This window comes from Mesorhizobium sp. M8A.F.Ca.ET.161.01.1.1 (assembly GCF_004792105.1).
Taxonomy (GTDB): domain Bacteria; phylum Pseudomonadota; class Alphaproteobacteria; order Rhizobiales; family Rhizobiaceae; genus Mesorhizobium.
On the sequence record NZ_SRTD01000003.1, the window covers coordinates 181179 to 238849 of the forward strand.

Consider the following 57671-nt stretch of genomic DNA (forward strand, 5'->3'; position numbering starts at 1 on the left):
GAACCGGCTCAGCCCCGGCCGGCGGCCGCTGGAGCTGAAGCCGTTCGCTCCGATCAAGGGCGCGGTCCATTCGGCGCCAACGACGCCGGGCGACCTGCTCTTCCACATTCGCGCCGAGCGGCCCGACATGTGCTTCGAATTCGAACGTATCCTGCTCGACAGGCTTGGTCCCGGTGTGACCGTCGTCGACGAAGTGACCGGCTTTCGCTATTTCGATGCCCGCGACCTGCTCGGCTTCGTCGACGGCACCGCCAACCCGGCCGGCCTCGACTTGCCCGCCTCGGCGCTGGTCGGTGAAGAGGACCCCGACTTTGCCGGCGGCAGCTATGTCGTGGTCCAGAAATATTTGCACGACATGCAGGCCTGGGCGCGCATTCCAACGCCCGAGCAGGAGGCGATCATCGGCCGCACCAAGATCGACAACATCGAAATCGATGATGACGACGCGCCGCGCAAGTCGCACAAGTCGCTGGCCACTATCGAGGATGCCGACGGCAATGAATACGATATATTGCGCGACAACATGCCGTTCGGCAGGCCCGGGCAGAACGAGTTCGGAACCTACTTCATCGGCTACAGCAGATATCTCTGGGTCACCGAGAAAATGCTGCAGCGCATGTATGTCGGCGATCCGCCCGGCGCCTATGACCGGCTGCTCGACGTCTCGACGCCGCACACCGGCACGACCTTCTTCGCCCCCACCCGTCCCATGCTGCAGACGCTTGTGCAGGCGAAGTAAGAGAAGCTTTGTCGCTGCGCAGTAGAGCGTCGGCTGGCGGCCTCTATCCGCGGCCCCTCAACGTGCGTCGCGTTTCGCCTGCGCCACCTTGGCCGCCTTGCGCTGCCGGCCGAGTTCAGCCGGTCGGACCAGGCTTGCAACCTTCTGGTTGGCCACGGCCCGCATACCCTTGTGCGCCGTGCGCGAATTGTGCGTCGGACCGTTCGGGGCTTTCTGCTTCAAGGTCAGCGCCTTGCGCGCGTTGCCGACCAGCGAAATGCGGGCCGCCAGTTGGCGGCGCAGTTCGGCCTCGCCGTTCAGCCGCCGCATCGCCGTCGCCAGCACCGCAAGCTTCACTTGTGAACCGCCATGAGCCTTCGAGGCGGTCGCGCCCTTTGCCGCGCCCTTGCCGCGGATTTCACGACGGCGGCGATGCGCTTCGGTCTGCGCCTTGTCGCGCCGTTCCCGCAACAGCTTGACCAGGCCGGAAAGGTCGGCGTCGGAAAGATCCTGGACCGCCGGATGGTGCGACTTCTCCACCAATTCCTTTTCGTCGGCGCTCAGCGCGCGCGCTTCTTCCTTGCGTGAAATGGCCATGACAGTCCTCCTCAGCCGGCACGCCTGTTTTCCAGGCTTGCCACTTGAGGAGCCTCGACCCGAATGGCGGCGCGGTCAAGACCGGCGCCTCACGATGCCCTTAGCCCATGTCAGGCAGGATCTTGCCCGGATTCATGATGTTTTGCGGATCGAGCGCCTGTTTGATGGTGCGCATGATGTCGACGCCATGGCCGAGTTCGTGGCGCAGGAAGCCGATCTTGCCCTGGCCGATGCCGTGCTCGCCGGTGCAGGTGCCCTCCATGGCGATCGCCCGCATATTGAGCCGTGCGACGAACTTTTCCGACAGCGCGATTTCCTCGGGGTCGTTGACATCCATCAGCACCAGCACATGGAAATTGCCGTCGCCCGCATGACCGACGATCGGCGCGATCAGGCCCATCTCGGCGATGTCGGCTTCGGTCTCGGCGACGCATTCGGCAAAGCGCGAGATCGGCACGCAGACATCGGTCGACAGGCCCTTGGCGCCCGGCCGCAAGGTCAGCGACGCCCAGTAGGCGTCGTGCCTGGCCTTCCACAATTTGGTGCGCTCCTCGGCGACGCTGGTCCACAGGAACGGCCCGCCGCCATTTTCTTCGGCGATCATGCCGAAGGTCTCGGCCTGCTCGGCAACGCCGGCGTCGCTGCCGTGGAATTCCACGAACAGGCACGGGCTCTCGGGATAGTCGAGCTTGGAATAAGTCTTCATCGCTCGCATCTGCAGCGCGTTGACCAGTTCGATGCGCGCCACCGGAATGCCCATCTGGATCGTCGCGATCACCGCGTTGCAGGCCGCCTCGACACTCGGGAACGGGCAGACGCCGCCCGAGATTGCCTGCGGAATGCCTTGCAGCTTCAAGGTCAGCGCGGTGATGATGCCGAGCGTGCCTTCGGATCCGACCAGCAGCCTGGTCAAGTCATAGCCCGCCGAGCTCTTTTTCGCCCGCTTGCCGGTCGTCACGGTCTCGCCGTCGGCCATCACGGCGGTCAGCGACAGCACGTTCTCGCGCATCGTGCCGTAGCGCACCGCATTGGTGCCGGAGGCCCGCGTCGCCGCCATGCCGCCGAGCGAGGCATTGGCGCCCGGATCGATCGGGAAGAACAGGCCGGTGTCGCGCAGATGCCGGTTCAGGCCCTCGCGCGTCACGCCGGGTTCGACGGTGCAGTCGAGATCCTGCGGATTGACCGCAAGAATGCGGTTCATCCGCGACGTATCGACCGAGATGCCGCCACCCGGCGCGTTGGTGTGGCCTTCGAGCGACGAGCCGACGCCAAACGCGATCACCGGCACGCGGTGTGCCGCGCAGGCGCGCACGATTTCCTGCACCTCGGCCGTCGTCTCCGGGAAAGCGACGCCGTCGGGCGCCTGCGTCGGAATATAGGTAGTCGTATGCGCGTGCTGCGAGCGGATCGCCTGTCCGGTCTGGAAGCGCTCGCCCAGACGCTGCTTGAGGATGCCGAGTACGGCCGCGATGCCTTCCTCGTTGCGTTCGACCGGATTGAGGTCGCTCAGAGCCATGGAATCCTCCGCGAATGGACCAGCATGCATGCTTGTCATGCGATTATGGATGCGTAGTCTCCACGACCACGCTCTGTCCAGCACCAGAACAAGGAAGTTTCGATGTCCATCCTCGCCCCCTTCGTTTCCAAGCCCATGGACATCGAGAAGGACTGGATCGACTATAACGGCCATCTCAACATGGCCTATTACAACGTGCTGTTCGACCGCTGCTCGGACGAGGCCTTCGAGGCGATGGGCATGGGCCTGGACTATGTGAAAGAGCGGCGGCTCACCATCTACACCGCCGAAGTCCATGTTTGCTACGTGCAGGAGTTGCACCTGGACCACAAGGTCATAGTCTCCTTTCAACTCATCGACCATGACGAGAAGCGGCTCAGGGCCTACCAGGAAATCCGCCATGTCGACGGCTGGCTCGCCGCCACGTCCGAGACCCTGTCGCTGCATGTCGACATGTCGGGGCCGAAGGTGGCGCCCTTCCCGGCCGATGTGCTGGCCAGGATCGAAGCCATGCGCGCCGCCCATTCGGTGCTGCCAATGCCCGAACGCGCCGGGCGCTCGATCGGAATCAGGCGCAAGCAGGGCTAGGGCAAATTCGAGGACGGAACGACTTCAAAGCCACACCCGCGAACCAAAATCGCCGGCCCCCTCAAATCGACTGGCGCCAGCGCTTGAAGCGGTCCTGGACCCACATTAACCTTACCGAGGTTTTAACGGGAACAAGCCAATTGAGCCGTTGAACGACTCAGCGGAGCGGTCGAAAACGTCCGCACCAGGGTTGTTTACGGGCGGCGGGGCGAAGCCGGTTCGAGGGACGTGCATGAAGACCGACATCAAGGTCGAGGTGGATAGGCTGGCGGCCGATCCGCGCATATCAGACTATGATTTCTGGCGTTCGCTCAAGAATGTCGACAACGAGATCTTTCACATCGCCAACAACAACGAACCGATCCCATTCGACATGATTCGCTGGCGCAGCATCCTGAAACGCGCCCGCCTGAAGCGCGGCCACGCCTGAGGCAAGCGATTTCGATCGCCGTCTGGCGCTGACATTTTTCTCAAGCAACATCTCACCGAGATCAAACCTGCCGCTTGATCGCCGCCAGCGGCGAGCGCGCGATCACCGGCGACGACTGGATGATCGCCGTGTTGGTCATCGCATGGGGGATGATGCGATCGATCACCCGTTCGAGTTCGGCCACCGAGCCGACATGCGCCAGCGCGATGAAACAGTCTTCGCCTGTCACCCGGTCGCATTGCGCGATCTCGGGCAGGGAGCGGATGATCTCGGCCACGACCGCCAATTGCCCCGGCACCGGCCGGATGCGCAGCCATGCCGACAGTTTCAGGCCAAGCGCCGCGGGATTGATTCTGACCGAATAAGCTTCGATCACGCCGTTCTCCTGCAGCCGCTTGAGGCGCTCGGCCACACTCGGCGCCGACAGGCCGACCGAGCGCGCCAACTCCGCCGTGCTGATGCGCGCGTCCTCTTCCAGCAAGCGCAATATTTTCATGTCGGCGGCGTCGAGGTCGACGCTTTCGCTTCGAAGGCGTTTCATGGAAAAATCCTTGCTTCCGGGAAAGAAATGACCGGACTTGCTGCTCATCGTCCATATAAACCGGAAAGATCGCCTGCGATACTGCGCCGATGGATGACCAGGCGCAAGTCCCGACTGCCGGTCGCGATGCCACCAGGCCTGCTCTTGCCGGCCCCGACCGCCTGGCGACGAGACTGCCGCCGCACGTCTGGTTCGGTGTCAGCGCCATCTTCCACTATCTCGGGCCGGCCTTCGCCGTATTGCTTTTCCCGCATGTCGGCGTGCTCGGCATGGCGTGGCTGCGCATCGCCACCGCGGCGCTGATCTTCGCGCCGCTGACGCGGCCCTGGCGAACCTTCGTCGGAACCGATACGCGGACGCGCCTGTTGTTGCTGGCCTTCGGCGCTTGCCTGGCGGTGATGAACTGCTCGTTCTACCTGGCGCTCGACCGCTTGCCGATCTCGCTGGTGGCCGCGATTGAATTCGTTGGCACCATCGGCATTGCGCTGGTCGGCCTCAGGAGCACCCGCAATCTGGTCGCTCTTGCCATAGCCGTCACCGGCACCTTGCTGTTGACCGACGTCAGATGGTCAAGCGACCCGATCGGGCTGTCCTGGGCCTTCCTCAACGGCGCGCTCTTTGTCGGCTACATCATGCTTGGCCACCGCGTCGCCCGCACCGGCGCCGCCGACGGCATCGCCGGCCTGGGTGCCGCCATGGCGGTCGCTTTGGTCGTCGTGCTGCCGATCGGCTTCACCGACGCGCTGCCCGCCTTCTTCTCGCCGCCGCTGCTCATTGCCGCCGTCGGCGTCGGCATCTGTTCCTCGGTCATACCCTATGCCTGCGACCAGCTCGCCATGGCGCGGTTGCCGCGCTCGAGTTTCGCGCTGATGCTGTCCCTGCTGCCGGTCACCGCGACACTGATCGGAGTCGTGGTGCTGCGTCAGATCCCCGGTCCGGCCGACTGCATCGGCATCGCCCTGGTGGTGGCCGGCGTCGCCTTCCACAAGCCGGCCTCCGCCGGCTAGTCGAGAAATCCCTTTCCTCCCAGTCGGTTGCAAAAAGCATCCGTTGGTTCCCACCTGCGTCGAACTGCGACAGGCCGTTCGAGATTGAACCAAATCCGACTTTGAGCCGTTGTCTCCCACGAAAAATGGCTTGGAGCGACGCGATGGACTGGAAAAAGACCAGGGAACCCGCCGACGCATGGCACATGACCGACGACCTTCATGTCGAGCAAGGCAAGGGCGACCCCTTCGCGGCGGCCATCCGTGCCACGCGGATGTCTATGATCATTACCGATCCGCGCCGGCAGGATAATCCGATCGTCTTTGCAAACGACGCCTTCCTGCGCCTGACGGGATACGAGCGCCATGAAGTTATCGGCAAGAACTGCCGCTTCCTGCAGGGCCCCAAGAGCGACAAGGCCGCCATCGCAGAGATACGCGCCGCGATCGAGAACGAGACCGATCTTAGCGTCGATATCCTGAACTACCGCAAGGATGGTTCGAGCTTCTGGAACGCGCTCTACATAAGCCCTGTCTCCAACGACAAAGGCGAATTGCAATTCTTCTTTGCTTCCCAGCTCGATGTTTCAGACCGCAAGCGTTCGGAACATCGCATCACCGCGGACAAGGATCGCTTCGAGAAAGCCGTGAGGGAACGTACTGCGGAACTCGAGGCGGCGCTCGAGGCGCAGACCACGCTGCTGCACGAGGTCGATCATCGCGTGAAGAACAACCTGCAGATGATCTCCTCGCTCATCCTCATGCAGAGCCGGGCCGCCAGTGACGAGAATTTGAAGCGCTCGCTGGGCACGATGCTGGAACGCATAGAGGCGCTCAGCACCGTGCACCGCCGGCTCTACCAATCCAAGGACGTCAGCAAGTTCGATGTCTCGGATTTTGCCAGGGATCTCGTCTCCGAGCTGCTCACGGCTTCGGGACGCTCGGAAATCAATCCGAAACTCGATCTCGAGTCCATCATCATCCCAGCCGAGAAGGCAACGCCGGTGGCATTGATGGTGAACGAGCTCCTCACCAACGCACTCAAGCATGCTTTCAAGGAAGGGCCGGATGGCACGAGATCGGGCAGCATCGGCATCAAGATGAGCCAGCCAGACGGCCATTTGAACATCGAGGTCTCGGACGACGGCGTCGGCATGGCGGATGCCAATGGCGACGCCTCCTTCGGCATGCGGCTGATCAAGTCGCTTGCACGCCAATTGCGCGCCGACATCGAGTGGCGCGATGCCGGTCCCGGCACTCGCGTTGTCATTTCGATGCCCAACGGACCACAGCACAAAGGGAACCTGTCATGAATGAGCCTCTCAAGGTCCTGATCGTGGAGGATGAGGCCTTGCTGGCCATGGAGCTGGAAAGCCTTGTCCAGGACGCCGGCCACAGTGTGGTGGGCTGGGCGACATCCCTGGCCGAAGCAAGGGAGGTGGTTGATTCGACGCGGGCCGACATCGCCTTTGTCGACATCCACCTCACCGACGGCCCGACCGGCATCGATGTCGCCGAATATATCGACGACAGGAAGAACTCAATGGTCGTTTTCATGACCGCAAACCCGAAGCGCATTCCCGACCATTTCGCCGGCGCGATCGGGGTCATTGCCAAGCCCTACACGGTCCACGGGGTGACTTCGGCCCTGCGCTATTTGCAGGAAGGCGTGCGGCGCCCGCCGCCGACATCGGAGCGACCGGCGGGCTTCACCTTGTCGCCGGCTTTCGAGACGGTCTGGGCGCCGGGAAGGTGACGACGATCAAGCCAGCTTCTGCTTGAGGAAAGCGACGGTCCTGCCCCAGGCGAGATCGGCCGCCTTCTTGTCGTAGCGCGCCGCCGAGGTGTCGTTGTTGAAGGCATGGTTGGCGCCTTCATAGACATAGACCGTGTATTCGACATGCGCGGCGTCGAGCTCCTTCTTGAAGGCATCGATCCCGGCATTGGTGCGCTGGTCGAGGCCGGCATAATGCAGCAGCAGCGCAGCCTTGATCTTAGACGCGTCGGCGGCGTTCGGCTGCATGCCGTAATAGGCGACGCTGGCGGCGAGGTCGGGCGCATTGACGGCCAGCATGTTGGCCGTGCCGCCGCCCCAGCAGAAGCCGATGGCGCCGACCTTGCCGTTGCCGTCCTTGTCGGCCTTGAGAAAGGCGACCGTCGCCACGCCGTTGGCCACGGTCTGCGCCGGGTCGAGTTTCCCGAACATGTCGCGCGCCTTGTCCTCATCGGCGGGCGTACCGCCGAGCGGCGACAGGAAATCGGGCGCGAGCGCCACGAACCCTTCCAGCGCCACACGCCGGGCGACGTCGCGGATATGCGGGTTGAGCCCCCTGTTTTCATGAATGACGATGACGGTGCCGAGCTTGCCGGCCTGGTTCGCCGGCTTGACCAGATAGCCCTTCATCTCGCCGCCGCTGCCGGGATAGGTGATGTCCTCGCCTTTCACGCGGACATCGTTTTCGGCGACAATCGCCGCCTGGGCGGAGTTCGCCGCCAGCATCGGCGCGATCGCGGCGGCCGCGGCACCCGATCCGGCAAGCCTGGTCAGTTGCTCCATGAAGCGACGGCGATCGAGCGTCAGATGGGTGTATTCGTCATAGGCGTCGATCATCGCCTGGGTGATGACGGGCTTGGTGGTGACGTCGGTCATGGGCTTCCTCGATCTCGGTGTCTTGACTTCGGTTTCCTTGCCGTCCGCAAGATAGGGGCGAGCCTGTCATCGTCCACTGGACGGTGACACCTCGCCGCCTCCAAGACCGCCAGCCAGGCCGCTGAAGATCATCACGTTTTTGTCATCGGTGAAAAATCTTGATGGCGCTGCCACAATAGTGGGGGAAACTGGCTGGCCGGCCGCTTTTGGCGGTCACGGTAGAGCAATTCCAGGAAAAGTGCGTAGCGGTTTTCCCGGGAGAAGCGCGCAGCGCTTCCCCTTGGGAATTGCGTAAAACAAGAAGTTAGAGTGGGGCAGAGGTTCTATCAAACTCTGAACCGCTCTAGGCCCGATCTGGAAGGAACAATGCCGATGACCATGACCTCGCCGATGCTCGCAACAGCTTTCATGGTTGCGACCGCCGTTCTGGCGATGCGCGCGGCCGTTGTTGCGGCGAGCCGCAAGTCCATGGTCAAGGTACGCAGCCGCCAGCGCCATCCGGCAAACACGAAAAACCCAAGGTTGAGGTGAAGTCATGGACGTCCAGGACATCGTGAACACCGTCTCGCAGAAGGCCGGTCTCGACCAGGCTACGACCGAAAAGGTCGTCGGCACCATTTTCTCGGTCCTCGAGCATGAGGCGGAAGGCACCAGCGCCTCCTCCTTCTTCGCCAAGATTCCGGGCGCCGATGCGCTGGCGCAGAAATACGACGTCATGGCCGCCCCGGCCGGCGGCGGCGGCTTCCTGTCCTCGCTGCAAGGCGCGCTTGGCGGCGTTCTCGGCGAGAAAGCCGGCGCGCTGGTCAACGGCCTCGCCGCGCTCAAGGCATCCGGCCTCGACATGGCGCAGATCCAGAAGGCAGGCGAGACGCTGGTCCAGCAGGCCGAGGCAGCCGCCGGCCCCGATTTGACCAACCAGGTGCTCGGCTCGGTGCCCAGCCTGAAGAGCCATCTGGGGCTCGGCTAAGACGGCGACGCCGGCCGCCCGGTCGAAGGCAGAAAAACGTCCTGCATTGCGACGCTTTGCTGACCATGGCTGGCGCTGCCCCTCACCTGCCTGCCGGCATCCTCTCCCCGTATAGTGACGGGGAGAGGGGCGCTGTCATCGCCGATTTCGCTAATCCCCAATGATGCAAGAAGGCGCCGCGGTTGCGTCCAGCCCCTTCTCCCCGTCACTATACGGGGAGAAGTGCCCGGCAGGGCGATGAGGGGCGGCGCTAGCGTCGCGAAAACTGGACCCCGCCCCTTACTTGGGCAGCGCGTAGGCCATCACATAATCGCCAGGCTTGGTGCCGACCGAGCCGTGGCCGCCGGCAACGATGACCACGAACTGGCGCCCGTCCGCGACCGTATAGGTCATCGGCGTCGATTGCCCTCCGGCGGGCAGCCGCGCCCGCCAGAGCTGCCTGCCTGAAGTCAGGTCATAGGCGCGCAGATAGTCGTCGACGGCGGCGCCCAGGAAGGCGACACCGCCGGCCGTGATCATCGGCCCGCCGATGCCGGGCACCCCGACCTTCAGCGGCAACGGCAGTGGCGTCATGTCGTAGACGGTGCCGTTGCGATGCTTGTAGGCGATCTGTCCGGTCCTCAGATCAACCCCGGCGACATAGCCCCAGGGCGGCGCCTGGCAGGGGATGCCGAGCGGCGACAGGAAGGGTCCCATCACCACCGCATAGGGGGCGCCCTCATTGCGGTTCAGCCCCTGTTCGCTGCCGCGCCCCTCGTCCGGCGGCGGCACCTGGTCGCGGGGGATGAGTTGTGACTTGAATGCCAGGTAGGTCGGCATGCCGAACATCACCTGCCGCACCGGATCGACCGCTACCCCGCCCCAGTTGAAGGTGCCGAAATTGCCGGGATAGATCAGCGAGCCCTGGACGGAAGGCGGCGTGTAGCGGCCTTCATAGCGCAGGCCCTGGAATTCGATCCGGCACGCCAGCTGGTCGAACATGGTGATCCCCCACATGTCGGCGCCGGTCAGCGGCTTCGGCATGAAGGTAAGATCGGAAACCGGCTGCGTCGGCGATGTGTGATCGCCTTCGATGGCGCCGCCCGGCGCCGGCACTTCGTTCACCGCGATCACCGGCTCGCCTGTGCGCCGGTCGAGCACATAGAGGTCGCCCTGCTTGGTCGGCCCGACCAGCGCGGGCACGACGGAACCATCGGCCTTGGTGATGTCGACCAGGCTCGGCTGCGCCGGCACGTCCATGTCCCAGAGGTCATGGTGCACGGTCTGGCGCACCCATTTCAACTGCCCGGTGTTGAGGTCGAGCGCGGTGATCGAGGAAGAGAATTTCTCGACATTGGCGCTGCGGCCCATGCCGAGCTGGTCCGGCGTCTGGTTGCCGAGCGGCACATAGAGCAGGCCGAGCTTTTCGTCGGCGCTCGGCGTCGACCACATGTTGGGCGAGTTGGCGGTGTAGGTCTGGCCGGCCGCAAGCGGCGTCGTCTGGTCCGGATTGCCGGAATCCCAGTTCCATAGCAGCTTGCCGGTGCTCGCATCATAGGCGCGAATGACGCCGGACGGCTCCTGCGTTGAGTAATTGTCGTTGACCGCGCCGCCGACGATGATCTTGCCGCCCGCGATCAGCGGCGCCGAGGTCGAGTAGTAATAACCGGACTTCGGATACGGCATGTTGGTCAGCAGATTGAGCGTGCCGCCCTCGGCAAAGGCTCGGCAAACCTGCCCGTTGGCGGCGTCGAGCGCTATCAGCCGCGCATCCGAGGTCGGCAGATAGACGCGCGTCGCGCAGGGCTGACCGGCGGCGCCCGCGGCATCGGCATAATAGGAGACGCCACGGCAGGTCTGGTGCTGCCGGTCCTTGTCGAGCTTGATCTTGGGATCGTAGCGCCACTTCTCCTTGCCGGTCGCCGCATCGACCGCGATGGCGAAATTGTGCGGCGTGCAGATATAGAGCGTGTCCCCCACTTTGAGCGGTGTCACCTGGTAGGTGGTCTCGCCGACATCGTCCGGACCCTTCACGTCACCGGTGCGGTAGGTCCAGGCCGGCTGCAGATTGGCGACATTATCCGGTGTGATCTGGTCGAGCGGCGAATAGCGCTGGCCGAACTGCGTGCGCCCGTAATAGTGCCATTCGCCCGCCGGCACATCGCCGCCGAGATTGGCGTTGGGTATCACCTTGTCGGTGTCGAGCGCGCCGCCGATGTCCTTCGGGTCCGTGGTCATCGAATAGCCGGCCACCGCCAGCGATGCCAGCACGGCGAGGATCAGTGGCGCGCGGCCGTCCGGACCGGCAAGGCCCCGCCGCGCCCACGGCGTCAGCAGCCACAGCGCCACCAGCACGATGATGCCGCCGCGCGGGCCGAGTTCCCACCAGTCGAAACCGGTTTCCCAGACCGCCCAGGCAAGCGTGCCGAGCACGATCGCCGCGTAGAGCCAGAGCGCCGTGGAACGGCGCCGGTAGAGCAGCCAGGCGGCGACCAGGAAGGCGAGAGCGACGATGATGTAGTACCAACTGCCGCCCAGCGAAGCCAACCAGATGCCGCCGGCGCCAAGCGCCAGGCCGATGAGGAAGAGGACGAGGGAGGTGATCGTGACAGCCAAGATGATACTCCTTCGACTGTTGCGCGCATGGTGCGGCCCTAGGCAACCCGGCATTGCGTGCTGCCCCATACGCAACTTTCTCCCGACCGCCGCGCCTGTCAAGCGCAGGTCAAGGGTCCGCGGCGGCAACCTTGTCCCCCTGCGGTTGTTCACAACGCCGGCCGCCATATCGCTCGAGTGGCCGTATCAGGCACTTTACCGGAACAAAACGTAGACAGTTCTGGTCTTTCCCTCCCGAATCACTACATTCGGGGGAGATGTCCGGCTTTTCCGAAGACATGCCCTTTTTCGACGAACCCAATGCGCGGCCCACGGCCCCGTCGGGCATTGCCGCGCGCGCCATGGCTGCCCGCGGCGGCCAAAACAATGCGCCCGACTATCTCAGGGGGCTGAACCCCGAGCAGCGGCTGGCGGTGGAGACCACCGAAGGCCCGGTTCTGGTGCTGGCGGGCGCCGGCACCGGCAAGACCCGCGTCTTGACCACCCGCATCGCCCACATCCTCGCCACCGGCAGGGCCTTCCCCTCGCAGATCCTGGCAGTGACCTTCACCAACAAGGCCGCGCGCGAGATGAAGCAGCGCATCGGCATCCTGATCGGCGAAGGCAATGTCGAGGGCATGCCATGGCTCGGCACCTTCCACTCGATCGGCGTGAAGCTGCTGCGCCGCCATGCCGAGCTTGCCGGCCTGAGATCCGACTTCACCATCCTCGACACCGACGACGTCGTGCGCTTGATCAAGCAGTTGATCCAGGCCGAGGGCCTGGACGACAAGCGCTGGCCCGCAAAACAGTTCGCCCAGATGATCGACGGCTGGAAGAACAAGGGCCAGGGTCCGGCCGACATCGCCGAGGGCGATGCGCGCAGCTTCGCCAACGGCAAGGGCCGCGAGCTCTACAAGGCCTATCAGGAGCGTCTGCAGACGCTCAACGCGTGCGATTTCGGCGACCTGCTCTGCCACCCGATCCGCATCTTCCGCGCCAATCCCGATGTGCTGAAGGACTATCACCGGCGCTTCAAATACATCCTCGTCGACGAGTACCAGGACACCAACACCGCCCAGTACATGTGGCTGCGGCTGCTCGCGCAGCGGCCAGGCGGGACGCAACCACCACGAAGTGGCTCTCCGGGTGGTCGCGTTCCAAATCTTTCCGGAGTTCCGGATAGAACGGAGGCGGGTAGCTATAGACCGGCAACTCCGAAGGATGAATCGGCAGTTCCGGCCGAAGGCCGCAAGCCCGACCGGGCGTCCGAGCCGTTGCGAGGCCCCCGCGGAGGGCCCGCGCCGGCAGGCGCGGAACAGCCCGTGAGCGATAACAAAGTTAACATCTGCTGCGTCGGCGACGACGACCAGTCGATCTATGGCTGGCGCGGCGCCGAGGTCGACAACATCCTGCGTTTCGACAAGGATTTTCCCGGCGCCACCATCATCCGGCTGGAGCGCAACTACCGTTCGACCGCGCACATATTGGGCGCCGCCTCCCATCTCATCGCCTACAATGAGGGCCGTTTCGGCAAGACGCTGTTCACCGACCGCAACGATCCCGAGGATGGCAAGGTCAACGTCCACGCCGCGTGGGATTCGGAGGAAGAAGCCCGCGCCATCGGCGAGACCATCGAGGCCTACCAGCGCCAGAAGCATAATTTGAACGACATGGCGATCCTCGTGCGCGCATCCTTCCAGATGCGCGCCTTCGAGGATCGCTTCATCACGCTCGGCCTGAACTATCGCGTCATCGGCGGCCCGCGTTTTTACGAGCGCATGGAAATCCGCGACGCACTGGCCTTCTTCCGCGTCGTCGCCAACGGCACCGACGACCTCGCCTTCGAGCGCATCGTCAATGTGCCCAAGCGCGGCCTGGGCGAAGCGACCATCCGCCAGATCCACGACACGGCGCGCGGCATGCGCATCCCGATGCTGGAGGCGGCGGGCACGCTCGCCGAAAGCGACGAGTTGAAGCCGAAACCGCGCGCTGCGCTGCGCGAGGTCGCGGCCAATTTCGAACGCTGGCAGAAGGCGCTGGAAACCACCCCGCACACCGAGCTCGCCGAGACCATTCTCGAAGAGAGCGGCTACACCGACATGTGGAAGAACGACCGTTCGGCGGAAGCCCCCGGTCGGCTGGAGAACCTGAAGGAACTGATCCGCTCCATGGAGGAGTATGAATCGCTGCGCTCCTTCCTCGAACATGTCGCGCTGGTCATGGATGCCGAGCAGAATGCCGGGCTCGATGCCGTTTCCATCATGACGCTGCACTCGGCCAAGGGCCTCGAATTCGAGACCGTTTTCCTGCCCGGCTGGGAGGAAGGCCTGTTTCCCCATCAGCGCGCGCTGGACGAAGGCGGCCGTTCGGGGCTCGAGGAAGAGCGCCGCCTCGCCTATGTCGGCCTGACGCGGGCCAAGAAGAACCTGCATATCTGGTTCGTCTCCAACCGCCTCATCCACGGCCTCTGGCAATCGACCATCCCGTCGCGCTTCCTCGAGGAACTGCCGGAAGCCCATGTCGAGGTCGCCGAAGCCGGCAATTCCTACGGCGGCTACGGCAATCCCTATGGCGGCGGCTCATTCGCGTCCGGCCGTGGCGGCGGCCAAGGGGCAGGAAGACAGAACCCGTATGGCGCCTCGCGCTTCGACAATATCGGCGGCAATTCGGGCGGCGCGGAAAAATCCGGCGCCTTCTCCAACACCTATTCGACGCCGGGCTGGCAGCGCGCGCAGGCCAACCGAACCGAGGCGACCGACCGCAACTGGGGCACCCGCTCGGGTCATCAGGTCGAGCGCATCGGCTATGGCGAGACCGACTCCGGCTACGGCGCCGGCCGCACCAGCGTAAAGGGCCGCACCATCGACGGCGAACTGGTCGCCAAATCCGTCTCCGACACGCCGTCGGCCTTCAGCGTCGGCGACCGCGTCTTCCACCAGAAATTCGGCAACGGCAACATTGCGGCCATCGAAGGCAACAAGCTGACCATCGACTTCGACAAGGCCGGCCAGAAACGCGTGCTGGACGGGTTTGTCGCGGCGGTGTGAGTTGGGGCCGTAGCTTTGACAAGAAGCCAGCGAAGCCGTTCAATCCACCTTCTTTTCGCCCCGCTCACCGGCCTTCACGATATCCCCTGTCGTAAACAGGATTTCCTTCAGTTCCGCGCGCCAGTCGGTCTTCTGGCGCAGCAGGAATTCGAGGTCCATGCCGAAATGCTTGAACTCCTCGCTCTGCGCGTTCTTCATGATCGCCTTGGCTTGCGGGTCCTTTTCCACCGACATGCGCTGTTCGTACCAGCCGATCGCTTCCGCCTCCTCGATCAGCGAGGCGATCATGCGGGCGAAGGTGCGCACTTGCTGCGACAGTTCTTCCGGCGGTTCGTGATACTGGTCGAAACCCATGTCGTCCTCCATTGGCCATCCCCATGAATGTCTGGGGAATGCCGCCGGTTCCGCATCATCGCTGCAATTCCGCCAAGGCCCGCTCCAGCGGCGCCGACGAAATCTGGATCGGGCCGGAGAACGCCACATCCATGTCCAGGATCAGGTAGATCGCCCCGGCAATCAGCGCGGCCGAGACCATGAAGGTCGCGGCAGTGATCGCATTCCTCGGCGCCCTGAACCCGAAACTGGCGAAGATCAGCGCCAGCCACGTAACCAGCATGACGATCAGCGGCCAGGGGATCGTGCCCTCCGACTGCTCGATCAGCACCCAGCGCAATTCCAGCACTTTCTGCAGGCGCTGACGGGCGTCCTGCAAGACGGAGGCGCGCGCCGCGTCGGCCGGCGGCAGCGCGCTCAGCCGCGTGCCGATCTCCGTCAACAGATGTTCGGACAGCTCGTTGCCGGCGGCAGGCGTCTCGTCGCCCTGCATGGCATCGGCCACCACCCCCTGCACATAGGCAACCAGCGGCTGGCGCACCGTTTCGGTTTGCGGTCCGTACTGGCGCAAGGTCCTGTCGAGCAGGATCAGCTCCGTCGCATAGGCATGCACATTGTGATCGATCGATTCGAAGGTGTTCTTGGCCGAGTTGATCATCAGCCCAAGCATCAGCGAGGTCATCACTCCGAACAGATTGGCGGCGAGCCGGACCACTGCATTCGTATCGTCGTCGCGATGCCTGACCGGCATCCTGGGCCAGACCGCCATGGCGGCGAAAGCTGCCCCCGCCAGGCACAGGAAGATCACCATTGCGATCGACGCTTCGCGCATGCCGCTCATTTCTGCACGAGACGCACGAATTGCCAATGGCTGCTGGAATTGAGCCAGCTTCAGACCTCTTGGTGCGCGTTTGCCGGCCTTCAGGAAACCGGTGCCGCTCCACCTTCTTCGGTGCGCCGGGCGATGAACGCGTCGAGCACGCCTGACGTGGCGGCGGCCGAAGCGGGCGGCTCGAAATCGGCAAGGATGCGTTTCCAGACGCCGGTGGCGCGTTCGGTGGCGTTCTTCGAACCGCTTTTCGTCCAGTTGCCGAAATTCGACCAGTCGGCCACCAGCGGCTCGTAGAAGGCGGTGCGGTAGCGCGCCATCGTATGGCCAGCCGAGAAAAAGTGGCCGCCCGGCTGCACTTCGGCGATCGCCTCGAAGCCAATTGCGTCGTCGTCGCCGGGCGTCGCGGCGCAGAGTTCGGCGACCGTCTGCAGCGCCTCGATATCGGTAACCAGCTTTTCCAGGGAAACACTCAAGCCGCCTTCCAGCCAGCCGGCCGCATGGATGCAGACGGTGGCGCCCGACAGCACCGAGCCCCAAAGCGCGAACTGCGTCTCGTGCGCCGCCTGCGCGTCCGAAATGTTGGCCGCGCTGCCGCCGCCCGAGCGCCATGGCAGACCGGTGAAGCGCGCCAGTTGGCCCGCGCCCAGTGTGGCCTTGACGTGCTCCGGCGTGCCGAAGGCCGGCGCGCCCGATTTCATGTCGACATTGGAGGAGAAGGAACCGTAGACCACCGGCGCGCCCGGCCGCACGATCTGCGCCAGCGTCAGCCCGGCCAGCGCTTCGGCATGCTGCAGCGTCAGGGCGCCGGCCACCGTGATCGGCGCCATCGCACCGGCCAGGCAGAACGGCGTGATGATCAGCACCTGCCCCGCCTTGGCGAAATCGATGATGCCTTGCGCCATCGGGATGTCGAGCTGGCGCGGCGAGTTGGTGTTGATGACGGTGTAGCAATGCGCGCCCGAGCGGAACTCGTCTTCGGACAGCCCGCGGGCCAGCCTGATCATCTCGAAACTGTCATCGACCTGCGGCGTGCCGCGCGCGAACACGAACGGGAATTTGTCCGACAGGGTCAGCTGCGCCCGATTGACGGCATAGTGGCGAAAACGATTGTCGATGTCCTGCGGCTCGATGCACGGCCCCAGCATGTGCAGGACATCGAAATGCTGCACCAGCTTGATGAGTTCCTCGAAGGCGACCAGCGTTCCGGGTCGCCGGCCGCGGTCGAGATCGGTGACGTTGGGCGCGCCGGAGCCCGCCAGGAATGTCATCGAACCCAGTTCGAGCAACAGATCGCGAGCACGCGCGCCTGCATTGGCGTGGATCGATCGCGGCGCCGAGGCCAAGGCTGGCATCACCATGTCGCGGCCGATGCGCACCATGTCGGTCTCGGGATCGACCAGCGCGCCGGCGCGGGCGAGCACTTCGCGCGCCTGCGGCAGCAGCACCTTGATGCCGAGCTCTTCCAGCACCCGCAGCGCCGTGTCGTGGATCGACGCCACCTGGTCGTCGGAAAAGATCGGCTGCGGGAGGAATGGATTCTTCAGCGACCGGTAATTGGGCTTGCGGCTGGATTCGCTGCCCGCCTCGCCGGTGCGTCCGCGCCGGCGTTCGCGCCTGCTGTCTCGTGCCGCCTCATCGATCATCGGAAGTTCCTCCTCATTGCCGCATCGCCTTGCCCTGGGGATCATAGGGCGAGGCAGAGATGACCCGCGCAGGCCGTTCGACGCCGACAATGTGTACCGAAAGCGCCGTCCCCTCCCCGGCGAAATCGTCGTCCACCAACGCCAGCGCGACGCTCTTGCCGATCGTGTAGCCAAATCCGCCGGAGGTGACGAAGCCGACGCGCCGGCCGCCATGCCAGACCGGCTCGAAGCCGCTGGCATCGGCATCGACGGCGTCGATCTCCAGCGTCACGATCCGCTGCGCGGCGCCGGCGTCTCGTTCCTTCAGCGCCGCGTCGCGGCCGACGAAATCGCCCTTGTCGAAGGCGATGAAACGATCGAGCCCGGTCTGGCCGGGCGTGTAGCCCTGCGTGAATTCGCGCGACCAGATGCCGAAGCTCTTCTCCAGCCTGAGCGCATTGAGCGCGTAATAGCCGATCTCGGCCAGGCCGAGGTCCTCGCCGGCGGCAAGCAGCGTTTCGCGCAATGTGGCGTGCATGGTCATGGGGCAGCTGATCTCGAAGCCGAGTTCGCCGGCGATGGAGAGACGGGCAACCCGCGTGTGCACCATGCCGACATCGAACGCGCCGCAGGCCATGAACGGCAGCGCCTTGCCCGACACGTCCTGATGCGTCGTTCGTTCCAGGATCTTGCGCGCATTCGGTCCGGTCAGCAGGAATCCGCTCATCACATCCGAAATGTCGGTGACCGTGACGCCTGCTCCCGCGTGGCTCTCGAACCAGCGCAGGTGAAATTCCCGGAGATAGTAGGAGCCCATCAGCCAATAGTCGCCGCCGCCCCAGTTGATGACGGTGAGATCGCCCTTCAACCGCCCGTCCGGCCCGAGCATCGGCGCCAGCCGCGCCTGGCCGGCTTTCGGCAGCCGGCAGGCGAGCAGCCGGTCGAGCCACGCCTCGGCGCCCGGCCCTGAAATCGCGTAGCGCGAATAGGCCGAGATATCGATGAGGCCGGCGGCACGGCGCACCTGCAGCGCTTCGTCGCCGACGATGTCGAAGGCGTTGGAGCGCTTGAGCGTCGTGTTCTCGCGAAAACCCATCGGCGCGAAATAGGCCGGGATTTCCAGCCCCCAGGAGGCCGTCCATTCGCAGCCGGCAGCAGCCATCCCGTCATAGGCGCCGGGGCGTTTCAGTGGCCGGCCCGCCGGCAATCGCTCATTGGGAAAGGTCATGACGAAGCGGCGTGAATAGAACTGGCGCGTCGTCTGCCTGAGATATTCGCGGTTGGCGGCGAAGGCGCCATAGCGGGCGATGTCCATGCCGAAGATGTCGGCCTGCGGCTCGCCATAAATCATCCATTCGGCCAGCGACTTGCCGACGCCGCCGCCCTGGCTGAAGCCGGCCATGACGCCGCAGGCGACCCAGTAATTTTTCAGGCCGCGCACCGGACCGACGATCGGATTGCCATCGGGGGTGAAGGTGAAGGCGCCGTTGACCCATTTGCGAATGCCGGCCGTCGCCAGGCAGGGAAAGCGTTCATGCGCCTTGGCGAGTTCCGGGCTGATGCGGTCGATGTCTTCCGGGATCAGCTCGATGCCGTAGTCCCACGGCGCGCCGTCCATGTTCCAGTGCTTCGGGTTCTGCTCGTAAACGCCGAGCAGCACGCCCTTGCGCTCCTGGCGCAGGTAGGAAAAGCCGTCGAGATCGACGGCGAGGCCGATCTCCCGGTCGAGCGCCGCGATCTCGGGAATGTCCTCGGTGACGAAATAGTGATGCTCCATCGGCGTCACCGGCAGGTCTACGCCAGCCATGCGGCCGAGCTGCTTGGCCCACAACCCGCCGGCGTTGACGACATGCTCGGCAACGATGGTGCCCTGCTCGGTGACGACATCCCACTGGCCGTCGGCGCGCGCCTTCAGCTCGACCACGCGGTTACGCAGGATGACATCGGCGCCACGCTTCTTGGCAGCACCCGCATAGGCATGCGTCGTGCCGTAGGGATCGAGATGACCTTCGTTGGAATCGTGCAGGCCGCCGAGCACGCCGGTGACGTCGACGATCGGGCAGATCGCCTTGATCTCGTCGGGCGTAACCAGCCGGGCGGTCTCAATGCCAACCGATTGGAACACCGCCCACGCCGATTTCAGCCACTCCCAGCGCGCCGGATCACTGGCGATGTTGACGCCGCCGGTCATGTGCAGCCCGATATCCCAGCCGGATTCGGCCTCGATCTCGCGGTAGAGGTTGATGGTGTAGTCCTGCAGCGCAGCGACATTGGGATCGGCGTTGAGCGCATGGAAACCGGCCGCCGCGTGCCAGGTCGAGCCGGCGGTCAGTTCGGCGCGCTCGATCAGCGCCACATCGCTCCAGCCGAACCGCGTCAGGTGGTAGAGCACCGAGGCGCCCACCACGCCACCCCCGATGACAACTGCGCGGTAGTGCGACTTCAAGGCTTCCCTCCCGGTCTGTCAGTGGCGGCACCATATACGCACTGTACATAAGTGTCTAGTGCACGGAATGCTGCGGATGGGCGATCAACAATCTCATGCCGTCCCAGCGTTTTCATCGGCACTTGGAGATCGCCGCTGGTCGGCCCCGCGCACTGTCACGCAAGCATCATGTTGACGCCTTAGATCGCTCTCGGGGAGGCATGCGCGGCATCATCGATGCGGCACCTCTTTCCGTTTGTCCTTCGGCCGCTCCGGCATGCTTCGTCACAAAGAGGATTGTCCATGAAACATTTGCACCGAACCGCCTCGCTCGGCGTCGCGCTGGCCTTGTTCACCGCTCTCAACCCGGCGCTTGCCGACGGCGTGGCCTACGTCAACAAGGGCCTGGTCGGCGTCGGCCGCATCCCGGCCGACCAGCGCGACAAGTTCGGCGAGACCTTCGGCTCGGGCTCCGGCATGGCGATCGACACATCCGGCTGGACGCATGATGCGGGCACCTACAAGGGATCGCTCTGGCTCCTGCCCGACCGTGGCTACAATGTCGCCGGCACCACCGACTACCGGCCGCGTCTCAACATCATCGGCATCGAGTTCACGCCTGTCGCGCCAGGCGCTGCTCCCGCCGCCGGCCAGGAGCAGACGGGCGTCAAGGCGACGCTTGCCGACACCATGCTTCTCACCGACGACAAGGGCGCCGATGCCACCGGCCTCGATCCACTGTCGGATGTGCGCCCGGCCGCCGGCGACATGCCGATGCTGCCCGTCGCCACCAACGGCAAGCTCGCCCTCGACAATGAGGCTATCGTGCGGCTGCCCGACGGTTCGATGTTCATCTCCGACGAGTACGGGCCCAACATCTACAGGTTCTCCGCGCAAGGCCGCCTGATGTCGGCGACCCAGCCGCCGGCGGCCCTCGTGCCGATGCGCAAGGGGGCGCCGAACTTCTCCTCCGACAATCCCGGCCCGGGCGCCGCCGACCCTGATCCGAAGGATCCCGAAACCGGGCGCCAGAACAACCAGGGTCTCGAAGGCATGGCGATGACACCGGACGGCAAGTTCCTGATCGCCGTGCTGCAGTCGGCTCCGAGGCAGGATGGCGGCGATTCACCCTCGACACGGCAGAATACCCGGGCGCTGGTCTATGATGCCTCCGACCTCGCCCATCTGAAGCTCGCGCATGAATATGTCGTGCCGCTGCCGGTGTTCAAGGATGCCAAGGGCAAGACCAAGGTCGCCGCGCAAAGCGAGATCGTGGCGCTTTCGGACACGTCCTTCCTGATGCTGGCGCGCGACAGCGGCAACGGCCAGGGCTTGAAGAAGGGTGACGCGTCACTCTACCGCCAGATCAACATCGTCGACCTTTCGGGCGCGACCGACATCGCGGGCGGCGCGTTCGACGCCGCCGACAAGCCGGTCGCGCCCAAGGGCGTGCTTGATCCGTCGGTGACCCCGGCCAAGCTGACGCCGTTCATCGACATCAACGACGCCGGCGAACTCGGCCGCTTCGGCCTGCACAATGGCGGGGCGAAGGACCACAATGAGCTCTCGGAAAAGTGGGAAGCGATGTCGGTCGCGAGCATCCTCGATCCGAAGCTGCCCGACGACTATTTCCTGTTCGTCGGCAACGACAATGACTTCCTCGCCCAGGACGGCTTCCAGGTCGGCGCCCCCTACAAGGCCGATGACGGCGCCGATGTCGACACCATGCTCCTGGTCTATCGGGTGACGCTGCCGGGTCTCGGCAAGAAGTAACGATCACCTCACAAACGGGCGCGCCTGGCGCGTCCGCTTGTGCAGGTTGTGGAGGCTTACTTCAAGAACTCGGCGTCCTTCGGCACGCCCGCATCGATCGGCTCGGCCGTCCTGCTCGACACGGCCATGATCTTGCCGGCGGCCGACAGGTTGGGCCGCACGAAGACCTGGGCGGGCTCCGTTGACCCGGCTGTCGAGGTCGATGATGTCCCATCATGGCGCGAACGCCTTGGACCGTCCGCCTACATCGACCTGTCCGGTTGAATCTGCGATCATCGCGCACTGGACTCGAGATAGGCCTTAGTTATGGACGAAAAAATGCCCGCGCGTCGGCGCACCGGCGACCTGACCAGCGGCCCGATCCCGCGCACGCTGCTGCTGTTCGCCCTGCCGGTGCTCGGCTCCAATGTGCTGCAATCGCTGAACGGCTCGGTCAATGCCGTCTGGGTGGGCCGATTCCTCGGCGAATCGGCGCTGACCGCGACCTCGAACGCCAACCTCGTTCTGTTCCTGATCCTCGGCACGGTGTTCGGCATCGGCATGGCGGCCACCATCCTGGTGGCGCAGTCGGTCGGCGCCCGCGACCTGCCCGAGGCGCGCCGCATCGTCGGCACCAGCGCCACTTTCTTTTTCCTTGTTTCGGTGGTGTTCGCGGTCTGCGGCTGGATCTGGGTCGATGCCATCCTGGGCGCGCTTGGCACGCCGGCCGACGCCTTGCCGCTGGCGCGCTCCTACCTGCGCATCATCTTTGTCGCCGTGCCGATGATGAACCTTCTGTCCTTCGTCATGACCGTGCTGCGCGGTGCCGGAGATTCCCGCACGCCCTTCATCTTCATGGCGCTGGCGGTGGTGCTCGACATTGTGCTCAATCCCCTGCTCATCCGCGGCATCGGCCCGTTTCCCGAACTCGGCATCGCCGGTTCCGCCACCTCGACGCTGATCGGCCAGACCGTGAGCGTCATCGCCATCCTAGTCGTGCTCTACGCGCGCAAGCATCCGTTGCGGCTGGCCGGCGCCAATCTCGCTCTGCTGCGCCCCGATCCGGCGCTGCTGCGCATCGTCGTCTTCAAGGGCGTGCCGATGGGCCTGCAGATGATCGTCATCTCGGCGGCGGCGCTGACGGTGATGGGCATCGTCAACTCCTATGGTTCGCAGGTTGCCGCCGCCTACGGCATCGCCGCGCAGCTCTGGACCTACATCCAGATGCCGGCACTCGCCATCGGCGCCGCGGTCTCTTCGATGGCGGCGCAGAATGTCGGCGCGGGCCGCTGGGACCGGATCGGCCGCGTTGCCGCCTCCGGCGTCGGCTTCAATCTCGTCCTGACCGGCGCCCTCGTCGCGCTGCTATGGGTCTTCGACCGCTCGATCCTGGGCCTGTTCCTGAGCAGTGACAGCGCCGCCATCGATATCGCTGCCCACATCAACACGGTCGCGTCCTGGTCGTTCATCCTGTTCGGCATCACCATTGTGCTGTTCGCCACGGTGCGCGCCACGGGGGCCGTGATGCCGCCGCTGATCATCCTGGTGATCTCGGTGCTCGTCGTGCGCACCGGCTTCGCCTATTACATGCGCGGCGTGATCGGCGAGGAAGCGCTGTGGTGGAGTTTCCCGGCCGGTTCGATCGCCTCGCTGGTCCTGGCTGCGGCCTACTACCGCTTCGGCGGCTGGCGCAGCTTGCACATGATCGAGAACAGGCCGGCTGCCGGCGAACCGCCCGACACCGGCCTTGGCATGCCGCGCCAGCGCGCGAACATGACGCCTGAAACGCCGCGCGGGTGAAGCACGGCTGCCGGCCAGTTGACGGCTGTCTCAGCGTCTTTGCCTGAGCCCGAAGGCAAGCGCCACCAGCGCGAAGACGATGATCATGACCGCGAAGGCCAGGCTCGCCGCGACAGGGCTGGAATAGGTCGACACGACCCCGATGCCGATGACAGGCAAGGCGTTGCCGACAAAGCAGCAGACGAAGAAGCTGGACACCACTTCGGCACGGCGATCCTGCGGCGCGATCTCGTTCACCACCTGCAGGCCGCCCCGGTAGCCAAGGGCGGCCACGACACCGCAGCAGGCCGTCGCCACGATCATCAATGCCATCGAGGCCAGCATCTGCGCCGCCACCACCAGCAGCACGCTTGGGATCATCAAGGCCAGGGCGGCCAGCATGGCCTTGCTGCTCTGCACACGCATCAGCGCCACGATGCTGGCCGCCGCGACGATCGCCAGTTCAAAGAACAGAGCGCCGGCAACGGCATGGTTTGCCTCGTGCAGCTGCTGCGCCAGGATGCTCGGCGCCAACGCGGCATAGAAGCCGACCAACGCCATCGCGCCGAAACCGGTCACCGCCGGCGCGACGAAGCGCGTGCGTATCTTCTCAGGCACGGAGAGGTGCGGCCGCATCGAAATCCGCCCCAGGCCACCCGGCTTCGCCACGGTCTCACGAGTGCGCCAGACCAGGACCGCGACCACCGCGAGCGCCATGAGATAGACGATGAAGACCAGGCTCAGCGGCCAGGGCTCGTATTGAGCCAACAGTCCCGATATCAGCGACCCGAAACCGAGACCGAGGAAGTTGGTGCTGGTGGTGATGACGCTGGCACGTGATTTGTCGGCGGCCGGCAGAAGCTCGGCAATCCAGGCGGTCCCGGTCCCCGCGCCGATGCCGATACCAAGCCCGCTCAGGATGCGTGCCACGTCGAGCGACACGACATTTCCGGCGAACAGGAAGATAAGCGCGCTGACAATGGCCACGATCATCGCCGCCAGCGCTGCTGGCCGGCGTCCGACCACGTCCGACACGCCACCGAACACCAGCAAGGCGCCGAGATTGCCGACGACATAGACCGCGTAGATCAGCGTCAGAGTGATCTGCGAAAAGCCGAATTGCAGCTTGTAGATGATATAGAGAGGCGTCAGCACCGTGCTGCCGGCAAACAGCACCGCGATCATCGCCGCGACAGCCGGGATCGCGAGGACGTCGCCGCTGGCCTCGTTCTGGGTCTGCGCCAAATCGCGAAAGGCCATGGCCAACCTCGTCACCAGTTTCAGGGATCGCGACGTTAACGCGCCCTTACGACAGGCGTTCCGGTGAACGGCCACGCTCCTGACACCACGGTGGGCCTTGCCCCACCAGGCCCATTGCCAAAAACGCTGATCGGGGCCAGCGGCCCCGATCGGTCACGGCATCCCTTCGTGCCGTATTGGATGCAAGCGGTCTATTTGCAGGAAACCGGGCCTACTTGCAGGGAAAGCCGGGCGCAATCTTGCATTTGCCGGGACGCGGCTTGTGCGGCGGGCGGTGGTGCGGAGGACGGTGATGAGGCCGATGGTGCCAGTGCGGCGGCCGATGCGGCGGGCGCACGATGATGACCGGCGGATGCACGACATGGGTCCGCGAGAGATAGCCGGAACTGGCCCAGCCGCTGACACCGCCGCCATGGATCCTGCACCAGCCAGGCTGGCAGCCGGTCACGTCGACCCTGAAGCCGGCCGGCAGCGTCCCGACCTTGGCGTATCCCGCGCCAGGCCCGGTGCGCACGTTGAGGCTGGTCGTGGTATGGGCGCCGTAGGCGAAGGCGGCGGCGGACGTCCCCAAGACGGCGGCCAGAATGGTCGCTATCGCAAGCAGAAATCGAAGTTTCATCAGTCCCTCCATTCGGTCGCCGGCCGTTCGACTGCTTCGGCCGGGACTGCATCGCAAGGGGAGAGGCAGCGCCAAGAAAAGTCAACAAGTGGCCAACGCCAACCACCACGATCACCGGTCCGGGCGTATGGTTTCCCCTGATATAGTTGAGGATTTTTTCGTGCGCCGTTTATCGGCGCGCCAACATCCGCTAACGATTTACTATCTTTCGGCAATTCGTCGCGGACCGAGGCAGTGATCATGGGCAAAGGCAGGGTCGAGGCATTCACCGACGGTGTGGTGGCGATCATCATCACCATCATGGTGCTGGACCTGAAGGTACCGGAGGGCGAGGATTTTTCGGCCCTGCTGCCGCAGTGGCCGATCTTCCTGTGCTACGTGCTCTCCTTCATCAATGTCGGCATCTACTGGAACAATCTGCACAACATGTTCCACACCGTGCAGCGTGTCGACGGCCACGTGCTGTGGGCGAACCTGCATCTGCTGTTCTGGTTATCCCTAATGCCGGTGACGACCGCCTTCATGGGCGAGAACCATTTCGCCACGGTGCCGGTCGCGGTCTACGGTTTCGACCTTGTAATGTGTGCGACCGCCTACAGCATGCTGGTGATTGCACTGCATCGGCTGCATGGGCCGGATACCGGATTCGCCAAGGCCATCGGTCGCGACCGCAAGGGAAGGATTTCGCTTGCCGTCTACGTAGCGGCCGTTGGGCTGACCTTCCTCGACCGGTGGATCGGCGTGGCGCTCTATGTTGCCGTCGCCCTGGTTTGGCTGGTGCCGGACACCCGCTTTGCACGGGTATTGGAAAAGTAGCTTCTTTGTCCGGCGCAATTCCTGAGGGAAAACCACCTCACACTTTCCTGGACTTGCTTAACCGCGCATCGCTTTCAGCTTCTCCGCCACGGAAGCGGCAAGGTCGGCGTAGCGCTCTTCCAGCCGCTCCGCCGCCTTGATGATCGAGAAATCATGGCCGAACTTCTCCAGCGCCATGCGCAGTTTCTCGACGAACTCGGCTTGCTTTTCCAGTGCGGAGAACAAGGTTTTCACCTGAGCTTCGCTGATATCAGGGTTGGCCAACATCTGTGGCACCTCGCGTCCCATCTGGTCGCCGGTGGCGGTCTGCTCCTTCAGAATTGCAACCCAATCCGTCAATCGGAAATCTCCCTTTTGGCGTCACAGCATGCGCAGCCACGACCGGACTGGTCAACCCGACGAGCCCCCACAAAGGCTTGCACAAGCCCGTTCCGGCGCTAAGTTCGGCGCCATTCGAAAAAAGGAAACCACCGCCGATGATCCCCGACGCCGAGATCCAGACTGCCCTGCCAGCGCTTGGCCGAGGCAATACCGCCGTCATCACCGGCGCCGCCAGCGGCATTGGCCTCGCGGCGGCCAAACGGCTGGCGTTGATGGGCATGAAGATCGTGCTCGCCGACATCGCTGGTCCGCGCCTCGACGATGCCTCGCGGGCCGTTGCCGCCATCGCCGGCGACGACGCCGTGCTTGCGGTTGCATCGGACGTTTCGAAGGCCGATGAGGTCGATCGCCTCGCCGACCGGGCATTCGGCGCCTTTGGCGAGGTCTCGCTGCTGATGAACAATGCCGGCGTCGGCGACAATCCTGGAAAGCCCTGGGAAAACCGCGATGGCTGGAAGCGGCTGCTCGACATCAATTTCTGGGGCGTCGTGCATGGCGTCGAAGCCTTCGCGCCGCGCATGCTGGCGGCGGCCAAGCCGGGCCTGATCGTCAACACCGGCTCCAAGCAAGGCATCACCACGCCGCCCGGCAACCTCGCCTACAATGTTTCCAAGGCTGGCGTGAAGACCTTTACCGAAGGCCTGGCGCACGCGCTAAGGAACGAGCCCGGCGGCCGCCTGTCGGCGCATCTGCTCATCCCCGGCTTCACCTATACCGGCCTCACCGAAGGCGCGACGGAAAAGCCCGCTGGCGCCTGGACGGGTGAACAGGTCGTCGATTTCATGCTGGAATCGCTGGTCAGGCGCGACTTCTACATCCTGTGCCCGGACAATGAGGCGGCGCGGCCGCTGGACGAAAAGCGCATGGCCTGGGCAATCGGCGACATTATCGAAAACCGTCCTGCCCTGTCGCGCTGGCATCCCGACCACAAGGACGCATTCGCGGCGTTCATGAAAGGCTGAGCTTCAAGCCGCGCTCTTTTTCGCGCCTCGCTTCTGGGCAACCGCCTTCTTTGCCGCCGTGGTTGCGATCTTCTCGTCGTGCCGCTTAGCGGCTCGCTCGCATTTGGCGCGGATCTCCTCGACCTCGGATTCGGTCAGGTGTTCGATGCCGATAAAGTTGTTGTGGCCCTCGCTGACCCGGATCAATTCGTCGAGCTTGGCCTGGATCGCCGCGCCGTCACGGTTCTGGGTGTTCTGGATGAGGAACACCATCAGGAATGTAATGATGGTCGTGCCGGTGTTGATCACCAGTTGCCAGGTGTCCGAGAAACCAAAGACCGGCCCGCTAACCGCCCAGACGATGACGACCAGGCAGCAGCCGGCAAAGGTCAGCGGCAGGCCGGTTATATGGGCGACCCAGTTGGCGGCCTTGGTGAAAAGCTTTTCCATGTATCGAGCGCCCTCAATGTTTGCGGCATTGAGAAACAAGCGGCGGACCTTTGGGTTCCCATCGAGAACCGAATGTAACCGGCGCAATTGAATGCACGCTCAGCGCGCATTCGGCGCAAAACACACCTTATCGGTTCAATGTCATGGTAACCGTGCAGGCAAAGAGCCTGTTCCTCCGCTTCACAGCGGTTTACCTCCAGCCCCTTCCGCCGCGCCACCCCCGCATGGCGGAAGGGGCTTCATTCCGGAAAGCGCGAAGAATAGTTCCCCGAAGAGCCAACTCGCACCCAGACAGCCGGCCGCTTCACTTACCCGCAAGGCATTGGCCTGTTGATACTCTGCACGGTCGCGACGGCCAGGCCCTGCCGTTCTCTGCCGGAACTCAAACGGCGTCGTTTTCCCAGCGGTCGAGGAAGGCCTCGATCGGCATCGCCTGCATGTCGGGAACCGCCCTGGCGAGTTTTTCGACCGGCCAGTCCCACCAGGCGAGAGCATCGATGCGCGCCGCTATTTCGGGGGCAAAGCGCGGCTTGATCGGCTTCGCCGGCACGCCGGCGACGATGGTGTAGGACGGCACGTCCCGCGTCACCACCGCATTGGCGCCGATGACCGCGCCATTGCCGATGGCGATGCCAGGCAAGATGACCGCGCCGTGGCCGATCCAGACATCATGGCCGATGGTCACGGCCTTCGAGCGCCGCCGCTCGCGGAATGCCGCATCGACGCCCAGCCAGCGAAAATATTCGTTCGGCCGATAGCTGACCTTGTGCTGGGTCAACCGCTCGATCGGATGTTCCAGCGCATTAATGCGGCTGTTGGCGGCGATCGAGCAGAATTTGCCGATCGTCGTATAGATCGCCTCGGCATGGCGTTCGAAATAGGAGAAGTCGCCGACGATGACCTCGCGCAGCACGACGCGTTCGCCGATCGCGGCGTAGCGGCCGAGCTTGCAGCCCTTCATCTCCGCGGTCGGGTGGATGCGCGGCTCAGGGTCTTTCGCGACGAGATCTTCGGAACGGTCCATGCCGGCGGCTTTACGCCGTGATGATTGGTCCCGCAAGCCGGGGCCGATCATCGGTCAGAACAGGACCAGGAAGACGTTCGCCCGCCTATTTCGGTTTGCCCTTGCTCCACACCACGTTCTGGCCGTAGAGCGGCACGGTCGTGACCGACATTTTGGCCGAGCCGTTCTGCACCTGGCGTGAATGCGACAGATAGATCAGCGTTTCGTTGGCCTTGTCGTAGATGCGGTTTACCACCTGCTTCTTCCAGATCAGGCTGATACCTTGCTTGAACACCTCCTCGCCGCCTTCGCTCGTATCAATATCGCCGATCGTGATCGGACCTGTCTGACGGCAGGAGATCGAGGAATCGCTGGGATCCTCGAACCAATTGCCCTTGTGCAGGCGGTCGATGACGCTGCGATCGAAATAGGAAACGTGGCAGGTGACACCCTCCACTTTCGGATCCTTGATCGCCTCGACGATGATGTCGTTGCCGATCCAGTCAACGCCGACCTTGCCGACTTCCTCGGCAACGGCGCTGCCGGCGCCAAGCACGACGCATGCGGCCAAGGCGCGGCCGATCAGTTTTCGCCCGGCCAGTTCGAGCCCAATCAGTTCGAGCAAAGAAGCCTCCTCGGTTCGAGTTGCCGGTCTCAGGTGGTGCAGACTGTGCGGCTTTGCAAGCAGATGGGTCAACACCACAACGGTTGCGGCAACGCGGCACTTTGCCTGCGCGGGGCCGAACCGCTAAGACTGTGGCCGAACAAGGCGCGCATGGTTTGGCCGGCGCCCCATGACGTTACAGACGGACATTTCTGATGATGCGTTCTATCCTGGTCGGCATTCTCGTTCTGATGGCCGCCGGCATCGGCTGGCTGACCTTCGACTGGTATCGCGGCCACTATGGCGGCGAACCGTTCGGCGCGCCCTTCACCCTGGTCGACCAGAAAGGCGCCCCGATCACCGAGGCTGCTTTCCGCGGACAGCCCAGCGTCGTCTTCTTCGGCTTTACCCATTGCCCCGAAGTCTGCCCGACGACGCTGTTCGAGCTCTCCGGCTGGCTGAAGACGCTCGGCGACGACGGCACGAGCCTGCACGCCTATTTCGTCTCGGTCGACCCGGAGCGCGACACGCCGCAGGTGATGAACGCCTATGTCAGCAATTTCTCCGACCGCATCACCGGCATCACCGGCGACCCGGACAAGGTCCACGCCATGGCCAAGTCGTTCGGCATCTACTGGAAAAAGGTCGACACCGGCGATGGCGATTACACGATGGACCACACCGCCTCTGTGCTGCTGCTCAACGCCAAGGGCGACTTCGCCGGCACGATCGCCTATGGCGAGAGTGCCGACACTGCCGTTGCCAAGCTGAAGCGCCTCGCCGCGAAGGGCTAGAGCTTGATCCCGAAAAGTGGAACCGGTTTTCGGACAAGATCAGGCCTGGAGGAACATAAATTCACATGACCCAGACGCGGCTCCATTTCACCACCGGAAAGATCGAGGCAGACCGCATCTTCGCGGCGCTCGAAACGGCCTTCGAGGATGAAGGCCTGCCGATCGCCGTGCTGGAGGTCGACGAAGACGCCGACATCCACGAGGTCTCGCTCTACGCCGATGGCGACGTCGACGCGGTCGAGGCGCGGCTGAAGGACATTCTCGCCGGCCTCGCTCTGTCGAGATCGATCGAGCGCGAGGCGCTGCCCGACATCGACTGGGTGGCACGGTCGCTGGAAGGCCTGAAGCCGGTGCGCGCCGGCCGTTTCTTCGTCCACGGCGCGCATGACAGCAGGAAGCGCCACAGTGGCGAACTCGCCATCGAGATCGAGGCGGGCCTTGCCTTCGGCACCGGCCATCACGGCACCACCGCCGGATGCCTCGAAATGCTGGAGAAGGTCGTGCGGCGCGAGCACCCGCGCAACGCGCTCGACCTTGGCACCGGCAGCGCGGTGCTGGCGATCGCCGTCGCCAAGCTGGCGCATATTCCGGTGCTGGCCACCGACATCGATCCGGTGGCGGTCAGGGTCGCCGCCGCCAATGCGCGGCTGAACCACGTCAAGGGCCTGATCGAGACAGTGACCGCGCCGGGCTTTCACCACCCGATCTTTGCCAGGCGCGCGCCCTTCGATCTCATCGTCGCCAACATATTGGCGCGGCCGCTGATGCGGCTGGCGCCGCAAATGGCCGGCCATATCGCGCTTGGCGGCTCGATCGTGCTGTCGGGCATCCTCGACCGTCAGCGTGACGCGGTGATCTCGGCCTATGTCGGCCAGAACTTCCGCCATATCAGTACCTTGCACCGCGAGGGCTGGGTGACGATCCACCTCAAGCATTGAGGCCGGCAAGCCGGTTGCCGATCCTCGTAGGTTAATTCCTAGAACTTGATGCGTGTTGGCAAGGCGGCATCACCGAGAGAATGCCGGCGCCGTCCCCTTTCACGCCATGGCTGGACCAGTCTCATTTGGTTGTCACCCGGCAGTCGCTGTAGCAGTTTGCGCCAGCTGGAAATCGATTCCGCTTTTCCAGGCCCATAGGTTACGGTCGCGCGGATACCAAGGAGGCCCACCATGTTCCAGACCTTCGATTCCGCGGGCGACCCGGCGGTCGGCAAGCCGCGCGTGGCGCTGCTGCGCCAATGGCTCAGCGACAATGGCCTCGATGGCTTCATCGTTCCGCGCGCCGACGAGCACCAGGGCGAATACGTGGCCGATCGATCCGCACGGCTGAAATGGCTGACCGGCTTCAGCGGCTCGGCCGGTGTCGCCATCGTGCTGCGCGACCGTGCCTTTGTCTTTGTCGACGGGCGCTACACGCTGCAGGTGCGGGGCGAAGTCGACCTCGGCATCTTCTCGATCGAAAGCCTCGTCGACAACCCGCCTGCCGTCTGGCTCAGGGATCACCTGGGCAAAGGGGCGCGGCTGGGCTTCGATCCCTGGCTGCACACGATCGGCGAGGTCAAGGCGCTGCAGGCCTCCGCCGACAAGATCGGCGCGGTGCTCGTGCCGCTCGACAGGAACCCGATCGACATCATCTGGAAGGATCAGCCCGGCGCACCCGTGACCCCGGTCGAGCTGCACCCGATCGGCTTTGCCGGCGAGCTCGCCAAGGACAAGCTGGCGCGGCTGGCGACGGCGATCGGCAAGGAAGGCGCTACCCATGCGGTGCTGACCGACCCCTCCTCCATCGCCTGGGCCTTCAACATCCGTGGCGGCGACGTGCCGCACACGCCGCTGGCGCTCGGCTTCGCCATCCTCGCCGCCGACGGGGCGCACCAGCTGTTCATAGACAGCCGCAAGTTCTCGCGCCAGGTCGCCGCCTACCTCACCCAGCTTGCCGATCCGCATGAGCCCGGCGAATTCGAGGCCGCGATCGCAGCACTTGCCAAGAGCGGCGCGAAAATCGCGCTCGATCCGGTGCTGGCGGCCGACCGGCTGCGCATGCTGGTCGAGGACAATGGCGGCACGGTGATTGCCGCGCCCGACCCCGCCCGCATCCCTCGCGCCACCAAAAACCAGGCCGAGATCAACGGCTCGCGCGCCGCGCATCGCCGCGACGGCGCGGCGGTGGCCAAGCTGTTGTGCTGGCTCGACCGGCAGAAGCCCGGCTCGCTCGACGAGATCGCGGTCGTCACCAGGCTCGAAGAGACGCGCCGGCAAACCGGCGAGGAAACCCAGATGCCGCTGCGCGATGTCTCCTTCGACACTATTTCCGGCGCCGGCCCGAACGGCGCCATCATGCATTACCGCGTCTCGCGCGCCACCAGCCGCAAGCTTGAGGCCGGAGAGCTGTTCCTGCTCGATTCCGGCGCGCAATACCAGGACGGCACCACGGACATCACCCGCACCGTGCCGATCGGCCAGCCGACCGAAGAGATGCGCGAACGCTTCACGCTGGTGCTGAAAGGCATGATCGGCATTTCCACGCTGCGCTTCCCCGCCGGCACGCGCGGCTCCGAGATCGACGCCGTCGCCCGCATGGCGTTGTGGAAGCATGGCTGCGACTTCGCCCATGGCACGGGCCATGGCGTCGGCTCCTATCTTGCCGTGCATGAGGGTCCGCAGCGCATCGCCCGCACCGGCACCGAAAAGCTGCTCGAAGGCATGATGCTGTCCAACGAGCCCGGCTATTACAAGGAAGGCGCCTACGGCATCCGCATCGAGAACCTCATCCTGGTGACGCCGGCCGAACAGATCGAGGGCGGCGACATCGCCATGCACGCTTTCGAGACGCTGACGCTGGCGCCGATCGACGTCAGGCTGGTGCGATCGGACTTGCTGACCCGTGACGAACTGCACTGGCTCGACGCCTACCACGCCCGCGTCGCGGCCGAGATCGGGCCGATGCTCGACGGCGAAACACTGGCCTGGCTGGAAAAGGCGACGGCACCACTGCCGCACGACGCGAAGATTTGAGCATCTTTCTCCCCGTTGCGCTAGGCGATGCACACATCTTTTGTGACTGCGGTGACGGATCTGTGCGAGGCTTGATTGCCAGGTGGTTCCCCCAATCCGTCGCTGCTTCGCAGCGCCACCTTTCCCCCCTCCGGAGGGAAAGGAAGGGAGCTTTGCTGGACGAGCGTTGACGGCATAAAACCTGGCGCCTTTCCTCTACCCCGTCGATCGGGGGAGAGGTGGCTCGGCGAAGCCGAGACGGAGTGGGGGTCGACCGACGCAACCTAGTCTGAGACCAATGCATGGGCCAAGCCGCCATGCACGCTGCGAAGGACGGCAGGTCAAATGGGGCAAACGATCACGCTGGCGAGATCATCCCACGAACTGCCGCGCCAGAATCAACACCGCAGCACCCGTCAAAAACATCGCCATCAACCCGCCACGCAACGAAACCGCCGCCGTGACAACCAACGCTGCCCACTCCGCCGGTCCGGCATTCAGCAGTTCCGGCGCCACCAGCGTCGTCAGCACTGCCGCCGGCACCGCGTTGAGGCCGGCTTCTACGCGCGGATGGATGTGGTCGAAGCGGGAGATGACCAGATGCCCGCCGATGCGCGTGAGATAGGTGGCGATCGCGCCGGCGATGATGATCCAGAATGTCGTGCTCATGGCCTTGTCTCCACGCCGCTATGGTGCGGCGGCAGGATGACAGCCAGCAGCACGCCGGCGATGGCGCCGATGGAGACGTGCCAGGGCGAACCCACCGTCTTGTAGGCAATGATGGACGCGCAGGCACTGGCGACGACCACCGGCAACCACAGCGGCCGCTTGCGGAAGCCCATCACCAGGCCGAGGAAATAGATCGGCAGCAGGAAATCGATGCCCAGCGCATGCGTATCGGGAATGAGCTTGCCGAACAGCGCACCGAGCGCGCTTTCGACGATCCAGAACAGATAGACCGGCAGGCCAAGCCCCAGATACCAGGCGAAGCCCACACTCTGGCCGGATTGCGCGCGTGCCTCGGCGACCGCGAATTGCGGATCGGTGAGGATGAAATAGCCGAGTGCTTGGCTGATGACAGGCCAGTGCGCGATGCGCCGGCCGATGCCGGCGGAATAGAGCACGTGGCGGAAGTTGACGGCGAAGATCGAAAGCACGACCAACCATGGCGCGACATGCTGGCCAAACAGCTGGATGCCGACCATCTGGCTGGCGCCGCCATAGACCAGCGCGCTCATCAGGAAGGCTTCAAGGACCGAAAACCCATTGTCGACGGCGAGCGCGCCGAACAGCACCGCGAACGGCGCCGAAGCCACCACAACAGGCATGGAGAGCCTAACCCCTTGCCAGAAATCGCTTTTCGCGCCGCTCTCTGAAATCACGTCCGTCGCCATCGGCCACTCCATGAGGAGTGGCGGTATGTAGGGGGCATGCCCAGCCTTGTCACACGAATTCGCTTGAGCCAAACGATCAGCGGAAATCATCGGCAAGCCTTTCACGCCGGAATTTGGCCAGCGCTCCGTCATATCGACGCGAGATCACAATAGCTCTGCAGTTCCGCGTAAAGGCACGCTATTGTCCGGCGATTGCAGATTGGCGAAAAAAGGGGTTGCGGATGATCGTCTATAATTTCACCGGCAGGCATGCGGTCGTCACAGGGGCTGGCGGCGGCATGGGCGAGGCGATTACCCTGGCGCTGCTCGATGCCGGCGCTTCCGTCACCGCCATCGACATCAAGCAACGCCCGGCATCGCTCGCCGCCTATGACGACAGGCTCATCTTCGCTCAGGGCGATCTCACCGATGCCGCCTTCGTCGAACAGGCGATCGGCACGGCAGGCCGCGAGCGCGGCGGCATCGACTATCTCGCCAATGTCGCAGGGGTACTCTGGTTCGGCCGAGACAAGTCGGCCCTGGAGATGGACCTCGACGTCTGGGATCAGGTCTTCAACATCAACCTGAAATCCTTCGTGCACACGGCGCGGGCGGTCGTGCCACATATGCGCGCGGGCGGCCGCGGCGGCGCCATGGTGCATTTCTCGACCATCCAGTGGTATCGCGGCGATCCGACCCCGCAGGATGCCTACCAGGCCTCGAAGGCCGGCGTCTGCGCGCTCTCCAAGTCGCTCGCCATGCAACTGGCCGGCGATCGCATCCGGTCGAACGCCATCTGCCCGGGCATGGCGCTGACGCCATTGCAGGCGCGCTGGGACACCGAGGAGAAGCGCGCCGCCGTCGCCAGCTACACGCCGCTCGGCCGCATCGGCACGCCGCAAGACATGGCCAACGCAGCACTTTTCCTGCTCTCCGACGCGGCAAGTTACATCACCGGAATTGAACTGGCCGTCGACGGCGGTCTTTTGATGCGGATGTAGCGCCGCAATCACAGCGCTGGGCTACAGTATGTCGCGGCGAATTGGATTCGCCGACCTCCTGTAACCTTATGATTTTATGCATGTCGTTGTCTCGAAACCGAGAACATTTCCGGGCGACATGCATTAGCTTCCCGGCGCCGTGCCCTCGATCGCCCTGCCCCAGTCGAGCAGTGGCTTGGCGCGCAAGGTGAAATCGACAAGTTCCTCGACCAGTTCCGGCCCGTGGATACCAGCCGGATCGATCGCATGGCGGACGACAAAATGCCGGTTGCGGATGGCGGCGACAAGATCTTTGTCGGCGACGTGTTCGAAGCCACGCGGCGTGCGTTTCATGCCGCCTTCGGCATCGAGTTCGAGGCCATTCTTGTTCAACGCCTTCACCATGGCGCGATACCTCTCTGGCCACATCTCGATGGCCCGGCGCATCGACAACAGCAGCGCGGCCTCCGGCTGCCACCAGGCGACGCCGGCAAAGCAACCTTCCAGCCCGATATGGACATAGAAGACGCCCTGCACCGCCTTGCTGCCATCCGGCGACAGGATAGCCGACAGATGCCGGTTATAGGGTCGCTTGTCCTTGGCGAAACGCACGTCGCGGTTGATGCGGAACAGCGACTTCTTGCGATCGCCACGCAAGCCGAGGCCTGCTTCCGCAAAACGCAGCGTAAGCGTGTCGACCAGATCCCCCAGTGGGTCGCGCAATTCCTTTTCGAACAAGTCACGGTTCTCCAGGAACCACTCGCGACTCTGGTGGAAATCCAATGCCTTCAGGAACGGAATGGCCTTTGGGCCGAACCCTTTGAATGCCCCGTCCGTCACGACTTGCCGACCCGCTGCAGCCAGGTGTCCTCATCGATGACTTCGACGCCGAGTTCACTGGCAAGCTTGAGCTTGGAACCGGCGCCAGGACCGGCCACCAGCAGATCGGTCTTTGCCGAAACCGAGCCGGCCACCTTGGCGCCGAGACGCTCGGCCATCGCCTTGGCTTCCGAGCGTGTCATCTTTTCCAGCGAACCGGTAAAGACGATCGTCTTGCCGGCGACTTCGCTGTCGGCCGAGACGGTGACGATATATGGCTTCGGCTTGACCTGCTGCAGCAGCTTCTCGAGCACGTCGTCATTGCGCTCGTTGCCGAAGAAATCGCGAAGCGCATCGATCACCGTATCGCCAATGCCGTTGATCGATGGGAAGACCGCATGCGGATCCTCCGCCGCCGCAGTCTCCTTGCCGACTCGGATAAGCTCCTCGATGGTCGAGAAGGTTCGCGCAAGCACCGCGGCCGTGGTTTCGCCGATATGGCGGATGCCGAGCGCGAAAATGAAGCGGTCGAGCTCCGGCTCGCGGCGCGAATCGATCGCCGCGAACAATTTGTCGAGGCCTTCGTAATTGCGGTCCTCGACACTGCGCACATTCTTGCGGGTCTTGCCGGACGCCGCCTCGCGCTGCCTTGCCTGCTCCTCGCGCCGCTCGGCCAGCGCCTTGGTCACGGCGGGGCGGCGCTCCCTCAGCGTGAAGATGTCGGCGGCTGTCTTGATCAACCCGGCATTGAAGAACGTGTCGATATTCTCCGCGCCCAGGCCTTCAATATCCAGGGCGCCGCGCGACACGAAATGGCGCAGCCCTTCCACGGCCTGCGCCGGGCAGATCAGTTCGCCGGTGCAGCGGCGGCGCGAATCCTCCTTGCCGGTCTTCTCGTTGATCTCGCGCGTCGCCGGCGAGCCGCAGATCGGGCAGGTGTGCGGGAATTCGTATGGCACGGCATCGGGCGGACGCTTGTCGATGACGACACTGACGATCTGCGGAATGACATCCCCTGCCCGCTGGATCACGACGGTGTCGCCGATGCGCACGTCGATGCCGTCGCGGATCGGCTGGCCGGTGCTGTCCAGGCCCTTGATATAATCCTCATTGTGCAGCGTGACGTTTTCCACCACGACGCCGCCGACGGTCACCGGCGCAAGCCGCGCGACCGGCGCCAGCGTGCCGGTTCGGCCGACCTGGATGTCGATCTTCTGCACGGTCGTCATCGCCTGTTCGGCCGGGAATTTGTGCGCGACGGCCCAGCGCGGCTCACCGGTGACGAAACCCCAGCGGCGCTGCAGCTCCAGCTGGTCGACCTTGTAGACGACACCGTCTATGTCATAGCCGAGCGACGAGCGCTGCTCCTCGATCCGGTGATAGTGCGCGACCAGTTCCTCGACTGATTTGGCCCGCACCATCAGAGGGCTGATCTTGAAACCCCAATCGGCGAATTTCTGCACCGATTCGTACTGTGTCGGCGCCGGATCGGCCGTAGTATAGCCCCACGCATAGGCGAAAAATTTGAGGTTGCGGCTGGCGGTGACGGAGGGATCCTTCTGGCGCAGCGATCCGGCCGCCGTATTGCGCGGATTGACGTAATCCTGGCCGCCGACGGCCGCCGAACGCGCCTTGAGCGCCTCGAACTCGGCATAGGTCATATAGACTTCGCCACGGATCTCGATGATTTCAGGCCAGCCTGACCCTTTGAGCTTCGCGGGAATGTCGGCGATGGTCCTCAAATTGGCTGTGATGTCCTCGCCGACCGCACCGTCGCCGCGCGTCGCACCTTGCACGAAGATGCCCTTTTCGTAACGCAGCGAAGCCGACAGCCCGTCGATCTTCGGCTCTGCGGTGAAAGCGATGTCGAGGTCCTTGTCGCGGTCGAAGAAGCGCCGGCCGCGGTCGATGAAATCGGTGACGTCTTCGTCGGTATAGGCCTTGGCGAGGCTGAGCATGGGCACGGCATGGCGCACCTTGGTGAAGCCTTCCGCCGGTGCGGCACCAACCCTGAGCGAGGGCGAATCCTCACGCACCAGGTCCGGAAAGCGCTCCTCGATGGCAAGATTGCGCCGTCGCAACGCGTCATACTCCGCGTCCGTAATCGTAGGCGCATCCTCGGCATGGTAGCGCCGGTCGTGACCGGCGATCTCTTCGGCAAGGCGCTGGAGTTCGGCTTCAGCCTCGCTTTCGCTGAGCGAATCGACAGGTTTTTCGGCCATGCTTTTTTGTCCCTGAACGGTGGCGCGCCACAATAGAGCATGATCTTGAAAGGTGGGAACCGGTTTTCGGAAAAGATCATTCCTGAACAGCAGGATGGAGCCATATCCTGACTCGCCCCATGACGCCCGATAGTCTCATGCCGCGTTTGTATTCTCGCGCAGCAGCCGCTCGGCGGCGGCGCGCGCCTCGTCGGTGATAGTGGCGCCGGCCAGCATGCGGGCGATCTCCTCCTGCCGCGCCGTCCTGTCCATCTCGGCAATTCCGGTCGCGACACGGTCGGTGCTGCCCGATTTGGAGATCAGGAAATGTGTTGCCGCGCGCGCCGCCACTTGCGGAGCATGGGTGACGGAAAGCACCTGGACACGCTTCGACAGCCGCGCCAGCCGCTGGCCGATGGCGTCGGCCACCGCGCCGCCCACGCCGGTGTCGATTTCGTCGAAAACCAGTGTCGGCGCCGAACCGCGATCGGCAAGCGCCACTTTCAGCGCCAGCAAGAAGCGTGACAGCTCGCCACCCGACGCGACTTTCATCATCGGGCCGGGCCGCGTGCCAGGATTGGTGCGCACCCAGAACTCGATCTGGTCGATGCCCTCCTCCATGCGGCTCTCGGCCTCGCTCTTCATCTCGACGATGAAGGCCGCGCGTTCGAGCTTCAGCGCCGGCAATTCGGCCATCACCGCCTTGGTCAGGCCGACCGCCGCGGCATGGCGAAGCGAGGACAGCTGTGCGGCAGCGATGTCGTAGGTTTCGCGCGCGGCGGCGGCCTGCTTTTCCAGTCCGTGCAGGCGCTCCTCGCCGGCATCGAGGTCGGCTAGATCGGCAACCATCGTGTCGCGCAATTGCGCCAGATCGTCGACGGCGACGCTGTGCTTGCGCGAGGCCGCGCGCAGCGAAAACAGCCGCTCCTCGGCCTTCTCCAACCGTTGCGGGTCATATTCGGTGGCGCGAAGCGCCGCCTCGACGCCCGATTGCGCCGCGTCGAGCGACAACATCGCTTCATCCAGCGACTTGACCACGTCCTCGAGCAGCCCCGGCGCCTCCGTCGCCTTGCGCTGCAGCCGCCTCAGCAGGCTGGCCAGTTGCGGCAAGGGCGAGGACGGGCCCGAAAGCACATCCTGCGCGTCGTGGATTTCGGAGGCGATCTTTTCGGCGCGCATCATATGGGCGCGCAGCTCGGCAAGTTCGGTTTCCTCACCGGGCTGCGGATCGAGCTTGGTCAGTTCGGCGACCGCGGCGCGCAGATAGTCGGCCTCCCGGGCGGCGGCCGCCACCTTGGCGCGATGGCGCGTCAACTCCTGCTCGCAGGCGCGCCAGTGCCGCCATGCCTCGCCTGTCGCGCGGACGGCGCCGAGATGGCCGCCGAAAGCATCGAGCACATCGCGGTGCGCGCCCGGATCGACCAAAGCGCGTTCGTCATGCTGGCCATGGATCTCGACCAGTGCGCGGCCGACATCACGCATCAGCGTCACGCTGGACGGCTGGTCGTTGACGAACACACGGGTACGGCCGTCCGCCGTCTGCACGCGGCGCAGGATGACGTCGCCGTCATCCTCGATGGCGTTTTCGGCAAGCAGCGCGCGCACCGGATGGTTGCGCGGAACATCGAACACGGCAATGACCTGGCCCTGCGACGCGCCATGGCGCACCAGCGAGGCATCGCCGCGCGCGCCGAGCGCCAGCGACAGGGCATCGAGCAGGATGGATTTGCCGGCGCCGGTTTCGCCGGTCAGCACGGAGAGACCCGGCTGGAAGTCGATGTCCAGCTTTTCGATCAGGACGATATCTCGGATCGACAGTCTGGAAAGCATGAGAAACCGGACCTATTGCATGCCGCCCAGAAGTGGACCCGGTTTCGGGATAACGACAGGCACGAAAACAAAAAGATTAAGGCGGCACCCGACAGTTGGAGTCGCAGCGCCGCACTATCTTTTTGTTTGAGCTTCGGATCAATCCGAAAAAGCACACTGCGCGCTTCGCTCGGAGCTCCGCGGTCAGGCGCCGGTGATCAGCTTCCCGGCCTTGGATATCCACGATCCGGCATTTTCGCGTGGCGCCAGACCGTTGCTCTGCAGCAGCTTATAGGAATCCTTGTACCACGAGCTGTCGGGATAGTTGGTGCCGAGGACCGCGGCCGCCGTCTGGGCCTCCGAGGTCAAGCCCAACGCGTAATAGCTTTCGGTGAGGCGGGCGAGCGCTTCCTCGACATGGCGGGTGTTGGAATAGTTTTCGACCACGGTGCGGAAGCGCTTGACGGCGGCGATGTACTCGCGGCGCTCCAGATAATAACGGCCGATCTGCATTTCCTTGCCGGCGAGCTGGTCGTTGGCGAAGCGGATCTTTTCCTTGGCGTCGTCGACATATTCCGACGTCGGCCAGCGCGTCACCAGGTCTTGCATCGTCTGCACGGTCTGGCGTGCTTCCTTCTGGTCCTGCGTCACGTCCTTGATCTGGCGATAGTAGCTGAGACCGATGATGTACTGGGCATAGGGTGCGTCATCCGTGGACGGATAGAGGGCCAGGTACCGCTTTGCCGACTGGATCGCGTCCTCGTAGCTGCCCTTCCGATAGTCGGCAAACGCGCCCATCACCATCGATTTGCGGGCCCATTCCGAATAGGGATGCTGGCGGTCGACGGCGTCGAACTTCTTGCTCGCCTCGTCCAGGCGTCCCGCATTCATGTTTGCGAGGCCCTGATTGTAGAGAACGTCGGCCGGCTCGGTCTGGTCGACATAGGTCGAAAGGTCGATATCTTTCTCCGACGACATGCAGGCCGACAGAAAGAGCGATGGAACAACCACCGAAAGCGCCAGGAAGACAGACCGCTGCGGCGCTTTCGATTGACCGACTCGCTTGAAGAACATGATTGGATTGCGCCCTTTCGGCGTTATTTTAGTGCCTCTTGCATGCTGTTGTCCCAAAAATGGTCCCCACTTCTAGGCGACATGCATTAATCGACGGCAGCAGCCATAAACCATAACCGCCTTGCCCGGCAACGCTATGTCCAGCCAATCGCACATTTTTGTGGCGACGGACCGCAGCGCGAAAATCTATGCAATTTCGCTGATGGATGATGCATCCATGCAACACCCATACCGCCATGCAATGCGAAAAAGATTAAGAAAATCAGATCATCCATGGCGCATAGAGCGGCGCGTTGACGGCGTTCATCTCGGCGGCCCGGCCACGCTCGCGGCGTGTCGTCTCGACGATCTCGAAGGCCGTGCGGTCCGACAGCAGGCGCCGCAGCGCGGCGGCGTTCAGCCGGTGGCCGCCGCGATAGGAGCGGAAACAGCCGATGAAGCGCGCGCCGGCCAGCGCCAGGTCGCCCATGGCGTCGAGCGTCTTGTGGCGCACGAATTCGTTGGGGTAGCGCAGGCCACCCATATTGATGACGCGGTTGTCGTCACCGATCACCAGCGAGTTCTCGAGCGAGGATCCCAGCGCATAGCCGGCGGCCCACAGCCGTTCGACGTCCTTCATGAAGCCGAAGGTGCGGGCGCGGGCGATGTCGCGGCGGAAAATATCGGCATTGATGTCCGATGCGAACAGCTGGCGGCCGATCGCCGGGCTTTCGAAATCGATCTCGACCTCGAAGCGGGTGCCGTCATAGGGCCTGAACTCGGCCCAGGAGGCGCCGTTCTCGATGCGGACCGGCTTGACCACCCTGATATAGCGGCGCTTGACGGCCAACACCTCGATGCCGGCCTGGTCGATGGCTTCGACGAACGCCATGGCACTGCCGTCGAGGATTGGGACCTCGTGGCCGTCGATCTCGATGATGACATTGTCGATGCCGAGCCCGAACAGGGCGGCCATGATATGCTCGACCGTGGCGATGTGCTCGCCCGAGGGATCGCCAAGCATGGTGCAAAGGTCGGTGGCGCCGATCTCGGAAAACAGGGCGCGGAACTCACGGCCCTGCCCGTCGCCATTGAGAAGCTGGAACACGATGCCGGTATCGGCATCCGCGGGCAGGAAACTGATGGAAACTTCTTTGCCGCTGTGAACGCCGGTGCCTGTAAGCGACGCGCGCGTCTTCACTGTCGTCTGGTGGTCGTGCAAGACAATCCCCATAAGCCCGTAATGCCTAGGTCCGCTTCTCCAGCCCGAGGGCGCGGCTCTTGTTAAATCGGCAGGCAGGGCTACTTCCCCCGAAATCCCCGCATACCGACCATGGTAGGCAGCGAAGATAATGTCCCGGCAGGGAGACTCCAAATCACGGTTTCTTACTCTTTGTAACCGCGAACTGGAACCTATATGGCACGATAACCTATTGATTATACAGCCTTTTAAACGTTAACAGGCAAGCAATTTCTTGCTTGCCTGTTAACAATTGTTACAATCCGTTAACCGCTCAGTTGGCCTGGCGGCGCAGGAACGCCGGAATCTCCAGCTGATCATCGTCCTGAGTCGCCCTCACCTGCGGCGTCAGACGGCCCTGGTCGTCCAGCTGGCCGCGGCGCGGCGCGTAGAGCTGGGCGTCCTGGCTGGCGAGGCGGCGCACTTCCGGTGCGGCCTGGCGCAGCTTGGGCTCGCGCGGCTGCGCCGGCTGCAGCCGTGCAGGCTCCTCTTCGCGGCGGGTCAGGCCATTGGTCAGGCGCTTCAGGAGACCCATCGGGCCGCTGTTCTCATGGTCGGCGGGACGGCTCTTGGCGTCGACCTCCGCCTTCACGACCGGCGGAAAATCCTCGACGCGCGGCATGCGCTGCGGCGCCATCGCCACCGGCTGCTGGACCTCACGCAGCATTTCGCGCGGCTGCGGAGCCGGCTGCATCATCTGCTGGACAACAGGCTGAGGCATCGGTTGCGCGGGCGGCGCCTGGAAGATCTTGCTCTGCGGGCGGAAATCGTCCGCATGGGCGACCGGTGCCGGACGAGCCTGCGCCATGGCAGCGGCGTTCGCTTCGGCCAACTGGATGGCTTCGGCAACTGGATCGGCGGCGCGCGGCTCATACACGGCCTGCTGGACCGGCACCGGGCGGCTTTCCACCGCGGCGACGGCCGGCCGGGCGGCCGGCTTCGGCGGCGCCGTGCGGATCGAGATCGGCGCGGCGGCGATTTCAGCGGCCGACTTGTCGATGCCGGTCGCGACCACCGAGACGCGGATGACGCCCTCAAGTTCCTCGTCGAAAGTGGCGCCCAGGATGATGTTGGCGTCCTGGTCGACTTCTTCGCGGATGCGGGTCGCCGCCTCGTCGACTTCGAAAAGGGTCAGGTCGCGGCCGCCGGTGATCGAGATCAGCAAGCCCTTGGCGCCCTTCATCGAGGTTTCGTCGAGCAGCGGGTTGGCGATCGCGGCTTCCGCGGCGGCCATCGCCCGGCCTTCGCCCGAAGCTTCGCCGGTGCCCATCATCGCCTTGCCCATCTCGCGCATCACCGAACGCACGTCGGCGAAGTCGAGGTTGATCAGGCCTTCCTTGACCATCAGGTCGGTGATGCAGGCAACGCCGGAGTAGAGCACCTGGTCGGCCATCGCGAAGGCGTCGGCGAAGGTGGTCTTGTCATTGGCCAGCCGGAACAGGTTCTGGTTGGGGATGACGATCAGCGTATCGACGCACTTCTGCAACTCCTCGATGCCGAAGTCGGCCGTCTTCATGCGGCGCTGGCCTTCGAAGTGGAACGGCTTGGTGACGACGCCGACGGTGAGGATGCCCTTCTCGCGGGCTGCGCGGGCAACCACCGGAGCAGCACCCGTACCGGTGCCGCCGCCCATGCCGGCGGTAACGAAGCACATATGGGTGTTGGTGAGATGGTCGAGGATCTCGTCGATGCACTCTTCCGCCGCCGCGCGGCCGACTTCCGGCTGCGATCCGGCACCGAGCCCCTCGGTGACATGCGCGCCAAGCTGGATCAGCCGCGAGGCCTTCGACATGGTCAGCGCCTGCGCGTCGGTGTTGGCCACGACGAACTCGACACCGCGCAGTCCGGCGGTGATCATGTTGTTCACGGCATTGCCGCCGCCGCCGCCAACACCGAACACGGTGATGCGCGGCTTAAGCTCGGTGATGTCCGGCTTCTGCAGATTGATGGTCATTGTCTCCGTCCTTTGCCTTTCACGCCGCTTCGCCGCCGCGGCCGCCTATGGGGCTGTCCCCGTCAATTAGAAACTGTCTCTCAACCACTGACTCATGCGATGCAGTTTTCCACCCGTTCCGGTCATCCTGAGACCGGAAATACCTTTCGCCGGATGGCTCTCGAAGCTCGCCATCTGCGGATAGATCAGAAGCCCGACTGCGGCCGAGAAAGCCGGGCCTTTCGCTGCTTCCGGCAGGCCCGCCACGCCGAGCGGGCGGCCGATGCGCACATTGCGCCCCAGGATGCGGCGTGCCGCCTCGGGCAGGCCGGCCAGTTGGCTGGCGCCGCCGGTGAGCACGACGCGCTTGCCGACCGCATTGCCGTAGCCGGATTTGTTGAGCCGGTCGCGCAGGAGTTCGAGCGTCTCGTCGATGCGGGCGCGCACGATGCGCGTCATCACCGAACGCGGGATCTGCAGCGGCACGTCGCCATCGTCGCCGATCGGCTGGATCGAGACCAGGTCGCGGTCGTCGGCGCTGCCCGGCAGCGCCGAGCCGTGCATCACCTTCAGCCGCTCGGCGGCATCGAGCGACGTCGAAAGCCCCTTGGCCATGTCGAGCGTCACATGATTGCCACCGATGGCGATGGCGTCGCCATGGACGAACTTGCCTTCCGAAAACACCGAGATCGTCGTCGTGCCGCCGCCCATGTCGATGCAGGCGGCTCCGAGTTCGAGCTCGTCGTCGACGAGTGCCGCCAGCCCGCTGGCATAGGGCGTCGCCACCATGCGCTCGACCGACAGGTGCGAACGGTTGATGGAGAGCTCCAGATTGCGCATCGGCGCCGCATCACCGGTCAGCACATGCATGTCGACGCCAAGCGCATCGCCCACCATGCCGCGCGGATCGCGCACGCCGCGCTCGGCATCGAGCGAGAAGCCGACGGGCAGCGAATGGATCACCTCGCGTTCGGCCTTCAGCGCCTGCTTGGCGCCGGCACCGAGCACGCGCTTGATATCGGCCTCGTCGGCCTCGTGGCCGCCGAGGTTGATGGTGGCTGAAAAGGCTTCGCTCTTCAGTCGTCCGGCGGTCATGTTGACGATCAGCGAATCGACCGTCAGCCCGGCCATGCGCTCGGCGGCGTCGACGGAGAGGCGGATGGCATGCTCGGCGCGGTCGAGATCGACGACGACGCCCGACTTCACCCCTTGCGATTTCTGGTGGCCGATGCCGATCACCTGGATCCGGTGAGAGCGGCCGCGCAGAAGCTTGCCGTCATCGTTCGGCTTCAGCTTGGCCACCATGCAACAGACCTTGTTCGAGCCGACATCCAGCACCGTCAGGGTGCCGGACCGGCGCGACGAGGCATCGCCAGAACCGCCAAGCCAGCTCATATCTTCGTCTCCGGCTTGCGCTTGAGGGTTTTCGGCTTCTCGTTGAGCGCGGCCTCGCGCTGCGTCGCCGCCTGCGGCGTCAGCTCCACGACCAGCCGGTCTGTCAGGCGCATGTCGACAGCGGCGATATCGCGCGACAACAGCCCCTTGTCATGGTCCATCTTGACGAGTTCGGCGAGCGCCTGGTCCTCGTCGTCTTCGGGCAGCTTGACGGTGATGCCGTTGTCCAACTTGAGGTCCCAGCGCCGCTCGCCGACGCGGACATAGCCTTTGATGCGACTGGCGAGGTCGGGATATTGCTCGATCTTGGCCAGGAAATCAGGCGCCTTGGCCGGCGCGCCGGTGCCGATCAACAGCGGCAGGAGCACCTGCTTGCCGCCCGAGAACGGCGCGATGACGGCGCCATCCTTTTCGATGACGGAGAGATCATCGCCCTGCTGCCAGAGCGCGAAGGCTTCGCGCTCCTCGACGCGCACTTCCAGCGTGTGCGGATAGACCTTGCGCACCGCGGCAATCTCGATCCACGGCAAGGTAGCGATGCGCTCCCGCGCGGCCTCGGCATCGAAGCCGATCAGCGACGTCCAGCCATCGAGCTCGAGCCGGTCGAGAATGTCGATCTCCGAGGTCTGACGGTTGCCGACCACCTTGACCTGATCGACTGCGAAGCCGGTGCGGGCGGTGATGCTTTGAATGATGCCGTCGGCATGACCGCCAAGATAGGCGCCATAGGCCCCGCTCGAAGCCAGCAGCACCGACGACATGATCGCGGCGGAGAAGCGCGGCGCCTGAAATTCACCATCACCCAGGCGCGTCAGGATGCGCACCGGGCGGCGAAGCACGCGCGGCAGAACGAAATGGTCCAACGACAATGGCAGGCCGAACAGCGACGGCCCGGCCGCGCCCCTCACCTTGCCCTGTCCCCATTTCAACGCAGACACGAAGCGTCCTCCACCATCCAACTCAACAGTTCACCAAACGAATGCCCGGCATGGGCGGCAATTTCAGGCACCAGAGACGTCGGCGTCATGCCCGGCTGAGTATTGATCTCGAGCCATACAACCTCGCCATTTTCGGAGTGACGATCGTCATAACGGAAGTCCGACCGGGAAACGCCCCGACAGCCGACAGCTTGGTGAGCCTTGAGCGCCAGTGTCTGTATTTTTTGGTAAATATTCGGTGAAACTTTTGCGGGGCATTCGTGTTTTGATCCGCCCGCGACATATTTTGAATCATAGTCGTAGAAGGAATGGCCCGTCGGGATGATCTCGCAGACGCCGAGCGCCACGTCTCCCATGACGGCGCAGGTCAGTTCGCGCCCATGGATGTAGCGCTCGACCATGACGGTATCGCCATATTTCCACTCGGACGACCCGATGACCTGCGGCGGGTGCGACTGCCCTTCCGACACGATGACGACGCCAAAGCTCGACCCCTCGCTGACCGGCTTGACCACATAGGGCGGCTTCATCGGGTGCTTGTTCTGGATGGAGAAGCGATTGGCGACCTTCGATTCGGCAACGCGGACGCCGACCGACTTGACGATCTTCTTCGCCTGCTCCTTGTTCATGGCAAGCGCCGAGGCGAGCACGCCGGAATGGGTGTAGGCAATGCCGAGATATTCGAGGATGCCCTGGATGGTACCATCCTCGCCAAAAGGCCCATGCAGCGCATTGAAGGCGACATCGGGCTTGAGCTCGGCAAGCACCGAACCGACGTCGCGCCCGACATCGACACGGGTAACCTGATAGCCTTCCTGCTCGAGCGCATCTGCACAGGCCTTTCCAGAAGACAGGGACACGGGCCGCTCGGACGAGAAACCTCCCAGCAATACGGCCACATGCTTGTTCTTCATTCCCCGTCATCCCCTCTCACGGCGGACTAAAAACCCAAGGATTTCCGCAACATTGAGTCCGAGTCTCCCGGCAGGTTGCCCCCCCAGACGGAAAACGCGGGTAACGCGTCGAACGACTCAAATCAGGAAACGCTTTAGGGCAGAGAATCAGAGAGTTGATTCCCTGGCAAGTGCTTATGATTCCGAGGGATTCACTTTGTGAGAAAACGGATGCGAAAACCGTCTCGCTGAGTCTTTGCGGCAACCATTCACGGCGTTTCTATCCCGTTGAAGTTCACGCATCACGTGAACTTCAACAGCGGCTAGCCAATTCCTCGGCACAGGAGTTCTGACGGATCGACTGAGCCTGCGTTGATTGACGGCATGCCTTGGCGATTAGCCGAAGCGCCAATCACTTCGTCATCCTATGGCGGAGCAAGGAGCGAAGCGACGCGGCGCAGACCATAGGATCCATGCCGCGACCGCGAAGCGTTACGGCGGTGCAGAATTCTGCTCCGCTGCACTCCACGGCCAAGGTCACGGAATGGATCCTCGGGTCTCCGCGACGGAGCTTCGCTCCTGCTCCGCCCGTGGATGACGAAGTCGGAGAGACATCTGCCAATCTCCAAGGTCTGCAATAGCTCGAACGATGGGCGGCTCCGGCCGGCAGACCAGCAACTCGCCAAATCCGCTGTGCCTTAAAGCAACTGGCCCAGGAACTCCTGCACGGCATGTCCGGAACGGAAATTGCCGATGCGCTTGATCTCCCACTGCAGCCGGATGCCCGAATGCTCGAGCACCCGCGCGCGCACCGTCTCGCCGAGATATTCGAGGTCGTAGCCGGTCGCGGTTCCGGTATTGATCATGAAGTTGCAGTGCATCGGCGACATCTGCGCACCGCCGATCATCAGGCCGCGGCAACCCGCCTTGTCGATTTCCTTCCAGGCCGAGGTGCCTTCCGGATTCTTGAAGGTCGAACCGCCCGTCTTCTCGCGGATCGGCTGCACGGTTTCGCGATGGTTCTGCACCGCGTCCATCGCCGTCTTGATCACCGCCCTGTCCTCGGCAAAGCCTTCGAAGACGGCCGAGGTGAAGATCAGCCCGGCGGGCGCCGCCGAATGGCGATAGGCATAGCCCATCTCGGAATTGCTCAGCGTCAGGGCGTTGCCCCTGCGGTCGACCGCCCGCACCTCGACAACGCGTTCGCGCGTCTCGACGCCATTGGCGCCGGCATTCATCCTGAGCGCACCGCCGATGGCGCCCGGAATGCCGTGATAGAAATGGAAGCCGCCAATGCCGGCCTCCAGCGCCACCGCCGCCACACGCTTGTCGGGCGCGGCGGCGCCTGCCTTGATCCTGATCGGGGAAATGACTTCGGCCTCGCCAAAGCCCTTGGCGGAAAGCCTGACGACGAAACCCGGAATGCCGCCGTCGCGGACCAGAAGGTTCGAGCCGACACCGACAATCGTCAGGGGGATCTCTTCGGGAACCGCCTTGAGGAACGCCGCGAGGTCCTCCTCGTCGGCCGGCTGGAACAGTGCCTCGGCAAGGCCGCCCGCCCGGAACCAGGTGATCTTGTCCATCTCGGCATTTGGCGTGATGCGGCCACGCAGGCCGGCAAGCCGGTCGCCAAGTCTGTCGATCAGGGCCTGGCCGTTCATCATGAGGCGGCGAGCTCCTTCGGCAGCGCATAGGCCCATTGGGTGATATTGCCGGCACCCAGGAAGACGACGAAGTCGCCAGGCTTGGCGATGTCGCGGATGACGGGCGCGATATCGCCCGGCCCCTCAATGTAGCGCGCGTCGCGATGGCCGCCGGCACGTATGCGCGACACCAGCGCGTCCGAGGTCACGCCGTCGATTGGCTCTTCGCCGGCGGCGTAGACCGGCGCCACCATCACCGTGTCGGCATCGTTGAAACAGGCGGAGAACTCGTTGAACAGATCGTGCAGCCGGGTGAAGCGGTGCGGCTGGGCAATGGCGATGACACGCCCATTGGTGGCGCTGCGCGCCGCCTTCAGCACCGCCGAGATTTCGACCGGGTGATGGCCGTAGTCGTCGAACACGTCGACACCGTTCCAGGATCCGGTATGGGTGAAGCGGCGCTTGACGCCGGCGAAGGACGACAGGCCCTTCTTGATTGCCTCGGCCGACAGGCCGAGTTCGTGCGCGACCGCGATCGCGGCCGTCGCGTTGGACACATTGTGGCGGCCAGGCATCGGCAGGCGCAGGCCCGCTATCGTCGTCTGGCCGCGCCCCTTGCGGTCGCGGATGATCACGTCGAACTCCGAGGTCGCTCCCGCCATGCGGTGGTTGGTGAAGCGCACGTCGGCCTGAGCGTTCTCGCCATAGGTGATGACGCGCCGGTCCTCGATGCGCCCGACCAGCGCCTGCACTTCCGGGTGATCGGTGCACATCACGCCGAAACCATAGAAAGGCACGTTCTCGACGAACTGGCGGAACGCTTCGCGCACATTGTCGAAGTTGCCATAATGATCGAGATGCTCGGGATCGATGTTGGTGACGACGGCGATGTCGGCAGGCAGCTTGAGGAAGGTGCCGTCGCTTTCGTCGGCTTCGACCACCATCCACTCGCCGTCGCCCATGCGCGCATTGGTGCCATAGGCATTGATGATGCCGCCATTGATGACGGTCGGGTCGAGCCCGCCGGCTTCGAGCAGTGTCGCCACCATCGAGGTCGTCGTCGTCTTGCCATGCGTGCCGCCGATGGCGACAGCCTGGCGGAAACGCATCAGTTCGGCCAGCATCTCGGCGCGGCGGACAATGGGCAGCAATTTCTCCCGCGCCGCCTTCAGTTCCGGATTCGACTTCTTGATCGCCGTCGAGACGACGATGACCTCGGCGTCACCGAGATTCTCGGCCTTGTGGCCGACGAAGCATTCGATGCCCTTGTCGCGCAGCCGTTGCACATTGGCGCTGTCCGCCTGGTCGGATCCTTGCACCTTGTAGCCGAGATTGTGCAGCACCTCGGCGATGCCGCTCATGCCGATGCCGCCAATGCCGATGAAATGCACGAGGCCAATGGTCTGCGGCATCTTCATGGGTGCGTCCCCTTCCTGAAATCCGATACTGTTTTGCGGGACGCAATAGCCTCTGTGAGATCGGCGAGCAACCGTGCCGCGTCCGGCCGGCCGACCGATTTGGCCGCGGCAGCCATCGTCGCGAGCCGCTCCGGCTGGTCTATCAGGGCGCCGAGCAGTGCCGCGATGCGCTCGGACGAAAGCGATGATTGCACATGCACTTCGCCGCCGCCGGCGGCGGCAAGCGCCGCCGCATTGGCCGCCTGGTCGTGGTCGAGCGCAAAGGGATAGGGCACCAGCAATGCCGGCCGGCCGATGACGGCGATCTCCGAGACGGTCGAAGCGCCGGAGCGCGAGAGCACCAGATGCGCCGCGGCAATGCGCGCCGCCATGTCGGTAAAGAACGGCGAGACCTCGACGGCGACTCCGAGCGCGGCATAGGCCGCCTTCACCCGTGCCACGTCGTCCGCGCGAGCTTGTTGGGTAATGACAAGGCGTCTGCGCTGTGCATCGGAAAGCAGCGCGACTGCCCCCGGCATGGCATCGGAAAAGAATTGCGCGCCCTGACTGCCGCCGAACACCAGCAGGCGGAAAGGCTCATCCCCGGTTGAAGCCACGTAAGGTGTCCTGGCTGCTTCGAGCACCGCTGGCCTGACCGGATTGCCGGTCGTCACCGTCTTGGCGCCGGCCGCACTCTCATCTTGCGGCAGGAAGCCGCCGGCGATCGCGTCGACGCGGCCGGCCAGCGCCCGGTTGGCGCGCCCCATCACCGCGTTCTGCTCGTGGATCAGCGTCGGCACCTTGCGCCGCGTCGCCGCATAGAGCGGCGGCAAGGTCGGATAGCCGCCAAAGCCCACGACGGCCTCCGGCTTGATCCTGCCGATGACGGCGGAGGCCTGACGCACGCCACTCCAGATTTTCCAGAAGGCGCCAAGCAGGGCGAAGGGGTTTTTCGAGCCGAACGTCGCCGACTGGATGGGATGGATGGCCGCTGCCGGGAAATGGCCGGCAAACCGTTCGGCGCGGGTGTCGGTCGCCAGATGCACCGCCCAGCCGCGCTCGATGAGTTCATGCGCCAGCGCTTCGGCTGGAAACAGATGTCCGCCGGTTCCGCCCGCGGCGAGAAGGATAACGCCTCTGGCCATGTCACTCCGCCGGCATGGCGCGCTGCGGCAGCGCAAAGCCCATCTGCTTGCGCTTTTCCGGCCGCTTGCGCGTCAGCGCCAGCACCATCCCCATCGAGATGGCGATGGCGATCTGCGAGGAGCCGCCATAGGAGATGAAGGGCAGCGTCATGCCCTTGGCCGGCACCAGCTGCAGGTTGACGCACATATTGATGACGGCCTGCAGGCCGAACACGGTGACCAGGCCGCCGACCGCATAACGGGTGAAGTCGTCATGCTCCTTCAGCGCCGTGTTGAGGCCGCGCAGCACGATGAAGGCGAAGATCGACATGATGAAGAAGCACATGATCAGCCCGAACTCCTCGCCCGCGACCGAGAAGACGAAGTCGGCATGGCTGTCGGGGATGACCCGCTTGACCGTGCCCTCGCCCGGCCCGACGCCGAACCAGCCGCCATTGATCAGCGCGTCACGCCCCATGTCGACCTGGAACGTGTCGCCTTCGCCGGTGAGGAACTTGTCGATGCGCAGCGCGACGTGCGGAAACACCGTATAGGCGGCGAAGACGCCGCCGACGCCGGCCGCGCCCAGCACGATGATCCACAGCCACGGCAGCCCCGCCATGAAGAACATGATGCCCCAGGTGCCGGTGGTCAGCATGGTCTGGCCGAGGTCCGGCTGCGCCACCAGCAGCGACACGACCAGCACCAGCAGCAGCATGGCGAACAGATTGCCGGGAATGTCGGGCTGGCGTTTGTGTTCGGCGAACAGCCAGGCGCACATGATAACGAAGGCCGGCTTGAGGAATTCCGACGGCTGGATCGAGAGGCCGGCGAGCGAGACCCAGCGCCGCGCGCCCTTCACCTCGACGCCGACATAGAGCACCGCCACCATCAGCACCAGCATGAGGCACAGCATGATCAGCGACATGCGCCGGATCTCTCTGGAATCGAGGAAGGAGACCGCCAACATCACGCCGAGCGCGGGCACGGTGAAGATGATCTGTCGGGTGGCGAAATGGAAACTGTCGAGGCCGATGCGTTCGGCGACCGCGGGACTTGCCGCGAAGGACAACACGATGCCGAGCCCCATCAGCGACAGGAACGCCGCCAGGAACCAGCGATCGATGGTCCACCACCAGGTTGCGACCGGACTTTTGTCGAGACGGCTCTGCATTATCGTGCCCCTCCGATGGGTTTGACGCCATCTATAGCGCTCGCAGCTTGCCTGAAGGCTTCGCCGCGGACCTCGAAATTCTTGAATTGGTCGAAACTGGCGCAGGCCGGCGACAACAGCACCACCGCCTCGCCGCTGTCGTCCTTGGCCGCGTCATGCGCGGCATGCTCGACCGCGGCCGCCAGCGTGCCCGAGATTTCGTAGGGCACGGCCTCGCCCAGCGTCGCCGAAAAGGCGGGGGCGGCCTCGCCGATCAGATAGGCCTTGGCGATGCGCGGGAAGAAGCCGCGCAACGGTTCGATGCCGCCCTCCTTGGGCAGACCGCCGGCGATCCAGTAGATGCGGCTGAAGCTGGACAGTGCGGGAGCAGCCGCATCGGCGTTGGTCGCCTTGGAATCGTTGACGAACAGGACATGGTCCTTGCGGCCGACCTGCTCCATGCGGTGGGCGAGGCCCGGGAAGCTTTCGAGCCCCGACTGGATCTCGCCGAGGTCGAGACCGACCTTGAGGCAGGCGGCGACGGCGGCCAGCGCGTTCTGCGCATTGTGCTGGCCGCGCAGCGAGCCGATGCCTTCGAGGAAGGCGACACGGCTGTAGCGGCCATGCACCGCTTCCATCAGGTTGGTGCCGTCGGCGAAATAGCCGTCGGTCAGCGGCAGCCGCTTGGAAATACGGATGACCTGCCGCCCCGCCCGCTCCAGCCGCTCGGCAATCTGAGCGCACCAGGAATCGTCGATGCCGATGATCGCAGTCTCGCTGCCCGCCACCAGCCGCTCCTTGATCGAGGCGTAGTGCTGCATGGTGCCGTGGCGGTCGAGATGGTCGGGCGTCAGGTTGAGCAGGATGCCGGCCGTCGGATTGATCGAGGGCGCAAGGTCGATTTGGTAGGACGAGCATTCGACCACATAATGCCGGTCGGGCGTCGGCGGATCGAGCGTCATCACGGCGCGGCCGATATTGCCGCCCATCTGCGTGTCGCGCCCGGAAGCTTGAAGGATATGCGCCGTCAGCGCCGTCGTCGTCGACTTGCCGTTGGTGCCGGTGATGGCGATGAAGGGAGCATCCGGAGCGCTGAGTGTCCTCTCCCGGCAGAAAAGCTCGATGTCGCCGATGACCTCGACGCCTGCGCCACGCGCGAGCTCCACCGTCCAGTGCGGCTTGGGATGGGTCAGCGGCACGCCGGGCGACAGCACGAAAGCGGAAAAGCCGGCCCAGTCGGCGCCACGCAGGTCGCCGGTTGCGATGCCGGTGGCGGCGGCCTTGGCGACGCTGTCGGGATTGTCGTCCCAGGCCAGCACTTGCGCACCGCCCTCGATCAGAGCGCGCGCCGTGGCGATCCCCGAGCCGCCGAGCCCGAAGAGCGAAACACGCTTGCCTGCGAAGGATGCGGCGGGGATCAAATGGCAGCCTATCTGAGCTTGAGGGTGGAGAGGCCGACCAGCGCCAGGATGACGGCGATGATCCAGAAGCGGATCACCACCTGGCTTTCGGTCCAGCCGAGCTTTTCGAAATGATGATGGATCGGCGCCATCAGGAACACGCGCTTGCCGGTCATCTTGAAGTAGCCGACCTGGATGATGACCGAGAGGATCTCGACCACGAACAAGCCGCCGACGATGACGAGCACGATCTCGTGCTTGGTGGCGACCGCGACCGTGCCGATCAGGCCACCCATGGCGAGCGACCCGGTATCACCCATGAAGATCGCCGCCGGCGGCGCGTTGAACCAGAGAAAGCCAAGGCCGGCGCCAATGACCGCGCCAAGCACGACCGCCAGTTCGCCGGTGCCCGGCACGAAATGGATCTGCAGGTATTCAGCGAAGACCGCGTTGCCCGAGAGATAGGCGATGACGCCGAAGGACGCCGCCGCGATCATGATCGGCACGATCGCCAGACCGTCGAGGCCGTCGGTCAGGTTCACCGCATTGCCGGCGCCGACGATGACGAAGCAGGAGAACGGGATGAAGAACCAGCCGAGGTTGATGATGAATTCCTTGGCGAAGGGGAATGTCAGTGACGACGAGAACGGCGCCTGGCCATTGTGCATGATCGCCCAGGCGGCGATACCGGCGATAACGAATTCCAACGCAAGCCGCGCCTTGCCGGAGAAGCCGAGATGCGACTGCTTGGTCACCTTCAGGTAGTCGTCATAAAAGCCGATCGAGCCGAAGCCGAGTGTCACCAACAGCACCACCCAGACATAGATGCTGGACAGGTTCGCCCATAAAAGCGACGAGCCGATGATGCCGGACAGGATCATCAGTCCGCCCATGGTCGGCGTACCCGCCTTCTTGAAATGCGTCTGCGGCCCGTCGGCGCGGATCGGTTGGCCCTTGCCTTGCCTGAGCCGCAGCGAATTGATGATGGTCGGCCCGAAGATGAAGACGATCAGCGCCGAGGTGATCAGCGCCCCGCCGGTGCGGAACGTGATGTAGCGGAAGACATTGAAGACAGAGACCTTGTCCGCGAAATCGACCAGCAGTGTGAACATGCGCTTTCGTCCCCCGACTAGGTCTGGTTGCTGGTTGTCGTCTCGGCCGGGAATTTGCCCAGCAGCGCATCGACCAGTTTTGCAAAACCGATGCCCTTCGACGATTTGATCATCACCACGTCGCCCGGCCTTAGCGCGGCGAGCAGAACCGGCTTCAACTCCTCGACGCCGGCGCGGTATTCCGTCCTGATATCGCCCGGCAGCGCTTCCGCCAGCGACCGCATCTCCGGCCCGCCGAGAAAGACTGTCCGCGTGCCCGTGCCGACGATGAGATCGGCAAGGGCGGCATGCAGCTTTGCCGAATGGTCGCCGAGCTCCAGCATGTCGCCAAGCACGGCGATGCGTCTGCCCTCGCCCGTCACCGGCGTCGCGTTGAGCAGCGCCATGGCGGCCGCCATCGAGGCCGGATTGGCGTTGTAGCTCTCGTCGATCAGCGTGATCGGGCCACCGTGCGTCGCGCCACCGGGCTGGCCCGAAGTCGGGCCACCGGGATGCCGCAGCACATGGCGCTTGCCGCGCCCGCGCTCGGCGGAGAGATCGGCCAGCGCCAATGCCACCTTGTCGAGATCGGCGCCGACCAGATGCGCGGCGCCCAGCACCGCCAGCACGTTTTGCACCATGTGCCGGCCGGGCGCTCCGATACGAGCGATCATATCGTGGCCGCTGATCCTGGCGGCGATGTCGGAATGGTCGGCATGCAACTCGCACTTGACCAGCTTGAACGTCGAGCGCGCATTCTCGCCGAAGCCATAGACATGCTCGACGCCGGCAGCTTGCGCCATCTTGTCCAGCAGCTTGAAACGCGCATCGTCGCGGTTGAGAACTGCGGCGCCCTCGGGTTCCAGCCCTTCAAAAATCTCGGCCTTGGCCCTGGCGATCTCGTCCAGATTGCGGAAGAAGCCGAGATGCGCGGCCGCGATCATGGTGACGATGGCGACATGCGGCCGCACCATCTTCACCAGCGGCCGGATCTCGTCGGGATGGTTCATGCCGATCTCGAACACGGCATAATCGCAGTCATCGGGCATGCGCGCCAGGGTCAGCGGCACGCCCCAATGGTTGTTGAACGACTGCGCCGAGGCATGCACCTTGCCGACGGCCGAAAGCACGTGGCGCAGCGCCTCCTTGGTGGTGGTTTTGCCCGCGGAACCGGTGACCGCGATGATCTTGGCCTGCGAGCGGGCGCGCGACGCGACACCGAGCTTTTCCAGCGCAACCAGAACGTCCTCGACGACGATGATCGGCGCGGTCAGCCGGCCAAGCGAGGGCAGCTTGCCTTCTGCCACCACCAGCACGCCGGCGCCGGCCTTGATGGCCGCGGTGACGAAGTCATGGCCGTCCATCGTCTCGCCCTTGATGGCAAAGAAGGCGTCGCCCGGCTGCAGGCTGCGGCTGTCGATCGAAATGCCCGATATACCTTCGGGCATGGGGCCGAGCGGCCGCCCGTCCGTGGCGGCAACCAGCGCTTCCGAAATCCACAGCAAACTCATGCGGCACGCTCCCTGAGCGCGGCGCGCACTTCCTCGTGGTCGGAGAAATGCAGGGTTTCCGAGCCGATCGTCTGGCCTTCCTCATGGCCCTTGCCGGCCACGATCAGCGTGTCGCCGGCATGCAGCATGCGGACAGCCTCGTGGATTGCCTTGCGCCGGTCACCGATTTCGATGGCGCCGGGCGCCGCGGCAAGAATGGCGGCGCGGATGCTTTCGGGCACTTCGGAGCGCGGATTGTCGTCGGTGACGATGACGACATCGGCGAGCCGGGTCGCGATCTCGCCCATGATCGGTCGTTTGCCCCGGTCACGGTCGCCGCCGCAGCCGAACACGACCATCACGCGACCGGTGGTGAACGGACGCACCGAGGCCAGCACATTCTCCAGCGCATCCGGCTTGTGGGCGTAATCGACATAGACCGGAGCCCCGCTCGCCGTGGTACCGACGAGGTCGAGCCTGCCCGGCGCGCCTTTCAATTTCTCCAATGCCCCCAAGGC

52 protein-coding genes (2 of these 52 cut by a window edge) are annotated in these 57671 nt (G+C 64.3%); 18 read left to right on the forward strand and 34 right to left on the reverse strand.

Annotated features, from left to right (window positions below; translation table 11 throughout):
• A protein-coding gene (locus tag EN804_RS09560; RefSeq protein ID WP_135915632.1) for a Dyp-type peroxidase crosses the window boundary here: on the forward strand, positions 1–739 show its 3' portion. The gene continues 224 nt to the left of window position 1, outside the view; 739 of the gene's 963 nt are visible here — the last part of the coding sequence; its start codon lies off the left edge, out of view; its stop codon occupies positions 737–739.
• Positions 740–796: 57 nt separating this feature from the next.
• On the opposite strand, the gene EN804_RS09565 is transcribed toward EN804_RS09560, so the two are convergent.
• Both EN804_RS09565 and EN804_RS09570 read right to left on the reverse strand, forming a co-directional pair.
• Positions 797–1315: a hypothetical protein gene (locus EN804_RS09565; RefSeq protein ID WP_135919256.1), complete on the reverse strand. Its 519-nt coding sequence runs from the start codon at positions 1313–1315 to the stop codon at positions 797–799.
• A gap of 100 nt (positions 1316–1415) precedes the next feature.
• Positions 1416–2831 (reverse strand): FAD-linked oxidase C-terminal domain-containing protein, encoded by a 1416-nt coding sequence (locus EN804_RS09570; protein ID WP_135919257.1) that lies wholly within the window; start codon positions 2829–2831, stop codon positions 1416–1418.
• A 102-nt stretch (positions 2832–2933) separates the two neighbouring features.
• Here EN804_RS09570 and EN804_RS09575 point away from each other — a divergent pair, with 102 nt between their 5' ends.
• Together EN804_RS09575 and EN804_RS09580 are read left to right on the forward strand one after the other, a co-directional pair.
• On the forward strand, positions 2934–3419 hold the full coding sequence (locus EN804_RS09575; RefSeq protein ID WP_127871660.1) for a thioesterase family protein: 486 nt from the start codon (positions 2934–2936) through the stop codon (positions 3417–3419).
• 232 nt (positions 3420–3651) lie between these two features.
• Positions 3652–3849, forward strand: coding sequence for a hypothetical protein (locus EN804_RS09580; protein WP_015317249.1), 198 nt, complete (start codon positions 3652–3654; stop codon positions 3847–3849).
• A 61-nt stretch (positions 3850–3910) separates the two neighbouring features.
• Here the strand turns inward: EN804_RS09580 and EN804_RS09585 are convergent, their stop codons facing one another.
• Positions 3911–4390 (reverse strand): Lrp/AsnC family transcriptional regulator, encoded by a 480-nt coding sequence (locus EN804_RS09585; RefSeq protein ID WP_127277573.1) that lies wholly within the window; start codon positions 4388–4390, stop codon positions 3911–3913.
• An 89-nt stretch (positions 4391–4479) separates the two neighbouring features.
• Here EN804_RS09585 and EN804_RS09590 point away from each other — a divergent pair, with 89 nt between their 5' ends.
• The 3 genes from EN804_RS09590 (at position 4480) to EN804_RS09600 (ending at position 7132) form a co-directional block, all read left to right on the forward strand.
• Positions 4480–5397 (forward strand): DMT family transporter, encoded by a 918-nt coding sequence (locus EN804_RS09590; protein ID WP_135866452.1) that lies wholly within the window; start codon positions 4480–4482, stop codon positions 5395–5397.
• Positions 5398–5540: 143 nt separating this feature from the next.
• A complete protein-coding gene (locus tag EN804_RS38650; protein WP_135866449.1) occupies positions 5541–6689 on the forward strand; it encodes a histidine kinase dimerization/phosphoacceptor domain -containing protein in 1149 nt (382 codons plus the stop codon).
• Complete coding sequence (locus EN804_RS09600) at positions 6686–7132, forward strand: response regulator (RefSeq protein WP_127277581.1); 447 nt, start codon at positions 6686–6688, stop codon at positions 7130–7132. Before EN804_RS38650 ends, EN804_RS09600 begins: the two co-directional genes overlap by 4 nt.
• 6 nt (positions 7133–7138) lie before the next feature.
• On the opposite strand, the gene EN804_RS09605 is transcribed toward EN804_RS09600, so the two are convergent.
• The gene (locus EN804_RS09605; RefSeq protein WP_135866446.1) at positions 7139–8026 is read right to left on the reverse strand and encodes a dienelactone hydrolase family protein; all 888 of its coding nucleotides are present in this window, start codon (positions 8024–8026) and stop codon (positions 7139–7141) included.
• Positions 8027–8398: 372 nt separating this feature from the next.
• Here EN804_RS09605 and EN804_RS37185 point away from each other — a divergent pair, with 372 nt between their 5' ends.
• Both EN804_RS37185 and EN804_RS09610 read left to right on the forward strand, forming a co-directional pair.
• Positions 8399–8557 carry a hypothetical protein gene (locus EN804_RS37185; protein ID WP_167531372.1) on the forward strand — a complete coding sequence of 53 codons (159 nt, stop codon included), beginning with the start codon at positions 8399–8401 and terminating at the stop codon, positions 8555–8557.
• Between the two features lie 4 nt (positions 8558–8561).
• Complete coding sequence (locus tag EN804_RS09610; RefSeq protein ID WP_127277585.1) at positions 8562–8993, forward strand: hypothetical protein; 432 nt, start codon at positions 8562–8564, stop codon at positions 8991–8993.
• Between the two features lie 279 nt (positions 8994–9272).
• On the opposite strand, the gene EN804_RS09620 is transcribed toward EN804_RS09610, so the two are convergent.
• The gene (locus tag EN804_RS09620) at positions 9273–11588 is read right to left on the reverse strand and encodes a glucose/quinate/shikimate family membrane-bound PQQ-dependent dehydrogenase (RefSeq protein ID WP_135919258.1); all 2316 of its coding nucleotides are present in this window, start codon (positions 11586–11588) and stop codon (positions 9273–9275) included.
• A 257-nt stretch (positions 11589–11845) separates the two neighbouring features.
• On the opposite strand from EN804_RS09620, the gene EN804_RS09625 reads away from it, so the two are divergent.
• Entirely contained in the window at positions 11846–14617 is a 2772-nt protein-coding gene (locus tag EN804_RS09625; protein WP_135919259.1) for a UvrD-helicase domain-containing protein, read from the forward strand.
• A 39-nt stretch (positions 14618–14656) separates the two neighbouring features.
• On the opposite strand, the gene EN804_RS09630 is transcribed toward EN804_RS09625, so the two are convergent.
• From EN804_RS09630 to EN804_RS09645, 4 genes are all read right to left on the reverse strand, one after another.
• Complete coding sequence (locus tag EN804_RS09630) at positions 14657–14971, reverse strand: hypothetical protein (RefSeq protein WP_127871667.1); 315 nt, start codon at positions 14969–14971, stop codon at positions 14657–14659.
• A gap of 55 nt (positions 14972–15026) precedes the next feature.
• Positions 15027–15782, reverse strand: a complete 756-nt coding sequence (locus EN804_RS09635; protein ID WP_135919260.1) for a DUF4239 domain-containing protein — start codon at positions 15780–15782, stop codon at positions 15027–15029.
• Between the two features lie 89 nt (positions 15783–15871).
• The gene (locus EN804_RS09640) at positions 15872–17425 is read right to left on the reverse strand and encodes a trimethylamine methyltransferase family protein (RefSeq protein ID WP_135919261.1); all 1554 of its coding nucleotides are present in this window, start codon (positions 17423–17425) and stop codon (positions 15872–15874) included.
• A gap of 13 nt (positions 17426–17438) precedes the next feature.
• The gene (locus tag EN804_RS09645) at positions 17439–19850 is read right to left on the reverse strand and encodes an FAD-dependent oxidoreductase (protein ID WP_135919262.1); all 2412 of its coding nucleotides are present in this window, start codon (positions 19848–19850) and stop codon (positions 17439–17441) included.
• 282 nt (positions 19851–20132) lie between these two features.
• On the opposite strand from EN804_RS09645, the gene EN804_RS09650 reads away from it, so the two are divergent.
• The 3 genes from EN804_RS09650 to EN804_RS09660 are packed head-to-tail and all read left to right on the forward strand — an operon-like array spanning position 20133 to position 23381.
• Positions 20133–21602 (forward strand): esterase-like activity of phytase family protein, encoded by a 1470-nt coding sequence (locus EN804_RS09650; protein WP_135919263.1) that lies wholly within the window; start codon positions 20133–20135, stop codon positions 21600–21602.
• 39 nt (positions 21603–21641) lie between these two features.
• The gene (locus EN804_RS37190) at positions 21642–21866 is read left to right on the forward strand and encodes a hypothetical protein (protein WP_189524478.1); all 225 of its coding nucleotides are present in this window, start codon (positions 21642–21644) and stop codon (positions 21864–21866) included.
• 54 nt (positions 21867–21920) lie between these two features.
• Positions 21921–23381, forward strand: a complete 1461-nt coding sequence (locus EN804_RS09660) for an MATE family efflux transporter (RefSeq protein WP_246693403.1) — start codon at positions 21921–21923, stop codon at positions 23379–23381.
• A gap of 30 nt (positions 23382–23411) precedes the next feature.
• On the opposite strand, the gene EN804_RS09665 is transcribed toward EN804_RS09660, so the two are convergent.
• Both EN804_RS09665 and EN804_RS09670 read right to left on the reverse strand, forming a co-directional pair.
• Complete coding sequence (locus tag EN804_RS09665) at positions 23412–24620, reverse strand: MFS transporter (protein ID WP_135919265.1); 1209 nt, start codon at positions 24618–24620, stop codon at positions 23412–23414.
• 211 nt (positions 24621–24831) lie between these two features.
• Positions 24832–25239: an SH3 domain-containing protein gene (locus tag EN804_RS09670; RefSeq protein WP_127871674.1), complete on the reverse strand. Its 408-nt coding sequence runs from the start codon at positions 25237–25239 to the stop codon at positions 24832–24834.
• Positions 25240–25479: 240 nt separating this feature from the next.
• On the opposite strand from EN804_RS09670, the gene EN804_RS09675 reads away from it, so the two are divergent.
• Positions 25480–26055, forward strand: a complete 576-nt coding sequence (locus EN804_RS09675) for a TMEM175 family protein (RefSeq protein ID WP_127280053.1) — start codon at positions 25480–25482, stop codon at positions 26053–26055.
• Between the two features lie 57 nt (positions 26056–26112).
• Here the strand turns inward: EN804_RS09675 and EN804_RS09680 are convergent, their stop codons facing one another.
• On the reverse strand, positions 26113–26394 hold the full coding sequence (locus tag EN804_RS09680; protein ID WP_023792142.1) for a hypothetical protein: 282 nt from the start codon (positions 26392–26394) through the stop codon (positions 26113–26115).
• A gap of 137 nt (positions 26395–26531) precedes the next feature.
• Between EN804_RS09680 and EN804_RS09685 the strand changes: the two genes are divergently transcribed.
• Positions 26532–27398 carry an SDR family NAD(P)-dependent oxidoreductase gene (locus EN804_RS09685; protein WP_127871677.1) on the forward strand — a complete coding sequence of 289 codons (867 nt, stop codon included), beginning with the start codon at positions 26532–26534 and terminating at the stop codon, positions 27396–27398.
• 3 nt (positions 27399–27401) lie between these two features.
• Here EN804_RS09685 and EN804_RS09690 read toward each other — a convergent pair whose 3' ends face one another.
• The 3 genes from EN804_RS09690 to EN804_RS09700 all read right to left on the reverse strand — a co-directional run bounded on the left by EN804_RS09690 (position 27402) and on the right by EN804_RS09700 (position 29455).
• Positions 27402–27827: a low affinity iron permease family protein gene (locus EN804_RS09690; protein ID WP_127871678.1), complete on the reverse strand. Its 426-nt coding sequence runs from the start codon at positions 27825–27827 to the stop codon at positions 27402–27404.
• A 382-nt stretch (positions 27828–28209) separates the two neighbouring features.
• Positions 28210–28851, reverse strand: a complete 642-nt coding sequence (locus EN804_RS09695; RefSeq protein WP_127280862.1) for a DapH/DapD/GlmU-related protein — start codon at positions 28849–28851, stop codon at positions 28210–28212.
• An 85-nt stretch (positions 28852–28936) separates the two neighbouring features.
• On the reverse strand, positions 28937–29455 hold the full coding sequence (locus EN804_RS09700; protein WP_127280861.1) for a CreA family protein: 519 nt from the start codon (positions 29453–29455) through the stop codon (positions 28937–28939).
• A gap of 194 nt (positions 29456–29649) precedes the next feature.
• Between EN804_RS09700 and EN804_RS09705 the strand changes: the two genes are divergently transcribed.
• From EN804_RS09705 to EN804_RS09715, 3 genes are all read left to right on the forward strand, one after another.
• Positions 29650–30228 (forward strand): SCO family protein, encoded by a 579-nt coding sequence (locus tag EN804_RS09705; RefSeq protein ID WP_135866380.1) that lies wholly within the window; start codon positions 29650–29652, stop codon positions 30226–30228.
• A 65-nt stretch (positions 30229–30293) separates the two neighbouring features.
• Entirely contained in the window at positions 30294–31166 is an 873-nt protein-coding gene (locus EN804_RS09710) for a 50S ribosomal protein L11 methyltransferase (protein ID WP_127281158.1), read from the forward strand.
• 231 nt (positions 31167–31397) lie between these two features.
• Positions 31398–33242 carry an aminopeptidase P family protein gene (locus tag EN804_RS09715; RefSeq protein WP_135866378.1) on the forward strand — a complete coding sequence of 615 codons (1845 nt, stop codon included), beginning with the start codon at positions 31398–31400 and terminating at the stop codon, positions 33240–33242.
• Positions 33243–33593: 351 nt separating this feature from the next.
• Here the strand turns inward: EN804_RS09715 and EN804_RS09720 are convergent, their stop codons facing one another.
• Both EN804_RS09720 and EN804_RS09725 read right to left on the reverse strand, forming a co-directional pair.
• Positions 33594–33890 carry an AzlD family protein gene (locus EN804_RS09720; RefSeq protein WP_127279896.1) on the reverse strand — a complete coding sequence of 99 codons (297 nt, stop codon included), beginning with the start codon at positions 33888–33890 and terminating at the stop codon, positions 33594–33596.
• A complete protein-coding gene (locus EN804_RS09725; RefSeq protein ID WP_135919266.1) occupies positions 33887–34615 on the reverse strand; it encodes an AzlC family ABC transporter permease in 729 nt (242 codons plus the stop codon). The genes EN804_RS09720 and EN804_RS09725 overlap by 4 nt, the downstream gene beginning before the upstream one ends.
• Positions 34616–34836: 221 nt before the next feature.
• On the opposite strand from EN804_RS09725, the gene EN804_RS09730 reads away from it, so the two are divergent.
• Positions 34837–35595: an SDR family oxidoreductase gene (locus tag EN804_RS09730; RefSeq protein ID WP_135919267.1), complete on the forward strand. Its 759-nt coding sequence runs from the start codon at positions 34837–34839 to the stop codon at positions 35593–35595.
• A gap of 123 nt (positions 35596–35718) precedes the next feature.
• On the opposite strand, the gene EN804_RS09735 is transcribed toward EN804_RS09730, so the two are convergent.
• The 17 genes from EN804_RS09735 to EN804_RS09815 form a co-directional block, all read right to left on the reverse strand.
• Entirely contained in the window at positions 35719–36414 is a 696-nt protein-coding gene (locus EN804_RS09735; RefSeq protein ID WP_135919268.1) for a TIGR02453 family protein, read from the reverse strand.
• Positions 36411–38615: an NAD-dependent DNA ligase LigA gene (gene ligA, locus EN804_RS09740; protein ID WP_135919269.1), complete on the reverse strand. Its 2205-nt coding sequence runs from the start codon at positions 38613–38615 to the stop codon at positions 36411–36413. The genes EN804_RS09735 and ligA overlap by 4 nt, the downstream gene beginning before the upstream one ends.
• A gap of 135 nt (positions 38616–38750) precedes the next feature.
• The gene (gene recN / locus EN804_RS09745; protein WP_127871686.1) at positions 38751–40424 is read right to left on the reverse strand and encodes a DNA repair protein RecN; all 1674 of its coding nucleotides are present in this window, start codon (positions 40422–40424) and stop codon (positions 38751–38753) included.
• 183 nt (positions 40425–40607) lie between these two features.
• Positions 40608–41477 (reverse strand): outer membrane protein assembly factor BamD, encoded by an 870-nt coding sequence (locus tag EN804_RS09750; protein ID WP_127279708.1) that lies wholly within the window; start codon positions 41475–41477, stop codon positions 40608–40610.
• A gap of 262 nt (positions 41478–41739) precedes the next feature.
• The gene (gene lpxC, locus EN804_RS09755; protein ID WP_127279709.1) at positions 41740–42690 is read right to left on the reverse strand and encodes a UDP-3-O-acyl-N-acetylglucosamine deacetylase; all 951 of its coding nucleotides are present in this window, start codon (positions 42688–42690) and stop codon (positions 41740–41742) included.
• 280 nt (positions 42691–42970) lie between these two features.
• Complete coding sequence (ftsZ, locus tag EN804_RS09760) at positions 42971–44650, reverse strand: cell division protein FtsZ (protein WP_135919270.1); 1680 nt, start codon at positions 44648–44650, stop codon at positions 42971–42973.
• Between the two features lie 66 nt (positions 44651–44716).
• On the reverse strand, positions 44717–46024 hold the full coding sequence (gene ftsA / locus EN804_RS09765; RefSeq protein WP_010910249.1) for a cell division protein FtsA: 1308 nt from the start codon (positions 46022–46024) through the stop codon (positions 44717–44719).
• Entirely contained in the window at positions 46021–46962 is a 942-nt protein-coding gene (locus EN804_RS09770; protein WP_127280469.1) for a cell division protein FtsQ/DivIB, read from the reverse strand. Before EN804_RS09770 ends, ftsA begins: the two co-directional genes overlap by 4 nt.
• On the reverse strand, positions 46950–47876 hold the full coding sequence (locus EN804_RS09775; RefSeq protein ID WP_135919271.1) for a D-alanine--D-alanine ligase: 927 nt from the start codon (positions 47874–47876) through the stop codon (positions 46950–46952). The genes EN804_RS09770 and EN804_RS09775 overlap by 13 nt, the downstream gene beginning before the upstream one ends.
• Positions 47877–48553: 677 nt before the next feature.
• Positions 48554–49519, reverse strand: a complete 966-nt coding sequence (murB, locus tag EN804_RS09780; RefSeq protein WP_135919272.1) for a UDP-N-acetylmuramate dehydrogenase — start codon at positions 49517–49519, stop codon at positions 48554–48556.
• Positions 49516–50916: a UDP-N-acetylmuramate--L-alanine ligase gene (murC, locus tag EN804_RS09785; RefSeq protein ID WP_135919273.1), complete on the reverse strand. Its 1401-nt coding sequence runs from the start codon at positions 50914–50916 to the stop codon at positions 49516–49518. Before murC ends, murB begins: the two co-directional genes overlap by 4 nt.
• Positions 50913–52040 carry an undecaprenyldiphospho-muramoylpentapeptide beta-N-acetylglucosaminyltransferase gene (gene murG / locus EN804_RS09790; protein ID WP_135919274.1) on the reverse strand — a complete coding sequence of 376 codons (1128 nt, stop codon included), beginning with the start codon at positions 52038–52040 and terminating at the stop codon, positions 50913–50915. The genes murC and murG overlap by 4 nt, the downstream gene beginning before the upstream one ends.
• A 1-nt stretch (position 52041) precedes the next feature.
• Positions 52042–53193 carry a putative lipid II flippase FtsW gene (ftsW, locus tag EN804_RS09795; RefSeq protein ID WP_127275791.1) on the reverse strand — a complete coding sequence of 384 codons (1152 nt, stop codon included), beginning with the start codon at positions 53191–53193 and terminating at the stop codon, positions 52042–52044.
• Complete coding sequence (murD, locus tag EN804_RS09800) at positions 53193–54593, reverse strand: UDP-N-acetylmuramoyl-L-alanine--D-glutamate ligase (RefSeq protein ID WP_135919275.1); 1401 nt, start codon at positions 54591–54593, stop codon at positions 53193–53195. The genes ftsW and murD overlap by 1 nt, the downstream gene beginning before the upstream one ends.
• An 8-nt stretch (positions 54594–54601) precedes the next feature.
• Positions 54602–55684 (reverse strand): phospho-N-acetylmuramoyl-pentapeptide-transferase, encoded by a 1083-nt coding sequence (gene mraY / locus EN804_RS09805; protein WP_015317207.1) that lies wholly within the window; start codon positions 55682–55684, stop codon positions 54602–54604.
• Positions 55685–55701: 17 nt separating this feature from the next.
• A complete protein-coding gene (locus EN804_RS09810) occupies positions 55702–57174 on the reverse strand; it encodes a UDP-N-acetylmuramoylalanyl-D-glutamyl-2,6-diaminopimelate--D-alanyl-D-alanine ligase (protein ID WP_135919276.1) in 1473 nt (490 codons plus the stop codon).
• Positions 57171–57671: the end of a UDP-N-acetylmuramoyl-L-alanyl-D-glutamate--2,6-diaminopimelate ligase gene (locus EN804_RS09815; RefSeq protein ID WP_135919277.1), read on the reverse strand. 954 nt of this gene lie beyond the right edge of the window; only the last 501 of its 1455 coding nucleotides appear in the window; its start codon lies off the right edge, out of view; it ends in the stop codon at positions 57171–57173. Before EN804_RS09815 ends, EN804_RS09810 begins: the two co-directional genes overlap by 4 nt.

Coding starts and splice junctions, on each gene's coding strand:
- EN804_RS09600 (WP_127277581.1), top strand. CDS start 6,686: ATGAATGAGCCTCTCAAGGTCCTGATCGTGGAGGATGAGGCCTTGCTG.
- EN804_RS09640 (WP_135919261.1), bottom strand. CDS start 17,425: ATGATCGATGAGGCGGCACGAGACAGCAGGCGCGAACGCCGGCGCGGA.
- EN804_RS09665 (WP_135919265.1), bottom strand. CDS start 24,620: ATGGCCTTTCGCGATTTGGCGCAGACCCAGAACGAGGCCAGCGGCGAC.
- EN804_RS09565 (WP_135919256.1), bottom strand. CDS start 1,315: ATGGCCATTTCACGCAAGGAAGAAGCGCGCGCGCTGAGCGCCGACGAA.
- EN804_RS09675 (WP_127280053.1), top strand. CDS start 25,480: ATGGGCAAAGGCAGGGTCGAGGCATTCACCGACGGTGTGGTGGCGATC.
- EN804_RS09605 (WP_135866446.1), bottom strand. CDS start 8,026: ATGACCGACGTCACCACCAAGCCCGTCATCACCCAGGCGATGATCGAC.
- EN804_RS09750 (WP_127279708.1), bottom strand. CDS start 41,477: ATGTTCTTCAAGCGAGTCGGTCAATCGAAAGCGCCGCAGCGGTCTGTC.
- EN804_RS09775 (WP_135919271.1), bottom strand. CDS start 47,876: ATGAAGAACAAGCATGTGGCCGTATTGCTGGGAGGTTTCTCGTCCGAG.
- murC (WP_135919273.1), bottom strand. CDS start 50,916: ATGAAGATGCCGCAGACCATTGGCCTCGTGCATTTCATCGGCATTGGC.
- EN804_RS09685 (WP_127871677.1), top strand. CDS start 26,532: ATGATCCCCGACGCCGAGATCCAGACTGCCCTGCCAGCGCTTGGCCGA.
- EN804_RS09650 (WP_135919263.1), top strand. CDS start 20,133: ATGAAACATTTGCACCGAACCGCCTCGCTCGGCGTCGCGCTGGCCTTG.
- EN804_RS09575 (WP_127871660.1), top strand. CDS start 2,934: ATGTCCATCCTCGCCCCCTTCGTTTCCAAGCCCATGGACATCGAGAAG.
- EN804_RS09590 (WP_135866452.1), top strand. CDS start 4,480: ATGGATGACCAGGCGCAAGTCCCGACTGCCGGTCGCGATGCCACCAGG.
- EN804_RS09625 (WP_135919259.1), top strand. CDS start 11,846: ATGTCCGGCTTTTCCGAAGACATGCCCTTTTTCGACGAACCCAATGCG.
- EN804_RS09715 (WP_135866378.1), top strand. CDS start 31,398: ATGTTCCAGACCTTCGATTCCGCGGGCGACCCGGCGGTCGGCAAGCCG.
- mraY (WP_015317207.1), bottom strand. CDS start 55,684: ATGTTCACACTGCTGGTCGATTTCGCGGACAAGGTCTCTGTCTTCAAT.
- EN804_RS38650 (WP_135866449.1), top strand. CDS start 5,541: ATGGACTGGAAAAAGACCAGGGAACCCGCCGACGCATGGCACATGACC.
- EN804_RS09635 (WP_135919260.1), bottom strand. CDS start 15,782: ATGCGCGAAGCGTCGATCGCAATGGTGATCTTCCTGTGCCTGGCGGGG.
- EN804_RS09585 (WP_127277573.1), bottom strand. CDS start 4,390: ATGAAACGCCTTCGAAGCGAAAGCGTCGACCTCGACGCCGCCGACATG.
- EN804_RS09695 (WP_127280862.1), bottom strand. CDS start 28,851: ATGGACCGTTCCGAAGATCTCGTCGCGAAAGACCCTGAGCCGCGCATC.
- EN804_RS09690 (WP_127871678.1), bottom strand. CDS start 27,827: ATGGAAAAGCTTTTCACCAAGGCCGCCAACTGGGTCGCCCATATAACC.
- EN804_RS09630 (WP_127871667.1), bottom strand. CDS start 14,971: ATGGGTTTCGACCAGTATCACGAACCGCCGGAAGAACTGTCGCAGCAA.
- ftsZ (WP_135919270.1), bottom strand. CDS start 44,650: ATGACCATCAATCTGCAGAAGCCGGACATCACCGAGCTTAAGCCGCGC.
- EN804_RS09705 (WP_135866380.1), top strand. CDS start 29,650: ATGATGCGTTCTATCCTGGTCGGCATTCTCGTTCTGATGGCCGCCGGC.
- ftsA (WP_010910249.1), bottom strand. CDS start 46,024: ATGAGCTGGCTTGGCGGTTCTGGCGATGCCTCGTCGCGCCGGTCCGGC.
- EN804_RS09610 (WP_127277585.1), top strand. CDS start 8,562: ATGGACGTCCAGGACATCGTGAACACCGTCTCGCAGAAGGCCGGTCTC.
- EN804_RS09670 (WP_127871674.1), bottom strand. CDS start 25,239: ATGAAACTTCGATTTCTGCTTGCGATAGCGACCATTCTGGCCGCCGTC.
- EN804_RS09710 (WP_127281158.1), top strand. CDS start 30,294: ATGACCCAGACGCGGCTCCATTTCACCACCGGAAAGATCGAGGCAGAC.
- EN804_RS09720 (WP_127279896.1), bottom strand. CDS start 33,890: ATGAGCACGACATTCTGGATCATCATCGCCGGCGCGATCGCCACCTAT.
- ligA (WP_135919269.1), bottom strand. CDS start 38,615: ATGGCCGAAAAACCTGTCGATTCGCTCAGCGAAAGCGAGGCTGAAGCC.
- ftsW (WP_127275791.1), bottom strand. CDS start 53,193: ATGCAGAGCCGTCTCGACAAAAGTCCGGTCGCAACCTGGTGGTGGACC.
- recN (WP_127871686.1), bottom strand. CDS start 40,424: ATGCTTTCCAGACTGTCGATCCGAGATATCGTCCTGATCGAAAAGCTG.
- EN804_RS37185 (WP_167531372.1), top strand. CDS start 8,399: ATGACCATGACCTCGCCGATGCTCGCAACAGCTTTCATGGTTGCGACC.
- murB (WP_135919272.1), bottom strand. CDS start 49,519: ATGATGAACGGCCAGGCCCTGATCGACAGACTTGGCGACCGGCTTGCC.
- murG (WP_135919274.1), bottom strand. CDS start 52,040: ATGGCCAGAGGCGTTATCCTTCTCGCCGCGGGCGGAACCGGCGGACAT.
- EN804_RS09660 (WP_246693403.1), top strand. CDS start 21,921: ATGCCCGCGCGTCGGCGCACCGGCGACCTGACCAGCGGCCCGATCCCG.
- EN804_RS09570 (WP_135919257.1), bottom strand. CDS start 2,831: ATGGCTCTGAGCGACCTCAATCCGGTCGAACGCAACGAGGAAGGCATC.
- EN804_RS09580 (WP_015317249.1), top strand. CDS start 3,652: ATGAAGACCGACATCAAGGTCGAGGTGGATAGGCTGGCGGCCGATCCG.
- EN804_RS09730 (WP_135919267.1), top strand. CDS start 34,837: ATGATCGTCTATAATTTCACCGGCAGGCATGCGGTCGTCACAGGGGCT.
- lpxC (WP_127279709.1), bottom strand. CDS start 42,690: ATGGGGATTGTCTTGCACGACCACCAGACGACAGTGAAGACGCGCGCG.
- EN804_RS09725 (WP_135919266.1), bottom strand. CDS start 34,615: ATGGCGACGGACGTGATTTCAGAGAGCGGCGCGAAAAGCGATTTCTGG.
- EN804_RS09810 (WP_135919276.1), bottom strand. CDS start 57,174: ATGAGTTTGCTGTGGATTTCGGAAGCGCTGGTTGCCGCCACGGACGGG.